This is a genomic window from Candidatus Pelagibacter sp. RS40 (genome assembly GCF_002101295.1).
Classification (GTDB): domain Bacteria; phylum Pseudomonadota; class Alphaproteobacteria; order Pelagibacterales; family Pelagibacteraceae; genus Pelagibacter.
Genome location: NZ_CP020778.1, coordinates 1 through 57,671, shown reverse-complemented (window position 1 = coordinate 57,671; position 57,671 = coordinate 1). Strand labels below are relative to the sequence as shown.

Annotated in this window: 57 protein-coding genes, 3 tRNA genes and 1 pseudogene (1 of these 61 running past the window's edge); 44 read left to right on the top strand and 17 right to left on the bottom strand. The window is 27.2% G+C overall.

Annotated features, from left to right (window positions below; translation table 11 throughout):
* The 14 genes from dnaE to lpxB form a co-directional block, all read left to right on the top strand.
* A protein-coding gene (dnaE, locus tag B8063_RS00305) for a DNA polymerase III subunit alpha (protein ID WP_085068406.1) crosses the window boundary here: on the top strand, positions 1-1,609 show its 3' end. Its footprint begins 1,802 nt before the window's first position; only the last 1,609 of its 3,411 coding nucleotides appear in the window; its start codon lies off the left edge, out of view; it ends in the stop codon at positions 1,607-1,609.
* Positions 1,610-1,734: 125 nt separating this feature from the next.
* Positions 1,735-2,511, top strand: coding sequence for a 30S ribosomal protein S2 (rpsB, locus tag B8063_RS00300; RefSeq protein WP_085068404.1), 777 nt, complete (start codon positions 1,735-1,737; stop codon positions 2,509-2,511).
* A 23-nt stretch (positions 2,512-2,534) separates the two neighbouring features.
* Entirely contained in the window at positions 2,535-3,386 is an 852-nt protein-coding gene (gene tsf, locus B8063_RS00295) for a translation elongation factor Ts (RefSeq protein ID WP_085068402.1), read from the top strand.
* Complete coding sequence (gene frr / locus B8063_RS00290; protein WP_085068400.1) at positions 3,386-3,937, top strand: ribosome recycling factor; 552 nt, start codon at positions 3,386-3,388, stop codon at positions 3,935-3,937. Before tsf ends, frr begins: the two co-directional genes overlap by 1 nt.
* Entirely contained in the window at positions 3,934-4,611 is a 678-nt protein-coding gene (gene uppS, locus B8063_RS00285; RefSeq protein ID WP_085068398.1) for a polyprenyl diphosphate synthase, read from the top strand. Before frr ends, uppS begins: the two co-directional genes overlap by 4 nt.
* Entirely contained in the window at positions 4,608-5,252 is a 645-nt protein-coding gene (locus B8063_RS00280; protein WP_085068396.1) for a phosphatidate cytidylyltransferase, read from the top strand. Before uppS ends, B8063_RS00280 begins: the two co-directional genes overlap by 4 nt.
* Positions 5,249-6,424: a 1-deoxy-D-xylulose-5-phosphate reductoisomerase gene (locus B8063_RS00275; protein ID WP_232311397.1), complete on the top strand. Its 1,176-nt coding sequence runs from the start codon at positions 5,249-5,251 to the stop codon at positions 6,422-6,424. The genes B8063_RS00280 and B8063_RS00275 overlap by 4 nt, the downstream gene beginning before the upstream one ends.
* Positions 6,405-8,654, top strand: coding sequence for an outer membrane protein assembly factor BamA (gene bamA / locus B8063_RS00270; protein WP_085068394.1), 2,250 nt, complete (start codon positions 6,405-6,407; stop codon positions 8,652-8,654). The genes B8063_RS00275 and bamA overlap by 20 nt, the downstream gene beginning before the upstream one ends.
* On the top strand, positions 8,655-9,176 hold the full coding sequence (locus B8063_RS00265; RefSeq protein WP_085068392.1) for an OmpH family outer membrane protein: 522 nt from the start codon (positions 8,655-8,657) through the stop codon (positions 9,174-9,176).
* Entirely contained in the window at positions 9,169-10,149 is a 981-nt protein-coding gene (lpxD, locus tag B8063_RS00260) for a UDP-3-O-(3-hydroxymyristoyl)glucosamine N-acyltransferase (RefSeq protein ID WP_085068390.1), read from the top strand. The genes B8063_RS00265 and lpxD overlap by 8 nt, the downstream gene beginning before the upstream one ends.
* Complete coding sequence (gene fabZ / locus B8063_RS00255) at positions 10,146-10,598, top strand: 3-hydroxyacyl-ACP dehydratase FabZ (protein WP_075521618.1); 453 nt, start codon at positions 10,146-10,148, stop codon at positions 10,596-10,598. Before lpxD ends, fabZ begins: the two co-directional genes overlap by 4 nt.
* Before the next feature lie 53 nt (positions 10,599-10,651).
* The gene (gene lpxA / locus B8063_RS00250) at positions 10,652-11,437 is read left to right on the top strand and encodes an acyl-ACP--UDP-N-acetylglucosamine O-acyltransferase (RefSeq protein WP_085068388.1); all 786 of its coding nucleotides are present in this window, start codon (positions 10,652-10,654) and stop codon (positions 11,435-11,437) included.
* On the top strand, positions 11,434-12,225 hold the full coding sequence (gene lpxI / locus B8063_RS00245) for a UDP-2,3-diacylglucosamine diphosphatase LpxI domain-containing protein (RefSeq protein ID WP_085068386.1): 792 nt from the start codon (positions 11,434-11,436) through the stop codon (positions 12,223-12,225). Before lpxA ends, lpxI begins: the two co-directional genes overlap by 4 nt.
* Positions 12,222-13,355 carry a lipid-A-disaccharide synthase gene (lpxB, locus tag B8063_RS00240; protein ID WP_085068384.1) on the top strand — a complete coding sequence of 378 codons (1,134 nt, stop codon included), beginning with the start codon at positions 12,222-12,224 and terminating at the stop codon, positions 13,353-13,355. The genes lpxI and lpxB overlap by 4 nt, the downstream gene beginning before the upstream one ends.
* Here lpxB and gltX read toward each other — a convergent pair.
* From gltX to B8063_RS00205, 7 genes are all read right to left on the bottom strand, one after another.
* Complete coding sequence (gltX, locus tag B8063_RS00235; RefSeq protein WP_085068382.1) at positions 13,338-14,732, bottom strand: glutamate--tRNA ligase; 1,395 nt, start codon at positions 14,730-14,732, stop codon at positions 13,338-13,340. The genes lpxB and gltX overlap by 18 nt on opposite strands.
* Positions 14,733-14,755: 23 nt before the next feature.
* The gene (lexA, locus tag B8063_RS00230; protein ID WP_085068380.1) at positions 14,756-15,436 is read right to left on the bottom strand and encodes a transcriptional repressor LexA; all 681 of its coding nucleotides are present in this window, start codon (positions 15,434-15,436) and stop codon (positions 14,756-14,758) included.
* An 85-nt stretch (positions 15,437-15,521) separates the two neighbouring features.
* Positions 15,522-16,313, bottom strand: coding sequence for an indole-3-glycerol-phosphate synthase (locus B8063_RS00225; RefSeq protein WP_085068378.1), 792 nt, complete (start codon positions 16,311-16,313; stop codon positions 15,522-15,524).
* Positions 16,306-17,298 (bottom strand): anthranilate phosphoribosyltransferase, encoded by a 993-nt coding sequence (gene trpD, locus B8063_RS00220; RefSeq protein ID WP_085068376.1) that lies wholly within the window; start codon positions 17,296-17,298, stop codon positions 16,306-16,308. Before trpD ends, B8063_RS00225 begins: the two co-directional genes overlap by 8 nt.
* Before the next feature lies 1 nt (position 17,299).
* On the bottom strand, positions 17,300-17,866 hold the full coding sequence (locus B8063_RS00215; RefSeq protein WP_085068374.1) for an anthranilate synthase component II: 567 nt from the start codon (positions 17,864-17,866) through the stop codon (positions 17,300-17,302).
* Between the two features lie 2 nt (positions 17,867-17,868).
* A complete protein-coding gene (gene trpE, locus B8063_RS00210) occupies positions 17,869-19,326 on the bottom strand; it encodes an anthranilate synthase component I (RefSeq protein ID WP_085068372.1) in 1,458 nt (485 codons plus the stop codon).
* Positions 19,326-20,747, bottom strand: coding sequence for a SurA N-terminal domain-containing protein (locus B8063_RS00205; RefSeq protein WP_085068370.1), 1,422 nt, complete (start codon positions 20,745-20,747; stop codon positions 19,326-19,328). The genes trpE and B8063_RS00205 overlap by 1 nt, the downstream gene beginning before the upstream one ends.
* 59 nt (positions 20,748-20,806) lie before the next feature.
* Here B8063_RS00205 and tpiA point away from each other — a divergent pair, with 59 nt between their 5' ends.
* The 8 genes from tpiA to B8063_RS00165 are packed head-to-tail and all read left to right on the top strand — an operon-like array spanning position 20,807 to position 27,264.
* Complete coding sequence (tpiA, locus tag B8063_RS00200; RefSeq protein ID WP_232311396.1) at positions 20,807-21,559, top strand: triose-phosphate isomerase; 753 nt, start codon at positions 20,807-20,809, stop codon at positions 21,557-21,559.
* Positions 21,560-21,564: 5 nt separating this feature from the next.
* Entirely contained in the window at positions 21,565-21,867 is a 303-nt protein-coding gene (gene secG / locus B8063_RS00195; RefSeq protein WP_085068368.1) for a preprotein translocase subunit SecG, read from the top strand.
* Between the two features lie 40 nt (positions 21,868-21,907).
* Entirely contained in the window at positions 21,908-23,530 is a 1,623-nt protein-coding gene (locus B8063_RS00190; protein ID WP_085068366.1) for a CTP synthase, read from the top strand.
* Complete coding sequence (gene kdsA, locus B8063_RS00185) at positions 23,520-24,347, top strand: 3-deoxy-8-phosphooctulonate synthase (protein WP_085068364.1); 828 nt, start codon at positions 23,520-23,522, stop codon at positions 24,345-24,347. The genes B8063_RS00190 and kdsA overlap by 11 nt, the downstream gene beginning before the upstream one ends.
* On the top strand, positions 24,347-25,600 hold the full coding sequence (gene eno, locus B8063_RS00180) for a phosphopyruvate hydratase (protein WP_085068362.1): 1,254 nt from the start codon (positions 24,347-24,349) through the stop codon (positions 25,598-25,600). The genes kdsA and eno overlap by 1 nt, the downstream gene beginning before the upstream one ends.
* A gap of 2 nt (positions 25,601-25,602) precedes the next feature.
* Positions 25,603-25,905: an FtsB family cell division protein gene (locus tag B8063_RS00175; RefSeq protein WP_085068360.1), complete on the top strand. Its 303-nt coding sequence runs from the start codon at positions 25,603-25,605 to the stop codon at positions 25,903-25,905.
* Complete coding sequence (gene lipA / locus B8063_RS00170) at positions 25,895-26,827, top strand: lipoyl synthase (RefSeq protein WP_085068358.1); 933 nt, start codon at positions 25,895-25,897, stop codon at positions 26,825-26,827. The genes B8063_RS00175 and lipA overlap by 11 nt, the downstream gene beginning before the upstream one ends.
* Positions 26,827-27,264 (top strand): type II toxin-antitoxin system RatA family toxin, encoded by a 438-nt coding sequence (locus B8063_RS00165; protein ID WP_085068356.1) that lies wholly within the window; start codon positions 26,827-26,829, stop codon positions 27,262-27,264. The genes lipA and B8063_RS00165 overlap by 1 nt, the downstream gene beginning before the upstream one ends.
* A 41-nt stretch (positions 27,265-27,305) precedes the next feature.
* Here B8063_RS00165 and B8063_RS00160 read toward each other — a convergent pair whose 3' ends face one another.
* Genes B8063_RS00160 through ispF form a run of 3 tightly spaced genes read right to left on the bottom strand, consistent with a single transcriptional unit; the run spans position 27,306 to position 29,366 of the window.
* Positions 27,306-27,797, bottom strand: coding sequence for a CinA family protein (locus tag B8063_RS00160; RefSeq protein WP_085068354.1), 492 nt, complete (start codon positions 27,795-27,797; stop codon positions 27,306-27,308).
* On the bottom strand, positions 27,767-28,267 hold the full coding sequence (locus B8063_RS00155; RefSeq protein WP_085068352.1) for a phosphatidylglycerophosphatase A family protein: 501 nt from the start codon (positions 28,265-28,267) through the stop codon (positions 27,767-27,769). The genes B8063_RS00160 and B8063_RS00155 overlap by 31 nt, the downstream gene beginning before the upstream one ends.
* Positions 28,260-29,366, bottom strand: coding sequence for a 2-C-methyl-D-erythritol 2,4-cyclodiphosphate synthase (gene ispF / locus B8063_RS00150; RefSeq protein WP_085068350.1), 1,107 nt, complete (start codon positions 29,364-29,366; stop codon positions 28,260-28,262). Before ispF ends, B8063_RS00155 begins: the two co-directional genes overlap by 8 nt.
* A gap of 36 nt (positions 29,367-29,402) precedes the next feature.
* Here ispF and B8063_RS00145 point away from each other — a divergent pair, with 36 nt between their 5' ends.
* From B8063_RS00145 to B8063_RS00100, 10 genes are all read left to right on the top strand, one after another.
* On the top strand, positions 29,403-31,178 hold the full coding sequence (locus B8063_RS00145; protein ID WP_085068348.1) for a sensor histidine kinase: 1,776 nt from the start codon (positions 29,403-29,405) through the stop codon (positions 31,176-31,178).
* A gap of 4 nt (positions 31,179-31,182) precedes the next feature.
* A complete protein-coding gene (locus B8063_RS00140) occupies positions 31,183-32,538 on the top strand; it encodes a sigma-54-dependent transcriptional regulator (protein ID WP_085068346.1) in 1,356 nt (451 codons plus the stop codon).
* The gene (gene trkA / locus B8063_RS00135) at positions 32,539-33,912 is read left to right on the top strand and encodes a Trk system potassium transporter TrkA (RefSeq protein WP_085068344.1); all 1,374 of its coding nucleotides are present in this window, start codon (positions 32,539-32,541) and stop codon (positions 33,910-33,912) included. It abuts the gene before it with no gap.
* Positions 33,913-33,919: 7 nt separating this feature from the next.
* Entirely contained in the window at positions 33,920-35,329 is a 1,410-nt protein-coding gene (locus tag B8063_RS00130; protein ID WP_085068342.1) for a potassium transporter Trk, read from the top strand.
* A gap of 26 nt (positions 35,330-35,355) precedes the next feature.
* A tRNA-Arg gene (locus tag B8063_RS00125) sits at positions 35,356-35,432 on the top strand.
* 189 nt (positions 35,433-35,621) lie between these two features.
* Complete coding sequence (locus B8063_RS00120; RefSeq protein ID WP_085068340.1) at positions 35,622-36,662, top strand: amino acid ABC transporter substrate-binding protein; 1,041 nt, start codon at positions 35,622-35,624, stop codon at positions 36,660-36,662.
* Between the two features lie 157 nt (positions 36,663-36,819).
* A complete protein-coding gene (locus B8063_RS00115) occupies positions 36,820-37,875 on the top strand; it encodes an amino acid ABC transporter permease (RefSeq protein WP_232311394.1) in 1,056 nt (351 codons plus the stop codon).
* Complete coding sequence (locus tag B8063_RS00110; RefSeq protein ID WP_085068338.1) at positions 37,876-39,318, top strand: amino acid ABC transporter permease; 1,443 nt, start codon at positions 37,876-37,878, stop codon at positions 39,316-39,318.
* Complete coding sequence (locus tag B8063_RS00105; protein WP_085068336.1) at positions 39,318-40,052, top strand: amino acid ABC transporter ATP-binding protein; 735 nt, start codon at positions 39,318-39,320, stop codon at positions 40,050-40,052. The genes B8063_RS00110 and B8063_RS00105 overlap by 1 nt, the downstream gene beginning before the upstream one ends.
* 144 nt (positions 40,053-40,196) lie before the next feature.
* On the top strand, positions 40,197-40,568 hold the full coding sequence (locus B8063_RS00100) for a helix-turn-helix domain-containing protein (RefSeq protein WP_085068334.1): 372 nt from the start codon (positions 40,197-40,199) through the stop codon (positions 40,566-40,568).
* A gap of 9 nt (positions 40,569-40,577) precedes the next feature.
* Here the strand turns inward: B8063_RS00100 and B8063_RS00095 are convergent.
* Both B8063_RS00095 and B8063_RS00090 read right to left on the bottom strand, forming a co-directional pair.
* Positions 40,578-40,653, bottom strand: a tRNA-Asn gene (locus B8063_RS00095).
* A 50-nt stretch (positions 40,654-40,703) separates the two neighbouring features.
* Positions 40,704-40,777 (bottom strand) — tRNA-Cys (locus B8063_RS00090).
* Positions 40,778-40,898: 121 nt separating this feature from the next.
* Here B8063_RS00090 and B8063_RS00085 point away from each other — a divergent pair.
* The 11 genes from B8063_RS00085 (at position 40,899) to phoB (ending at position 54,498) form a co-directional block, all read left to right on the top strand.
* Entirely contained in the window at positions 40,899-43,526 is a 2,628-nt protein-coding gene (locus B8063_RS00085; protein ID WP_085068331.1) for a valine--tRNA ligase, read from the top strand.
* On the top strand, positions 43,526-45,244 hold the full coding sequence (gene ilvD / locus B8063_RS00080; RefSeq protein WP_085068329.1) for a dihydroxy-acid dehydratase: 1,719 nt from the start codon (positions 43,526-43,528) through the stop codon (positions 45,242-45,244). The genes B8063_RS00085 and ilvD overlap by 1 nt, the downstream gene beginning before the upstream one ends.
* 2 nt (positions 45,245-45,246) lie before the next feature.
* Positions 45,247-46,452: a sugar phosphate nucleotidyltransferase gene (locus B8063_RS00075; RefSeq protein WP_085068326.1), complete on the top strand. Its 1,206-nt coding sequence runs from the start codon at positions 45,247-45,249 to the stop codon at positions 46,450-46,452.
* A gap of 10 nt (positions 46,453-46,462) precedes the next feature.
* Positions 46,463-47,302: an EamA family transporter gene (locus tag B8063_RS00070; RefSeq protein WP_085068324.1), complete on the top strand. Its 840-nt coding sequence runs from the start codon at positions 46,463-46,465 to the stop codon at positions 47,300-47,302.
* A gap of 4 nt (positions 47,303-47,306) precedes the next feature.
* A complete protein-coding gene (locus tag B8063_RS00065; RefSeq protein ID WP_085068321.1) occupies positions 47,307-48,464 on the top strand; it encodes an ATP-binding protein in 1,158 nt (385 codons plus the stop codon).
* 106 nt (positions 48,465-48,570) lie between these two features.
* Entirely contained in the window at positions 48,571-49,599 is a 1,029-nt protein-coding gene (locus B8063_RS00060; protein ID WP_085068318.1) for a substrate-binding domain-containing protein, read from the top strand.
* A 101-nt stretch (positions 49,600-49,700) separates the two neighbouring features.
* Positions 49,701-51,104: a phosphate ABC transporter permease subunit PstC gene (gene pstC / locus B8063_RS00055; RefSeq protein WP_085068316.1), complete on the top strand. Its 1,404-nt coding sequence runs from the start codon at positions 49,701-49,703 to the stop codon at positions 51,102-51,104.
* The gene (pstA, locus tag B8063_RS00050; RefSeq protein ID WP_085070805.1) at positions 51,097-52,359 is read left to right on the top strand and encodes a phosphate ABC transporter permease PstA; all 1,263 of its coding nucleotides are present in this window, start codon (positions 51,097-51,099) and stop codon (positions 52,357-52,359) included. The genes pstC and pstA overlap by 8 nt, the downstream gene beginning before the upstream one ends.
* Positions 52,360-53,121, top strand: coding sequence for a phosphate ABC transporter ATP-binding protein PstB (gene pstB / locus B8063_RS00045; protein WP_085068313.1), 762 nt, complete (start codon positions 52,360-52,362; stop codon positions 53,119-53,121).
* A 2-nt stretch (positions 53,122-53,123) separates the two neighbouring features.
* Complete coding sequence (phoU, locus tag B8063_RS00040) at positions 53,124-53,816, top strand: phosphate signaling complex protein PhoU (RefSeq protein ID WP_075521960.1); 693 nt, start codon at positions 53,124-53,126, stop codon at positions 53,814-53,816.
* 1 nt (position 53,817) lies between these two features.
* A complete protein-coding gene (gene phoB / locus B8063_RS00035; RefSeq protein ID WP_075521959.1) occupies positions 53,818-54,498 on the top strand; it encodes a phosphate regulon transcriptional regulator PhoB in 681 nt (226 codons plus the stop codon).
* A 14-nt stretch (positions 54,499-54,512) separates the two neighbouring features.
* On the opposite strand, the gene B8063_RS00030 is transcribed toward phoB, so the two are convergent.
* Genes B8063_RS00030 through B8063_RS00010 form a run of 5 tightly spaced genes read right to left on the bottom strand, consistent with a single transcriptional unit; the run spans position 54,513 to position 57,129 of the window.
* On the bottom strand, positions 54,513-54,734 hold the full coding sequence (locus tag B8063_RS00030) for a DUF6552 family protein (protein WP_075521958.1): 222 nt from the start codon (positions 54,732-54,734) through the stop codon (positions 54,513-54,515).
* Between the two features lie 59 nt (positions 54,735-54,793).
* Positions 54,794-55,132, bottom strand: a complete 339-nt coding sequence (locus tag B8063_RS00025) for a hypothetical protein (protein ID WP_075521957.1) — start codon at positions 55,130-55,132, stop codon at positions 54,794-54,796.
* Between the two features lie 29 nt (positions 55,133-55,161).
* Positions 55,162-55,578, bottom strand: coding sequence for a Fur family transcriptional regulator (locus tag B8063_RS00020; RefSeq protein WP_232311393.1), 417 nt, complete (start codon positions 55,576-55,578; stop codon positions 55,162-55,164).
* Between the two features lie 6 nt (positions 55,579-55,584).
* Positions 55,585-56,388: a metal ABC transporter permease gene (locus B8063_RS00015; protein WP_085068311.1), complete on the bottom strand. Its 804-nt coding sequence runs from the start codon at positions 56,386-56,388 to the stop codon at positions 55,585-55,587.
* Entirely contained in the window at positions 56,389-57,129 is a 741-nt protein-coding gene (locus B8063_RS00010; RefSeq protein ID WP_085068308.1) for an ATP-binding cassette domain-containing protein, read from the bottom strand.
* A gap of 75 nt (positions 57,130-57,204) precedes the next feature.
* On the opposite strand from B8063_RS00010, the pseudogene B8063_RS07305 reads away from it, so the two are divergent.
* Positions 57,205-57,588: pseudogene (locus B8063_RS07305) on the top strand (metal ABC transporter solute-binding protein, Zn/Mn family); the annotation flags it as partial.
* Positions 57,589-57,671: the final 83 nt, after the last annotated feature.

The following is a 57,671-nucleotide window of genomic DNA, read 5'->3' as shown; positions in this document are numbered from 1 at the left end:
TAGTGGAAAAACGGTTGGGCTATTTCAGCTTGAAAGCTCAGGTATGAAAGATGCTTTAATTCATATGAAGCCAAATAGATTAGAAGATATTATTGCCTTAGTTGCTCTTTATAGGCCAGGACCAATGAGCAACATACCAATCTATAATGATTGCAAACATGGACTAAAAGAACCTGACTATCTTCATCCAAAATTAGAAGAAATTTTAAAACCCACTTACGGAGTAATAATTTATCAAGAACAAGTTATGCAAATAGCACAAGCTTTATCTGGTTTTACAGCTGGTGAAGCAGATATTTTAAGACGAGCAATGGGAAAAAAGAAAAGAGCTGAGCTTGAAAAACAAAAACAAAGATTTGTAGAAGGAGCATTTAAAAATGGCATAAGTAAAGACATTGCTGCAGGCATTTTTCTAAAAATAGAACCTTTCGCCGAATATGGGTTTAACAAAAGTCACGCAGCAGCATATGCGGTAATTGCCTACCAAACAGCATATTTAAAAACATATTATTCCCATGAGTTTTTTGCAGCATCAATGTCAATGGAATTATCAAATCAAAAAAAATTAAGTGAATTTTACGAAGAATTAAAAAGATTAAATATTGAAATTGTTAGACCAGATATAAATAAATGTTTTTCAGATTTCACATCAAATGGTAAAAAGTTTTTTTATGCGCTTGGCGCAATCAAAAACGTTGGTTATGAAGCAATTTCAAATATAGTTAAAGAAAGAGAAACCAATGGAGAGTATAAAAACTTATCTGATTTTATAAAAAGAGTTGATCCTAAGGATATAAACAAACTTCAGTTAGAAGGTTTAGTTAGAGCAGGTGCTTTTGATAATTTAAATAATAATAGACAATCAATTTATAATTCTATTCCAAACATTATATTAAAATCAAAAAATAATTTTGAAAATAAACAGGCTAATCAATTTGATTTATTTGACGATAAACTAAGTAATGAAGAAAATATTCTTGATGATATTGAAGATTGGAATATTGATATAAGACTTACAAAAGAGTTTGAGACATTAGGTTTTTACATTTCTGATCATCCTTTAAATCAATATAAATCTATATTCGATCAATACAACATTATAAGTTATGATAATTTCCAAAATGATGAAAATTTATTAAGTTCCAATATTGCTTGCACGGTTTTAAAAACCCAAGAAAAAAAAACACAAAAAGGAACATCTTATGCAATAATTAAATTTTCAGACTTGAATAGTGTTTTTGAATTATTTGTTTTTTCTGATATTTTTGAAATTAACCGTGAAGTTTTAACAGAGGGAAATTCTCTAATGTTGACTTTAATGAAAAATTATATCGATGAAAAAAAAACACAAAAAAAAATTAATGTTAAAAAAATTATTACATTAAAAGAAGTAATTAATAAACCAATTGATTTATTGAAACTTAAATTTAATGATTTATCTGAACTGGAGAAAATTAAATACCTGAAAAAAGATGAAGCCAAAACATCAATTAAATTCGAATTACAGGATAAACAAAATAAATTAGTTTTTGATTTAAAAGATAAAAGGAAAATTGACTTTAAACAGCTAAATTCACTAAAAATCAAAGAAAATTTAATACTAGATTAAAAATAATTCTTGAAATTATATTTTAAGCTTGTAATTACTTCTCAAATTAACACGCACACAATTTTTGGTTTTATACCTCCGGTCCCTTTGGGGCAATAATTGTGGTGGCATAACCGGGAATAAATATGAAAATACCTAATCTAACAATAGAACAACTATTAGAAGCTGGCGTTCATCTTGGCCATAAAACATTAAGATGGAATCCAAAAATGAAAAAATACATTTTTGGAAAAAGAGATTCAATACATATAATTGATTTAACACAAACATTAGAATTAACCAATGTTGCATTGGAAAAAGTGTATTCAACAATTTCAAATGGTGGAAAAATACTTTTTATATCGACAAAGAAACAGGCTTCAGAAGCTATTGCAGAATTAGCTAAAGATACTGATCAATATTACGTAAATTATAGATGGCTTGGCGGCATGTTAACTAACTGGGGAACTATCTCTAATTCAATTAAAAAATTAAATAAAATTAATTTAGATCTTTCATCAGAAAATAGAGGTTTTACTAAAAAAGAACTTTTAAAGATGAGTGGTCAAAGAGATAAATTGCAACGATCTTTAGGTGGAATAGCTGAAATGAAAAAAGTTCCTGATCTTGTTTTTATTATAGATACAAATTATGAGTCGCTTGCAATTAAAGAGTCTATAAAGCTAGGTATTCCAATTGTAGCAATCTTAGATACAAATTCCAACCCTGATGGCATTGATTTTCCAATTCCAGGAAATGACGATGCAAGAAGATCGATTGACCTTTATTGCAATTTATTAAAAGAAACTATCAACAATGCAAAAAAGGATTTGCCAATAGAAGCAGAACCTAAATCTGAAGCAAAAAAAATTGATATTGGTGAAAAATCGTCAAAAGAAAATAAAAATATAATACTAAATTAATAATTTAACAAAAAAGTAAAAAAATGAGTGATATCGAAAATATAAAAAAATTGAGACAATCAACAGGTGCAGGATTTAAAGATTGCAATGCTGCGTTAAAAGAGTCTAGCGGTGATTTAGAAAAAGCTGCTGAAATCCTAAGAGTTAAAGGTATTGCAAAAGCATCAAAAAAAATGTCAAGAGATGCCAAAGAAGGAGTTATAGTGGTAAGTGGTGACTCCAAAAAAACTTCACTTATTGAGGTCAATTGTGAAACTGACTTTGTTGCAAAAAATGATGATTTCCTAAATTTTGTAAAAGAATTGAGTGAAATAAATAATCAATGCTCATCAGATAAAGATAAATTAAATAAATCAGCTATGGCTAATGGAAAAACTGTAGAGGAAAATTTAGTCGCTCTAATTGCTAAAATAGGTGAAAAAATTACAATTGGTAAAACATCTACAATAGAAAATTCAAATTCACAAAATTTCATTTATCAACATTCAGTTATAAAAGATAATGTTTCAAAATTAGGAGTTGTAGTTTCTATTGAAACTTCTGAAGATAGTGATCAAATAAAAACTTTTGGAAAACAACTCTCAATGCATATTGCAGCATTAAATCCGATTGCTTTAAACTCTGATGAAATAAAAGAGGATGTAATTCAAAAAGAGCAAGAATTAATTGCAGAGGAGTTAAAAAAATCAGGTAAACCTGAAGAAATTGCAAAAAAAATAAGTTTAGGTAAAATTAATAAATTTAAAGAAGAAAATAGTTTAATGACACAAGATTGGGTAATAGAGCCCAAGAAAAAAGTTAAAGATATTTTAACCGAAATAAATATACCAAACTTAAAAATAAAAGAGTTTACTAGAATAAAAATAGGAGAATAATGTTCAATATATCTCAATACGATGAGAAAATGACTAAAACTCTAGATGTTTTTAGCAAAGAATTATCATCCTTAAGAACTGGAAGAGCGAATGCAAGTATGCTTGATCTAGTCAAAGTGGATGTTTATGGACAACAAATGCCAATTAATCAGTTAGCTAGTATAACAACACCCGAGCCAAGAACTATCAATATACAAGTTTGGGATTTAAATAATGTAAATCTTATTGATGCGGCTATTAAAAAATCTGAACTTGGGCTAAATCCTCAAATTGATGGTCAATTAATTAGATTACCTGTACCTGATTTAAGTGAAGAAAGACGAACAGAAATGAAGAAAATAGTCAAATCAATGGGGGAAAAATGTAAAGTTTCTATTAGAAATATTAGAAGAGAGGCAAATGATGATTTAAAAAAATTGCTTAAAAATAAAGAAATTTCAGAAGACGAAGTAAAAAAAAATGAAAAAATAATACAAGATTTTACAGATAAAAATATAAAATTAATTGATGACAAAGTCATATCTAAAGAAAAAGATATAATGACAATATGATAAAACCTAAACATGTAGCCATAATAATGGATGGCAATGGAAGATGGGGTTTAAAAAAAAATAAAACAAGAAATTATGGACATCTTCAGGGAATAAAAACTGTCGAAGATATAATAAAGGCATCAATAAAAAAAAAATTAAAGTTTTTAACATTATACACTTTTTCAACAGAGAACTGGAAAAGGCCAAAAAATGAAATTTTTTTTTTATTCAAGATTTTAGAAAATTATATTGATAAAGAATTAAAAAATTTAAATAAAGAGAATATAAAAATAAAAATATTAGGTGATCATAACAAAATACCAAGAAAATTAGTTGACAAATTAAAATACACAGAACTTTTAACAAAAAAAAATAAAAGATTACAAATTAATGTTGCATTAAATTATGGATCGAGAAATGAAATAATTAGAGCCATTAATAAAATTAAAAAAAAAAAATATAAAATATCAGAAAAACTAATAAATCAAAATTTGTACACAAAAAATATTCCTGATCCTGATATTTTAATTAGAACTGGTAATACAAATAGACTAAGCAATTTCTTATTGTGGCAATTACAATACAGTGAAATTTTTTTTGTTAAAAAATTGTGGCCAGATTTCAAACAGATTGATTTTTATAAAGTCCTTAATAAGTATGATAAAATTCAAAGAAAATTTGGCGCTATATGAAATTTAATTTTTTAAAAAGATGTTTTACGGGTGTTATTCTCTTTATCATCATTTACATTTCATTAACAAATAATCTAATTTTATTTTTATTATTTATTGCGATTACTTTTATTGCATTAACTGAAGTAAATAATTTATTGAAAAATATTTATAAAAATAAAATTTTTTATTTTTGTTTTTATTTATTGTGTGTGACATATCTGACTATTTTTTTATCTCAAATATTTTTTTTTATTATTAGTAATTCAGGTAATAAATTATTATTTATTTTTTTTCTTAGTATTTGTATATCAACTGATTTGGGTGGTTATTTTATTGGAAAATTATTTCAAGGAAAAAAATTAACTAAAATTAGTCCAAATAAAACTTATTCTGGTTTAATTGGATCGTATCTATTTACATTAATCACTTTTATTTATTTTTATTATCAATTTAATTATCCATTGAATTTTATTTTTGTTGCTTTATTTGTCTCTACAATTTCACAGATAGGTGACTTATTTGTATCTTACATTAAGAGAAGAGCAAATGTAAAAGACACCGGCTATTTTTTGCCAGGTCATGGAGGTATATTGGATAGAGTCGATGGAATTATATTTGCAATACCAATTAGTATAAATTTTCATTTTATATTTATATGAAAATAAAAAAAATATTAATATTAGGATCAACAGGCTCTATTGGTAAATCAACTCTAAATGTTATTAAAAAATATAAATCAGAAATTAAGATTGTATGTTTATCTTCAAATAAAAATTATAAAAAACTATATAAACAATCAAAATTATTTAATGTAAAAAATTTAATCATTACAGATTATAAATATTTTTTAAAATCTAAAGAATACTTTAAAAATAAAAAAATTAATATTTTTCCTAATGTTTCAGAGTATTTAAAAAAAAATAAAAAAAAAATAGATTTAGTAATTGTCGGTATCTCTGGATTAGAAGGGTTAATGCCGACTATTGAGATTATACCCTTTACCAAAAATCTTGCTAGTGCAAATAAAGAATCTATAATTTGTGGATGGAAATTTATCCAAAGTAAAGCTAAAAAATATAAAACAAATTTTATACCTATTGATTCTGAACATTTTTCAGTTTGGTCATTAATTAACAATGATAAAGATTTGATCTCAAAAATTTATTTAACTGCATCCGGCGGTCCTTTATTAAATAGCCCAAGTAAGAATTTAAAGAATATAAATATTAAAAAAGTCATAAATCATCCAAATTGGTCTATGGGAAAAAAAATATCGACTGACTCCGCTTCAATGATGAACAAAGTTTTCGAAGTTATAGAGGCTTCAAAAATTTTTAATTTAAAAAAACAAACAATTAAAATAATCGTTCATCCTAAATCAATTGTTCATGCTATCGTGGTTTTTAAAAATGGTTTGATAAAGGTTTTGATACATGAAACGAGTATGGAAATTCCAATATTTAATATTATTTTTAAAAATACAAAGGAATACTTTTATAGAAAAACGGATATTAATTTTAAAAGCCTAAATGGTATAAATTTTATTAAACCTGATACTAAAAAATTTCCATATATAAATATTTTAAATAAATATATTTTTAAAAATACTTATTTTGAGACAATATTGGTTACTATAAATGATGAACTTGTTAGGTTATTTCTGAACAAAAAAATAAGTTTTCTTAAGATGCAAAAATTATTATTAAAATTTATAAATTACTACTCATTTACAAAATATTATAATGAATTTCCAAAAAATACTAATGACATATATATTATGGCCGATAAAGTGAAAGCTTATTTAAAAAAAAATGAAAAAATTTTCAAATAAAATTAAATTTTTAGTATTTTTTACACTTTTAAATTTATCTTTTGGCTCTACGCATGCAGAAATACTCAAAAAAATTGAAATTTTCGGTAATGAAAGATTAGCTGATGAAACAATAATTTTGTTTTCAAATTTAACTATTGGAGACGATATAGATACAAACATTATCAATAATACCTTTAAAAATCTTTTTAAAACCGATTATTTTAAAGATTTGAAAATAAATTTTAAAAATGGAGTTTTAGAAATATCAGTTAAAGAAAATCCAATTATACAAGAAATCAAGATTAATGGAATTAAAAATAAGTCTATATTAAAACAATTAGAAAAAATTACAAGAAAGTCAGAAAAATATCCGTTTATAAATTCTAAAATTATTAACCAAAAAAATCAATTAAATAATATTGTAAGAATCAATGGTTTTTATTTCGCGGATATACAGACTCAAATTATCGATAATAATAATAATTCAATAAATCTAATTTATAATTTTAATTTAGGTGAACGAGCTAAAATTAACGAAATAAAGTTTATTGGAGATAAAATTTTTAATACGAGAAAACTTATTAAGATAATTTTATCAGAAGAAACTCGTCCATGGAAATTTATAACAAAAAATAAATTTATGGATCCAAACAGAATTTCAACAGATATAAAATTACTTGAGTTATTCTATAAAAATAAAGGATATTTCAATGTTAAAATTAAATCGTCATATGCACTGGTAAAAAACAATAGAGATTTCAAATTAATATTTTCTATAGATACTGGGAAGAAGTATTTCTTCAAAGATTTTAATCTAAATATATCGAATGATTATATAAATCATAATTTTTTAGATTTAAATAAAACTTTTAGCGATTTAAAAGGTAAACAATATTCAATAAAAGCTATTAATGATATAAAAAAAAAAATAGACAAGATTGCACTTCAAAAAGAATTCATTTTTATTGATGCAAAATATGAAGAAAAAATTGTAAATGAAAATGAAATTATTATTAATTTTAATATAGAACAATTAGAAAAATCTTATGTTGATAAAATTAATATTTTCGGAAATTTTATTACTGAAGAAAAAGTTATTAGAAATTCGTTAATTGTTGATGAAGGCGATCCTTACAATAAAATACTATTTAATAAATCAATAAGTAATATAAAATCAAAAGGTATATTCAAAAGTGTTAAAAGTGAAATTTCCAAGTCTAAAAATAAAAAAAATAAAATTATAAATTTAATTGTGGAAGAAAAGCCAACAGGAGAGATTTTTGCGGGTATTGGAACTGGTACGGGAGGATCTTCATTTTCAGTAGGTTTAAAAGAAAAAAATTATCTTGGCAAAGGCATAACTTTAGACACCAATTTTGCCTTATCCGATGATGAAGTAAGGGGAAAATTTAGTGTAATTAATCCTAATTTTAAAAATTCTGACAGATTATTAAAAACCACAATTGAGAGTACTACATCTGATTTTATGAACTCTAGCGGATATAAAACTACAAGAACAGGTTTAAGTTTAGGTACTGGTTTTGAGCAATATGAGGATATTTTTATAAACTTAGATGTATCAAATTATTATGAAAAATTGGTAACATCAGATAAGGCTACTGAAATAAAAAAAAAACAAGAAGGTGATTATTTTGAAAATTTATTTGTGTATTCAATAACTTTAAATAAACTTAATCAAAATTTTCAACCAACTGATGGTTTTTTTACTAAATTTAGTCAGTCAGTTCCTATATATTCTGACGACAACTCTTTTGAGAATACACTAACGGCGTCTAAATATCACTCGATAACAGACAATTTTTTAATAGCTGGAAAATTATATTTGAAGGCTGTAAACTCCATTGATGGTGATGTCCGTGTTTCAAAACGAGTTTATATACCTTCAAGTCGATTAAGAGGTTTTGAATCAGGTAAAATAGGTCCTAAAGATGGAACCCAATATATTGGTGGTAATTACGGAGCGGCTTTTAATTTTACATCATCGTTCCCGAAATTCTTTAATGAATTTGAGAATCTTGATTTAAATTTATTTGTTGATGCTGCAAACTTGTGGCATGTTGATTATGATGATTCTTTGGATTCAGATAAAATTAGATCCTCAACTGGTGTAGCTGTAGATTGGTTTACTGCTATAGGCCCGCTTTCTTTTTCTTATGCAATTCCAATTACTGATGCTAATTCAGATGAAACAGAATCATTTAGATTTCAAATAGGAACTTCGTTTTAAATGAGACTATATTTGTATATTATTCTAATATTTTTTTTTCAATCAAACATTGCTATTTCTGATGAAAAAATAGCTTATATAGACTTAAGTTACATTATAAACAATTCTATTTCAGGCAAATCAATAAATACTTTTATAAATAATATTGAGCAAAAAAAATCTAATTATTTTAAAGAAATTGAAAATAAAATTAAAGATGATGAAAATAATCTAATTTCAAAAAAAAATATATTGAATAAAAAAATTTATAATGAAGAAGTTGAAAAAATTAAAATTAGAATTAATAATTATAAACTTGAAAGAAAAAACTTTAATAAGTCTTTAGATGATAGTAAAATTAAATATACAAACAAATTACTAGAAATTTTAAACCCAATAATTTCAGAATATGTTGAAAAAAATTCAATTAACATGGTTCTTCCAAAAAAAATAGTAATCTTAGGAAAAAAAAAACTTGATATAACTCTTCCAATTCTTTTAGAGCTAGATAGTTCAATTAAAGAAATAAACTTTAATGAATAAAAATATTTTTTACAAAAAAGTTAACAAAATATCACTTAAAAAAGTTTGTAAAGCTTTAAAAATAAAAAATATTACTAGTAATAATATTTTTTTAAGTGATATTAAAACCATAGATAATGCATCAAAAAATGATTTGACATTTTTACATTCTGCGAAGTATTTGAAACTTATTCCAAAAATTAAATCAAATTTTATAATTACATCATCAGCATTTAAAAAATATCTTCCAGGAAAAAATCTTCTTGTTGTAAATAATGTTCTTGTTGATGTTGCAAAAATAACAGAGCTTTTTTATCCTAATTCACTGAATGATAACTTTATTAATAGAAAATCTAATAAAAATAAATTTTTTAAAACAAAAAATATTTTTTTTGGATCAAATGTAATAATTGGAACAAACGTTAAAATAGGTGCTAATACCTACATAGGTCATAATACTATAATAGAGGACAATGTTATTATTGGAAAAAATTGTTCTATTGGTTCCAATGTAATTTTAAAGAAATCTATTATAGGAAATAATGTAAATATTTTAGATGGTGCAGTTATTGGTAAAAAAGGTTTTGGTTTTTTTCCAAAAAAAGGTAAAAATTTAAGATATCCCCATATAGGTATGGTTATAATAAAAGATAATGCAGAAATTGGTTCAAATAATACAATCGATAGAGGTTCATTAGGGAACACAATTATTGGAGAAAATACATTTTTAGATAATCAAGTTCATATCGCTCATAATGTAAAAATTGGAAAAAATTGCATAATAGCTGGACAGGTTGGTTTTGCTGGAAGCTCTGAAATTGGTGATAATGTTTTAATAGGTGGTCAAGCTGGTATATCTGGACATCTAAAAATTGGTAATAATGTGCAAATAGGAGGGGGTAGCGGTGTTATTAAAAATATACCTGACAATACAAAAGTTATGGGCTATCCAGCAAAAGACATTAAATTATTTTTAAAAGAAAATAAAAAATGACAGATAAATTAAATAAAGAAGATATTAAAAATTTATTACCTCATAGAGAGCCCATGCTTCTAATAGATGAATTAATAAATATAAAAAAATTAAAATCTGCTACAGCAATTGTAAACGTAAAAAAAGATAGTTTTTTTGTCCAAGGTCATTTTCCAGGAGAACCAGTAATGCCAGGTGTTTTAATTGTAGAGGCATTTGGACAAGCCGCAGCAGCTCTTACAGCTGCAGGCATAGATAAATCAACATATGAAAATAAACTAGTTTTTTTAATGACTGTTGATAAGGCTAGATTTAGAAGTCCAGTTATCCCAGATTGTAAGCTTGAATTAAATATTGAGGCTATAAGATCTCATGGAAGGGTTTGGAAATATCAAGGCGAAGCTTTTGTTGATGGTAATAAAATGGCAGATGCACAATGGGCTGCAACAATTGTTGATAGGAAGAAATAAACAGTAGCAATAGTTGATAGGTATAAATAAATAATTTTGTTATTTATTTAATTGTGATCCATAAAACAGCGATAATAGATAGTAAAGCACTTATAGGTAACAATGTAAAAATCGGTCCATATTCTATAGTTGGTCCTGATGTTGAGATCGGTGATGATACAATAATTCATACACAAGTAAATATAACTGGGAACACAAAAATAGGAAAAAAAAATGAGATTTTTCCATTTTGTTCAATTGGAACACCCCCACAAGATCTTAAATATAAAGGTGAAAAAAATTCTTTAATAATTGGAGATAATAATAAATTCAGAGAGTACGTGAATATAAATCCAGGCACAGAGCAGGGTGGCAGTATTACTAAAATCGGAAATAAAAATTTATTTATGGTTTATTGTCATGTAGCACATGATTGTATAATTGATGATAACATAGTTCTTGCTAACAATGTTCAAGTTGGCGGCCATGTTTCAATAAATAAACATGCAATTGTAGGTGGAAGTTGTGCGATTCATCAATTTTCTAGAATTGGTGAATTTGCGATGATAGGAGGAATGACAGGGGTATTAAGTGATGTTATTCCTTACGGTTTATCTCTTGGAAATAGAAATTATTTAATAGGATTAAATTTAATTGGTTTAAGAAGATCAGGTATTTCAAATCAAGATATTAAAAAAATTCAAAGCGCATATGATATTATTTTTTGTGATGATACATTTAGAAAAAATATTGAAAATTTAGGTTATGAATTAAAAGAAAATAAATATGTTGATAACATCGTAAAATTTATTAATTCCGATAAAAAAAGACCAATATCTGTTCCTATGAATAATAAATGATTTGTTTATTCCTCGGCAATAGAAATTTACCAAAATTAATTATTAAAAGACTAAAAAGAAAAAAAATAAATTTTTTTATTATTGATTTAACAAAAAAAAATATCTTTAAAAAATTCGATAATAGTTTCCATATTGGTATAGGAAAATTTGGAAAAATATTAAATTTAATAAAAAGTAAAAATTGTAAAAAAGTGATATTTGCTGGGAATATCGAAAAACCAAAAATTTCATCATTAAAACTTGATTTCAAAGGAATTTATTATTTGCCAAGAATTATTAAAGCAGCAAAATTTGGAGATGCAGCCATATTAAAAGAATTAATAAAAATATTAGGAGAAAATAAAATAAAAGTTTTAAAACTGAATAAATTTAATCCTGAATTAACCTTAAAAAAAGGAACTTATAGCAAGTTAAAACCTAACTTAAATCAGAAGAGAGAGATTAATAAAGGTATAAGATATTTGTATTCAATTAATTCTCATAATCACGTTCAAGCAGCTGTTATTAGAAATAATAAACTTATTTCGTATGAAAAAAAACAAGGCACTCAATCAATGTTATCAAAAATAAGTAAAGTGAAAAAAAATAATGGTTTTTTAATAAAGCTTCCCAAAAAAAACCAAGACTTAAGAGCTGATTTACCAACAATAGGATTTGATACAATAAAAGAATGTAAAAGAATTGGTTTGAGGGGTATTGTTTTAAAAAACAATCAACATATAATTTTAGATAAAAAAAAAATAATTGAATTTTCCAATAAAAATAAAATGATTTTACATGTGATATGAAGAAGATATTTGTTTTAACAGGCGAGCCATCAGGGGATAAATTGGCTTCAAATGTAATTAAGAGTCTAAATGAAAAAAAAAAAGATATTGAATATCTTGGTGTATGTGGCAATAATTTAAAATCTTTAGGAATTAAATCTATATATGATCAAAAAGATATCACCTATATGGCTTTTACTGATGTCATATTTAACTTTTTAAAAATAAAAAAAAAAATTGATTTAACTGTAAATAAAGTCATTAAGTTCAATCCAAGTATTCTTCTTACAGTTGATAGCCCTGATTTCTCTTTACGTGTTTCTGAAAAAGTAAAACAAATCAATCCAAAAATCAAAACAATACATTTTATTGCACCAAAGGTATGGGCATGGCGAGAGGGAAGAGTAAAAAAAATGAAAAAATATCTTGATCATATTCTTCTTTTATTTGGTTTTGAAAAAAAATTCTTTGATAAAGAAAAATTAAAAAATACTTTTGTTGGACATCCTTTGTTAGATTACATGGAAAAGGATATAAATGTTGAGATCAATAATTTTGTAGAAAAAAAAAATATTGTATCTTTGTTTCCAGGCAGTAGAGATAGTGAAATTAAAATCCTTTTTCCAGTATTAATTAATTTTATAAAGAAAATGAATTTAAAAGATAATTCGTATCATTATATTTTTCATTCTACTCAAAAATTTAAAGAAATGATAAAAAGTAAATTATTACCAGAAAAACTTTCCAATGTTGAAGTTGTTAGTGATGATAAAATAAAATCTCAGGTTTTAAAAAAATCAATTTTTGCGATTGTGAAGTCTGGAACTGTATCTATCGATGTATGTAAAAATAATATTCCTTCAATGATAATTTATAAAATGAATTTTTTTAATTATCATATAGCTAAATTTTTATTGAAAATTAAATATGTAAATATGATCAACATAATCAATAATAAAGAAATCATTCCAGAACTTTTGCAGAATGAATGTAATCCAAATGAGATTTATAAAACTTTTTATTACTTTATGAAAAAACCTAATTTAATTAAAGAACAAATGTCTGTCGTTAAAAATACTATAGATGATTTAAAGTCTTCAACCTCTGCAAGTGACCAAGCATCTAAAGTAATTTTATCCTACCTTACTTAATCTATCTAAAACTCTTTTTTTTCCTAACGATATTATAATATCATATATTCCAGGTCCAAATTTTGAGCCTGTTAAAATAATTCTTAATGGCTGTCCTACACCTTTAAAGTTTGTTTGATTCTCTGATATTAAATTATTTATTATTGGTTCTAATGTTTCTTTATTAAAAACTTCTATTTCATTTACTTTTTTCATGAAAGATTTGATTATATTTTTTGCATTCTCAGTTATTAAACTCATTTCAGCTTTTTCAATAATTATCTCATCATTTATAATAAATTTTGAATTGTTATAAATATCTTCCATTGTTTTTGCTTTGTTTTTTAAAAAAGTTAATGATTTTTTTATAATATTTAGATTTTCATTGTTAATATTTTCCTTAAAATTTTTACAATATTCCTCGAAACTTTGGAAAAGATCATCGTTACTTTTATTTTTTATATAATACTCATTCATTGATAAAATTCGTGACATATCAAGTTTTGAAGGTGATTTTCCAATACCTTCCAAATTAAAATATTTAATACTTTCTTCCAGAGAAAATACTTCTTTATCTTTATAAGACCATCCCAATCTCATAAGATAATTTCTTAGGGCATCAGGCATAATTCCAATTTTTTTGTAATCATCAATTGTTGAAGCATTATCTCTTTTTGATAATTTTTTACCTTCCAAGGTATGAATTAAAGGTATGTGCGCAAATAAAGGTTTTTCCCATTGCAGCGCCTCATAAATTTGAATTTGTTTAAATGTATTGATTTTATGATCATCACCTCGAATTATATGAGTCATATCCATATTATGGTCATCTACTGAAGCCGATAAATTGTATGTTGGTGTTCCATCTCTACGTAAAATTATAAAATCTTCAATTGTATTATTTTCAATTTCTATATCTCCTTGAACTAAATCATTAATTTTTGTGCTGCCCTCAATTTTACTTTTAAACCTTATTACTGGTTTTACATCTTGAGGAGCCTCTATTTCACTTTTATCCCTCCATTTTCTATTATAAATGTACGGTATCTTTTTTTGTTTAGCTCTAAGTTTTTGCTCTTCTATTTCATCTGAGGAGCAATAACATTTGTAAGCATTTCCGGTTTCTAATAATTTATTCACGACTTTAATATGACTTTCAATATTTTTTGATTGAATATACTCCTCTCCATCATGATTAATCCCTATCCATTTAAGAGAATTTAAAATCTGTAATTTAAATTCCTCTTTTGATCTTTCTTTATCAGTATCTTCAATTCTTAAAAAAAATTTTCCATTATGGTTTTTTGAATATAGCCAATTAAATAAAGCAGTTCTTACTCCACCTATATGCAACGGTCCAGTAGGTGAGGGTGCAAACCGAGTTGCAACTTTTTTCATCCAAAAATATTTAGACTATTTTATTAGAAGTTTCTATATAAAGATACTAGTACGCCTTGTACTTTTACTCTGTCAGGACCAAAAATTTTAGTCTCATAATTTCTGTTAGCACTTTCTAGTGCCACAGTCTTTCCTTTTCTACGAATTCTTTTTAACATAGCTTCATTATCATCAATCAAAGCTACAACAATTTTACCATTTTCAGCAGTATCAGCCTTTTTAACTATTACAGTATCACCATCATTAATACCCGCTTCAATCATTGAATCGCCTTTAACTTTTAGACCAAAAAACTCTCCATTTTTCTCGATGTTATCTGGCATCGGAATTCTCATTACTTCATTTTGAATAGCTTCTACAGGAGTGCCCGCTGCAATATTTCCTAAAACTGGTATTTCACTACCAGATTTATTCCCTAGATTTTTATCATCTAATCCACCTCTAATTACACTTGGTGAAAAACTATTATAAATATCATTGGCAGAAGCAGTTTCTGGTAATTTGACTACTTCAAGAGCTCTTGCTTTGTGAGCTAATCTTTTGATGAAACCTCTTTCCTCTAGAGCACTTATAAGTCTATGTATCCCTGATTTAGATTTAAGATTTAGAGATTCCTTCATTTCTTCATATGATGGGGATACACCTGTAGACCTCAACTTCTTGTTAATAAATAAGAGTAAGTTTTTTTGTTTTTTAGTTAGCATAGAACAAATTGTGTACACAAATGTTCTATTAAAGTTCTACAATTATCACAATAGAAAAAAGATCAATAAAATTAAGGTTTTCGGCCTAAAGAATAGAAAAAATATTGTTATTATCTAAATTTTTAAGAATTGATTCACCAATTAAAAAAGTTTTTATTTTGGTGCTGTTTCTGATTTTTAAAACATCTTCTTTGCTTTTAATGCCACTTTCAGAAATTAAAGGGCCATTGTGATTTACTAGAACATCATGAATATCATAAGTTGTATTAATATTTGTTTCGAGAGTTTTTAAATTTCTATTATTTATTCCTATTAAAGCATCATGGTATTTGAGAGATTTTTTTGCTTCATCTACTGTGTGAACTTCAACAATAACTGACATTTTTTGATTAATAGCTTCCTGGTAAAGTTCATCAGCAATTTTTTCATTTACACCAGCAAGAATAATCAAAATTGCATCTGCACCATAACTTTTTGAAAGTTTAACTTGAAATTTATCTATAAAAAAATCTTTACATAAAACAGGAAGATTTATTTTTTGTTTAATTTTTTTAATATGATCCAATTTACCCAAAAAGTAATCTTCTTCTGTTAAAATAGATAAGCATGTAGCTTTATTTTTAAAATAAATCTCTGCGATACTTAGAGGATCATAATTTTCAATTATAATACCTGCTGAAGGACTTGCTTTCTTAATTTCTGCAATAATTGATAAATTATTATTATTTATATTATTTTGAATTTTATTTTTAAAATCAATGAAATTATTATTTTTTTCTATTTGGTCATTTATACTTTCCAAGGATATTTCATTTTTAATCTTTTCAAGTTTCAATTTCTTTTTGTCGATGATTTTTTGTAAAACATTGTTAGACATAATTTAATTTTTTTAAATGTTCTAGTGTTTTACCACTTAATAAATGATTTCTTGAAATTTCATAAGCATTTTTAAAGTTCGTTTCTTTTTCAGAAACTATTAATCCAGCTGCAGCATTTAAAGAAACAGCTTTAGAAAAATCATTATCTTCACCCTTAAATATTTCAATTATTTTTTGAGAGTTATATTCAGCATCTTTACCAACTAATTTTTGAAAATTATCAGCCTTTATATTTAATTGCTTAGGATCAATAATGATTTCACTTATTTCTCCTCTTTTCAATTGCATAACATGGGTTTTTTGATACGGAGATATTTCATCTAAACCATCTTCACTGTTTACTACCCAGGCAAATTTGATATTTAAATTTTTTAATGCGCTAGAAAATATTTTAAGTAAATTTCTATCAAATACACCCACTACTTGTCTTTCAACTTTTGCTGGACTGCTTAATGGACCAATTAAATTAAATATAGTTCTTTTTCCAATTTTTTTTCTTGTTGGTCCGACATATTTCATGGCGCTATGATAGTTAGGAGCAAACATGAAACCAAAATGGTTTTTATTTATTTGATTTTCTACACCTTTTGAATCTAAATTGATATTTACTTTTAATGCCTCTAAAACGTCAGCAGAGCCACATTTGGACGAAACTGCTTTGTTACCGTGTTTTGCAACCTTAACTCCCATACTTGCCAATAACAAAGCTGAGGCAGTTGAAATATTTAATGTATCTTTCCCATCACCACCTGTTCCACAAGTATCAATGCAATTCTGCACATTCACTTTTGTTGCTTTGTCTCTCAAAACTGCAACACCTCCTGCAATTTCATCTGAAACCTCGCCTTTTTCAGAAAGGTAAGTCAAAAATTTGAATATTTCGTCATCATTTGCTTTTCCATCCATTAAATTTTGAAAAGCATTAATACTTTCTTCAAAAGATAAGTTTTGTTTATTTCTTAATTTATCTAAAAATTTATCCATTTTAATTCTTAATAAAATTTTTCAATATTTTTAAACCATGTATAGTTTTTATACTTTCAGGATGAAATTGCACACCATGAGTATTATATTTTTTATGTTTAATACCCATGATATTACCGTCATAAGTTTCAGCTGTTATCTCTAGCTCATTTGATAATGTTTTTTTGTCTATTATTAAGCTGTGGTACCTTGTTGCTTCAAATATTTTTGGGATTTTTCTAAGTACCCCTCTCTTTTTGGAATAAATTTTGCTTGTTTTTCCATGAACTAATTCCTTGGCTTGTACTATTTTTGAACCAAATGATTGACCAATTATTTGATGTCCTAAACAAACCCCTAAAATTGGAATTTTTTTATATAAGTCCTTTACAATTTTAAGACAGTTTCCTGCTTGATCTGGATTTCCTGGACCAGGTGAAATAACAATTTTTTTGTATTTTCTTTTTAAAATTTCTTTGGAATTAATTTTATCATTCCTTATAACATCAACGTCTTTGGCATAAACAGAAATATAGTGATATAAATTGAATGTAAAACTGTCATAGTTATCAATTAGTAATATTTTCATAATTATTCTAGTGCTTTTAATAAAGCTTTTGCTTTATTTACCGTTTCTTTAAATTCATTTAATGGTTTGCTATCAGCAACAATACCTGCTCCAGATTGAACATAAAATTTTTTATTTTTAGTTAATGCTGTTCTTAAAGCAATACATGTATCAAAATCACCATTTGCAGAAAAATATCCAATACCACCTGCGTATACTTTCCTTTTTGTATTCTCAAGTTCATCAATTATTTCCATTGCTCTAATTTTTGGTGCTCCAGATACAGTACCAGCAGGAAAACCAGACAACAAAGTGTCAAATTTAGAAAACTTATTATTAAATTCCCCTTGCACATTCGAAACTATGTGCATGACATGAGAATATTTTTCAACATTAAAACTTTCTGTAACTTTTACAGTGTTTATTTTTGATACTTTGCCCGTATCATTCCTACCAAGGTCTAAAAGCATCAAATGCTCGGAAAGCTCCTTTTTATCTTGTAAAAGATCTTTTTTAAAAAAATTGTCTTCTTTTTTATTTTTACCCCTTGGTCTAGTACCGGCTATAGGCCTTATTGTTATTTTATTATTTCTTAATCTGACAAGAATTTCAGGACTTGCCCCAATAATTTGAAAATCGTTAAAATTAAAAAAATACATAAATGGTGATGGATTTGTTTTTCTAAGTTTCTTGTAAATTTCTAATGGTTTTTTTGTTAATTTAGTTTGAAATCTTTGACTTAGAACAACCTGAAAAATATCACCAATTTTAATATATTTTTTTGCTTTTTTTACATTTGATATAAATTTTTTCTTTGAGGTATTTGATTTGATAGGACTCAATTTAATTATTTTTTCATTAAACGATGAATTTTGGGAGTAGTTTGCTAAAAAAACCATTTGTTCTATTTCATGAATAGATTTTTCGTATTTCGTTTTTAAATTTTGAATTTTTTCGTCACTAAATACATTGACAATAAAATATAGCTTACTTTTTAAGTTATCGTGAATTACAAGGTTTCTTGGACGTAATATTCTTGCATCAGGTATGTTTAAATCATCTTTATTTTTATTAGGTATTCTTTCAATATAACGGATAATGTCATAAGAAAAATAACCTGATATCAGTGAACAAATAGGAGGTAAGTTTTTAGGTGTATTAAATTTAAATTCTTCAATAATTTTTTCTATGTTCTCTTTAGGATTTCCTATCAATGTTTTTTTTTTGTTCCCAGTTAGAATTTGACATCTATTGTTATTAAACTCCCAAATTTTATCTGGATTACTACCAAATATTGTGTACCTACCTTTAATTTTCCCTTTTTCTACAGACTCAAAAACAAAACTATTTTTTTCAATTAAAAGATTATTAATTAAATTAATTATTTCTTGTTCACCTTTTGTATTAATAGAAAAAAATAAAACTTGATTTTTTTTTTTTAAATAACCAGATTTAAATTGGTTAAAATTGACATTAAGCATTATCTGAAATTATTTTTTATTCTCTCAAGCGTGCTATTAAATAATTTAACATTATATTTTTTACTCAAAGACAAATCATAAGTACTATATATTTCTCCCATTACTTGACTATTTGACTTTAATTTATACTCGTTAACTTTATCAGCATCTTTATTAAGCATACTTGTATTTATATTTGATATTTTAGATAAATAGACATCATTATTTTTATCTGCAATCAAAACAAAACTTTTTTTAGGGAGCGAATATAATAATTCTACCGACTCTCTACTAAAAGTTTCATCAAAATTGGATGAATTAATTTTCAATTTTTTAATATTACTTTCATTCTTTGCAATTTTTAAAAATTCAACATTTGAAAATTTTTTATCTTGAATTTTTTTAAATAGTTTTTTGTTGTAATCAATTTTTTGCTTCATCACTAATTGATTTTTAACTCTTTCAATAAAATTTAAATCATTTAAGTCTGGTAAAATTTTTTTTACGTTTGATATCTCATATAAAAGATAAAAGTCATTTTTATCAATAATTTGAGTGTTATCCTCTTTTCTTTTAGAATATATTTCTCGTAGAATCTCATCTGAATCCATCTCATTGTTAAAATTTGAAACTACTTCAATTTTTAAATTATATGCTTTTTGAATTTCATTTAATTTAGAGCCATTAAATATACTATTTTCTATTTCATCAATTTTTTTAAAAAAATCGTCATTAAATTCACTAATATCCAAAAGTGTCTTTGGTGTAATTTTTGTATATTTAATATCTATTAATTCTTCTTTTAGATTATCTTCATTCTCTTTAATAAATTTATCGATCTCAGATTTAGATGTATTGATTTTATAAACTTGATTTAGATCGAAATATTCAATTTCGAGTTCTTTGTTTTCATTAATATAAATTTTATTTTTGAGAAAATATGGTGAAATTAGTCCTCCACTTACATAATCAAATAAATTTTTCTTTAATTCTTGATCCTTAAGTTTTATTTCATAAATTGGCGCTGTAAGATTATTCTCTAAAAGAAATTTTTCATATTTCAGTCTCGAAAATGATTTTTTATCATCAACAAATTTTTCATCACTTCTAATTTTATTTGCTAATATGTTTTCAGACAATGATGCGTTTAAGCTTTCTATTTCCATTTCTAATAATTTATTAGAGACAAGACCAGTTAATATTTCTTCAATAACATTATTTTCTATATTTTCTTTTACATACTCCAAGTTAATTCTTGACTGATTTACATATTGTAAAAAATCTTGTGTCGAAATTGATTTATTATTTATTTTAGCAACATTGTTAGTATTGCCTCCACTAAATACACTTCCCATTCCCCAAAATACAAATGGAACAATAATTATAGCTATTAGAACACCAGCTAATTTAGTGTTTGAAAATCCTCTTAAGTTTTTTAACATCAGTAAATCGTTTATATATTGAACTACAAAAAACAAACCTATAAATTAAAATATTGTGTATGACAAATATTAATATGATTTTTGTAGCTAACTGGAAAATGCATGGCAATTTTAATGATATTTCAAAGGTAAAAACTGTTTTAAACTTGATTAAAAATAAAAAGTATAAAAAGATTAAGATAATTTATTGTCCGCCATTTACATTGATTAAATCATTTTCAAATTATTTTAACAATACTAAACTTAATATAGGTGCACAAAACTGTTATTATAAAAGCGATTATGGTCCATACACAGGAAATGTAAATGCAAAACTCATCAAATCTGCTGGAGCAAAATACATTATATTAGGACATTCAGAAAATAGAAATGAGGGAGAAACAGATTTGCTTATCAACCAAAAAATTAAATCTGTATTAAAGGAAAAATTAAGCATTATATTTTGTATAGGCGAAACAATAGATGAAAAGAAAAAAAAAATTACATTCCAAGTTTTAAAAAGACAAATATCCAAAGGTCTGAAAGGTATAAAAAATACAAATAAAATTATTATTGCCTATGAACCTGTATGGTCTATAGGTTCAGGAATTGTTCCTTCAAGAAATGAATTAGAAAAAAATATTAAAAAAATTAAAAAAATCCTTAAACAATTTAAATTCAAAAATTCTGTAAAGATTTTATATGGTGGATCTGTTAACTCCAAAAATGCAAATGAAATTTCAAAAATAGATGGCATAGGCGGTCTTTTAGTGGGTGGGGCATCTCTTAATTCAAAAAAATTCATTGATATAATAAAAAAAACGTCTAATTAATTCTCGTGGAAAATATACTTTTAATTCTAAATATTATACTTGCAGCAATTCTTGTTGTACTTGTTTTGCTCCAAAAGTCAGAGGGAGGAGCTCTTGGAATAGGTGTATCCCAAGATAATTTTATGTTTTCAAGATCAGCAGGAAATTTTTTAACCAAAGCAACTTCGATTATTGCAACATTATTTATTATCTGTAGTCTTGGTTTAACTATTATTTCTAGGGGAGAACTTACTCCAACAACATCTGTAATTGATAAAATTGAAAAAAATGCAGACGATGCACCAAAAGTACCAGAAAATAATAATTAGTACTTTTCATTTTTAAATAATCAGTCTATAAGATAATTCCATGGCGCGATATATATTCGTAACCGGCGGCGTGGTATCATCTTTAGGAAAAGGATTATCATCAGCATCACTTGGATATTTATTAAAATCACAAGGCTTTAAAGTCCGTATTAGAAAAATGGACCCGTATTTAAATGTTGATCCAGGCACCATGAGTCCATTTCAACATGGTGAAGTTTTTGTAACTGATGATGGGGCTGAAACAGATTTAGATTTAGGACACTATGAAAGATTTACAGATATTTCTTCTAAACAGTCAGACAATATAACAACAGGAAGAATTTATTCTGACATAATAAAAAAAGAACGTAAAGGTGGATATCTTGGAAAAACTGTACAAGTTATCCCACATGTAACTGATAGGATTAAAGAATTTATCAAGAAAGATATTACAAATGAGGATTTTGTAATATGTGAAATTGGTGGAACTGTCGGTGATATAGAAAGCTTACCTTTTTTAGAGGCTATAAGACAATTTTCAAATGAGAATGGAAAACTTAAATCGTTATTTATTCACCTTACTTTAGTTCCATTTATGAAATCCTCAGACGAAATAAAAACCAAACCTACACAACATTCTGTAAAAGAGTTAAGAAGTATAGGTATTCAACCTGATATTGTTATATGCAGATCAGAACAATCTATCCCGATTGATCAAAAGAGAAAAATATCACTGTTTTGTAATGTGCAAATAGAAAACGTAATAGAAACTATAGATGTAAAAACTATTTATGAAGCTCCTATAAGTTTTTTTAATCAGAAATTAGATAAACAAGTTCTTAAATATTTTAATTTAAGATCAAGGAGAAAACCAAATCTTAAACCTTGGAAAAAAATTACAAATACAGTTTTAAATACAAGAAAAACAGTTAATATTGCAATAATCGGGAAGTATGTGAACTTAAAAGATGCTTATAAATCTTTAGATGAAGCTTTAACACATGGTGGAATCCAGAATAAAGTTAAAATTAATTTAATAAGAATTGAATCAGATAAATTAAAATCAAACAACATAAGAAAAAAATTAAAAAATGTCTCTGGTATATTGATACCAGGAGGTTTTGGAAAGCGAGGTACTGAGGGTAAGATAGCTTGTATTAAGTATGCACGCGAAAAAAAAATACCTTTTTTAGGTATCTGCTTTGGAATGCAAATGGCAGTAATAGAATTTGCTAGAAATGTACTAAAAATCAAAAACGCAGGATCAACTGAACTTGATAAAAGAATTTATCCAGTAATCGGATTGATAAATGAGTGGAGCAAAGATGGTTTAATTATAAAAGGCACAGATAGAAATTTAGGTGGCACAATGAGGCTTGGTATATATGAAGCTTTGCTTAAAAATAATTCTGCCATAAAAAAAATATATAAATCATCAAAAATAAAAGAAAGGCACCGTCATAGATACGAAGTAAATAATAATTTGAGAGAGAAATTTGAAAAAAATGGTTTAATTTTTTCTGGCATGTCACCTGACAATAAATTGCCTGAGATTATTGAATTAAATAGTCATCCATGGTTTATTGGTGTTCAGTTTCACCCAGAATTTAAATCTAGACCTTTGGATCCTCATCCTTTATTTTCATCCTTTATTAAAGCAAGCAAGTCTAATTATGCAAAATAAAATAGTAAATTGTAACGGAATTGAAATTTCAAACAAAAATAAAATTTGTTTAATCGCTGGCCCATGCCAATTGGAGACAGAGCAACACGCAATGGATATGGTTGGTAAAATTAAAGAAATTACTGAAAAATATAAAATAGGTTTAATCTACAAAACCTCATTTGATAAAGCCAATCGAACGAGCTTACAGGGAAAAAGAGGGGCTGGTCTAGAGAAATCTTTACCTATTTTTGATAAAATAAAAAAAGAGAATAATATTCCAGTCCTAACAGATATTCATAATGAAGATCAATGTTCACTTGTTGCACCTCATGTAGATGTTCTGCAAATTCCAGCATTTCTTTGTAGACAAACAGATCTATTAGTTGCTGCAGCAAAAACTAAAAAAGTTATTAATGTAAAAAAAGGTCAATTTTTAGCTCCATGGGATATGGTTAATGTCACAAAAAAAATATCTGAAAGTGGTAATGAAAAAATTCTTGTAACTGAGAGAGGAGCCAGCTTTGGGTACAACACGCTAGTATCTGATATGAGGTCAATACCTATAATGGCTAAAAATGGTTATCCAATAGTTTTTGATGGAACACATTCTGTACAACAACCTGGTGGTCAAGGTGATAAAAGCGGAGGACAGAGAGAATTTGTTGAATATTTATCAAGAGCTGCCGTTGCTGTTGGAATAGCTGCAATCTTTTTAGAAACCCACCAAGATCCAGATAATGCTCCATCAGATGGGCCGAACATGGTGCCACTAGATAAACTAGATGGTTTAATTAACCAAATTGTAGAAATAGATAATTTAATTAAAAAAAATTAATGAGCAAAATTACAAAAGTTGTTGCAAGACAAGTTTTTGATAGTAGAGGCAACCCAACAGTTGAAGCAGAGATATTTGTTAAAAATTTAAGCTCAAGTTCAATTTGTCCATCTGGAGCATCTACCGGAACATATGAGGCATTTGAAAAAAGAGATAAAGCCAATAAAAAATATCTCGGTAAAAGTGTTTTTATTCCTATTAAATATATAAATTCTGTAATCTCAAAAAAATTAAAAAATCAAAATATTCATAATCAAGAGAGAATTGATCATATTTTAATTAAATTGGATGGTACCAAACAGAAAAAAAAAATAGGCGCTAATGCTATATTGGCTGTTTCTATGGCTGCAAAAAAATTATCAGCAAAAATAAAAAAAATACCCTTATATAAAAATTTTCTAGTTAAAAGTAATTACAAGCTCCCATATCCATTAATGAATATAATTAATGGTGGTGCTCATGCGAATAATGGACTTAGAATCCAAGAATTTATGATTAGACCTGATAGGGCAAAGTCTTTCTCTGAAGCCATAAGAATGTGTTTCATAGTAATAAATAATTTGAAAAAATTAATTAAACAAATGGGACACTCAACATCTGTAGGTGATGAAGGTGGTTTTGCACCAATGATTAATGATAATGAAAGTGCATTAAAACTTATAGTAAAAGCAATCAATTTGTCTGGATTTAAAAATGGAAAAGATATTTCAATTTGTTTGGATGTCGCTGCTAATGAGCTAATTAAAAATAAAAAGTATTCAATTCACTCTAAAAAATTTATTTCTGTTGATAAATCTATTAAAAATTACTTAAAACTAATCAATAAATTTAAAATTAAATCAATCGAAGATCCGTTTGGAGAAAATGATTGGAATGCATGGACTAAATTTTTAAGCAAAACACGAAAAGTACAAATAGTGGGGGATGATTTATTTGTAACTAATTTAGAAAGATTAAAAGTTGGATTTTTAAATGTATCAGCTAATTCAATTTTAATTAAATTAAATCAAATTGGTACTGTAACAGAGACACTTGAAGTAATTAAATTTGCACAATTAATAGGTTATAATACAATTATTTCACATAGATCAGGTGACAGTGAAGATACTTTTATCGCAGATCTTGCAGTTGGTACAAATTCAAATCAAATCAAAACAGGTTCATTAGCAAGGTCAGAGAGGGTTTCAAAATATAATCAGCTAATACGTATACAGGAGAAACTTGGAACATATTCAAAAATGAATACAATTTAAAAATGTTAGATAAAATAAAAAAAAATTATTATTTACTTATAATCACATTTTTGTTTATATATTTTCTCTTTAACTTGTTAGATGGGAACAGGGGATTAATATCAAATTTAGAAAAACAAGAAATATATAAAGAACTAAAATTAAAAGAGAGTAATTTAAGACTCAAAATTAGTGATTTAGAGCAAAAAAATTCCTTATTAACTGATAATTTAGATTTAGATTTTATAGAAATTTTAATTAGAGAAAAATTTTTATTTGGAAAACCTGGTGAAACTACCTATATAATTAAAATTGATGGAAAATAAAATTAGACCTAGACATCCTGAAAAAGTAAATAAACCAGCAAATCCAATAAAAAAGAAACCTCATTGGATAAGATCTAAACTTTTGAACAGTAAGGAATTTTTCTTAACTAAGACAGTAGTAAATAAAGATAATTTAATCACTGTTTGTCAGGAGGCAAATTGTCCAAATATTACAGAATGTTGGAGCAAAAGACATGCAACACTAATGATTATGGGTGATACATGTACTAGAGCTTGTGCCTTCTGTGATGTAAAAACAGGTAAGCCTGAAAAACTTGATAAATATGAACCTATTAAAATTGCTAATGCAGTAAAAAAATTAAATTTAAAACACGTAGTTATTACCTCAGTTGATAGAGATGATCTCCCTGATGGTGGATCAAATCATTTCCACGATGTTATAATTGCAACTAGAAATAAAAATCCAAATACCACAATCGAAGTTTTAACTCCTGATTTTTTAAGAAAAGGGGAGGCATACAAAAAAGTTTTAGAAGCTAACCCTGATGTTTTCAATCACAATATAGAAACAGTTCCAAGTATGTACTTAAAAGTAAGACCAGGAGCTAGATATTTTGGATCTTTAGAGCTTTTAAAAAATTCAAAAAAATTTAACAAAAAAGTTTTTACTAAGTCAGGATTAATGGTTGGTTTTGGAGAAACAAAAGATGAAATCATTCAAGTAATGGATGATCTAAGATCGGCAGAAGTAGATTTTTTAACAATTGGACAATACCTACAACCGTCTGTAAAACATTTCCCATTGAATAGATATTATCATCCAGATGAATTTGATGAGTTAGGAAGAATTGCTAAATCAAAAGGATTTCTTCTAGTGACATCATCACCATTAACGAGATCATCTTACCACGCTGATGATGATTTTGATAAACTGAAAAAAAATAGAAATATTATCAACTAATGCCAAAAGCATCTGTAACACGTTTAATTGAACGTGATAAAGCTAAGCTAATTAATTTTGTCTTAGATATTGAAAAATATCCAGAATTTATTCCATTCTGCATTGACTCGAAAGTTTATGAAAAAAAAGAAGATAATAATGTTGTAAATATTATTGCTGATTTGACAATTGGAAAAAAACCTTTTGTAGATACATACAAAAGCGATGTTAAGTACATAAAGAACCAGGATCATATTCATGTAACAAATATAGATGGACCATTGAACTATTTAGAAAATAATTGGAAATTTGTTCAAAAAGACAATTTTACTGAGGTTATATTTGATGTGGATTTTGAAATAAAAAATAAGTTTTTAAATATTATTATGACTAAGTCATTTGAATTTGGGTTAAATAAGATTGCTGATGCTTTTCAAAAAAGAGCAGAAACAATATAAAACATATTTTTTTTATAATTTTTAAAATTTAAAAGTATCAATTAAATTAAAGAATCAACTAAGTATAAGGCTCTTTTTACTGTTGCTTTTTGAATATCTTTTCTTTTTTTTTGTTTAAAAATATTTTTTGTTATAATCAATTTATTTGATTTTTTAACACCTATATAAACTAGCCCTACCGGTTTAGACTTTGTGCCTCCTTTTGGTCCTGCTATTCCAGTTATTGATACATTTACATCAGCTTTAGAGATCTTAGATAAATTTTTGACCATAGCTTCACAACACTCTGAACTAACAGCGCCGTATTTTTTAATTATCTTTTCATTTACCTTTAAAATATTGATTTTTGCATCATTGGAATAGGTGATTAGGCCAAGATTAAATATTTTAGAAGCTCCACTAATTGAGGTAATCGCTACGGCTAGCATGCCACCAGTACATGATTCAGCAAAAGATATTTTGAACTTTTTCTTTTGGAGTTTATTAACTAGATCTTTCATAATTAAATTAGGCTTTTTAAAATCATAAAGCATATCAATGATAAAACAACATAAAGACCAGCACAAACATCGTCCATTACAACACCAAAACTATTTTTGTGTTTTCTGTCAAAATAACTAACCGGAAATGGTTTTAATATATCAAAAAACCTAAATAGTATAAAACACACAGTATAAATGATAAGTGCCTGATCCATTGTTTTTTCTGTACCATGAGATATTTCATAAAGATATATTGGAATTGCCTGACCAATAAATTCATCAATAATTATTTCTCTTGGATCTTTATTTTCATTATTTTCAGTGTAATTTTTAATTGCTATAAACGAATACACAAAAGTAATAACTAAAATAATTAAAATTATATTTGAAGAAATATTTAGAATATGAAAGCAGACAAATAAAAATATTACAGTTGCTAGTGATCCAAACGTGCCAGGAAGAAAACCAATTCTTCCTAGAGAAAACATTGTAACAAAAATAGAATTAAATTTTTTAATCATAATTAGAAACTGAAACCACAACCTCACATGCAATAGCTTTTTCTTTACCTATAATTCCTAATTTTTCAACCGTTTTACCTTTGAGATTTATTTTGTATTTTTTGATTTGTAGTAATTTTGATAAAGATTTTATTATTTTGCCTCTATTCTTTGCAACACTTGGCTTTTCACAAATTAAGTTAATATCAATATTATTTAAATTATAGTTCTCTTTTTTTAAAGTTTCTAAAATTGGCTTAAGCATTTTAGTTGATCTAATGTTTTTATATTTTAAGTCATTGTTCGGATATAGTGTTCCTATATCATTTTTTTTCATACATCCTAATAGCGCATCTATAATTGAGTGAATAATAACATCTCCATCAGAATGTCCTTTTAAACCTGAATGATAAGGAATGTGTATACCACCCAAATATAGTTTTTTACCTTTTACCAATCTATGAATATCAAATCCAATTCCATAAAAAGTTTTTAATTTAATTTTTCCTAAATCCTTAGTAGTGGTGATTTTAATGTTATCTTTTTCTCCTTTAATAAATTTGATTTTTAAATTGTTTTTTATAAATAATGTTGCTTCATCTGATATGTATTTTTTATTATTATTTGATAATTTGTAGAGTGTTTTAAAATCAAAACACTGAGGGGTTTGGGTTAATATTAAGTTTTCTCTTTTCAGATTAAATATATTTGCTCCCTCTCTATATTTTACAGAATGATCAGTATTAGTATAAGGAACTACTGCTTTATTATTATTTAATTCTCTATTTAATCTTTTTAATAATTTAATTGAAAAATTTGGTCTAGCAGCATCGTGAATATATACATTTTTAAATTTCTTATTTTTAATATATTCAAGCGCTCTCTTTGATGACTCAAACCGCTCCAAACCACCTTTTATTACTTTTACAATTTTATCTTTTGGTTTTTTTATTTTTGAATTTGTTACTACAATTACTTCTTTGAATATCTTTGATTTTATTGCCTTTTCTATAGAGTGATAAATTAACGGTTTTCCATTTAAAATATGAAATTGTTTAAGGGTATTAGATTTAAATCTCTTACCTTTACCCGCCGCAAGTAGTATAAAACAGTCGCTCATGTTAATATTTTATAAGTAGTAATATACCTTTAAATTATGTTTGCTTTGTTAAAAAGAAATTTGTTTATAATAATAATTTTTATTTTTACACTATCATTAGGTTTCTTAACTTTTTTAACATTTATAGGCAAAAGTTTTATTAATCTGAATGAAAATAATCTTCAAATCTTATTAATATTTAACTTTATACTATTGATAATTTTTTTTGTTTTAATTTTTTTAGATATCAAAAATTCAATTAAAAATAACATAAATGTAAAAGGCGCAATAGCAAATAAAAAGTATATCATTTCATTTGGATTATTTACATTAATTCCATCATTATTAATTTCTATATTTTCTTTATTTATTTTTTCATTTGCTTTAGATAAATATTTTGACACAAAAATTACATCTGCAGTAAATAATTCATATGAAATAGCAAAAAATTATGTTGAAGAAAAAAGAAATAAAATTGAATCTGAAATAATTTTAATTGCTTTCGACTTAAATAAATACTCAAATTTGATAGATGAAAATCCTCAAAGATTTCAATCTTTATTAAATACCCAAAGAGTTATAAGAGATATTGACCAACTACATTTAATAAATGGAAACGGAGATTTAATTATTTCTGCAGCCAACTCTCCCTATAAAAAAATTGAAGACAGAGCTATAAAAATGGTTTTAAATGATGACAGGCCATTAAAAATAATAAATACATTTGAGAATAAATCTGCAGCAGTAATTAGATTGACTAATTATAATGATACATTTTTATATGTAGTAAAATTAATCGATAAAAATATATCTCAATATTTAATACAGTCTGAAGAAGCTGTAAATTTTTATTATACAGTTGAAAATCAAAGTTTAGGTATAAGAATTTCTTTTGCTCTAATATATATAGCCTTAGTTACATTATTATTATTTTTATCGATTACAATAGCTATTAGATTTTCATCTAGATTCTTTATATCAATTAATAATTTAATTTCAGCATCAGAAAAAATTGGTAAGGGAAATTTAGACACTAAAGTACCAGAGTTAAAAGCTGATAAAGAGATGGAGCTTTTAAATAAAAATTTTAATTTAATGATAGACAGACTAAAAAGCCAACAAGAAAAATTACTTACTTCTGAAAGACATGAAGCATGGGAAAATGTTGCAAGAAAACTTGCTCACGAAATTAAGAATCCACTAACTCCTATACAGTTGACAGTTGATAATATTAAGTCAAAGTACTTAAAAAATATTGAATTAGATAATCAAGATAAATTTAAAAACAATCTTCAAACAATACAAAAACAAATTCAACAAATTGAAAAATTAGTAAATGAATTTTCAGATTTTGCAAGAATGCCAAAGCCCTTATTAAAAAAAAATAATTTAAATAGAGTTATTAATGAAAATATAAACCTGATTAATAAAATAGACTCAAATATTAAAATCAAACTAATTAATCATTTGTCAAAAGACGTAAACATTAATTTTGATTTAGAACAATTTAATAGATTATTTTTTAATTTGATTAAAAATTCCTTGGAAAGTATTCAAGAGAAGACCGAAAAAGACAGTAAAATTGACAAAAATATAGATATAGAAATAAGGCAAAGAAGAGACTATATAATTGTCAATGTTATTGACAGTGGGACCGGTTTTAAAAACAAAAAAACTAAAGAGTTAATAAAACCATATTTTACAACTAAAAAAAAAGGAACAGGTTTAGGACTTTCAATTGTAGATAAAATTATAAGTGATCACAATGGATCAATACAATTTTTAAATCATAAAAATGGTGCAAAAGTACAAATTATATTACCAAATAAATAATTAGATGTCGGTTGAAATTTTAATAATTGACGATAATTCAGATATAAGACTTATATTAGACGAGCTAATAAAAGATGCTGGATATAAAACTAGGTTAGCTGCAAATTTTAATCAAGCTTTATTAGAAATAGATAAAAAACTTCCAGATGTTGCAATAATTGATGTTAAGTTAGACAAAGGAGATAACGACGGTATTCAACTTTTAGACCATATTAAACAAAAAAATAATGATATACCTGTGATTATGATCTCCGGCCATGCAAATATTGAGATGGCAATTAACTCTTTAAAATCTGGAGCTTTTGAATTTATACAAAAACCTTTTGACAAGGATAGATTGTTAAATTTCGTAAATAGAGCGGTTGAAAATTTTAATCTCAAAAAAGAAAATAAAAATTTAAATAACAAATTATTTCATTCTTTTGATCTTATTGGCAAAAGTAACAATATTCTGTCTATTAAAGATCAAATTGAAAAACTTTCGCAATCCGAAAGTAGAGTATTTATAAATGGCCCAACAGGCTCAGGAAAAGAATTAGTCGCAAGGAAAATATATAAAAAATCAAAAAGAAACAAGGGTCCTTTTGTAATTATAAATGGAGCCTTGCTGGATACAAAAAAATATGAATTGGAACTTTTTGGTGAAGAAAAAAAAGATGGTTCTATTTTGTATGGTGCATTTGAAAAAGCATCTGGAGGTGTATTGCTAATTGATGAAGTAACAGAAATTCCTTTAGAAACGCAATCTAAGATTTTAAGAGTAATCATTGATCAAAAATTTAAAAGATTAAATGGTAATCATGACATTAAAGTGGATGTAAGAATTTTTTGCTCAACTAGCAAAGATATATTAACTGAAATTAAAAATGGAAATTTTAGAGAAGATCTTTTTCACAGATTAAACGTTTTTAATATCAAAATTGATCCATTAACTAGGAGAATTGAGGATATTCCATTACTTATTGATTATTTTATAGTAAATATATGCAATACGTATAGATACAAAAAATTTTCAATAAAAGATAACAATTATCTTCTTAATTATGATTGGCCTGGCAATGTAAGAGAATTAAGAAATTTAATTGAACGTATAGCAATACTTTCACCTGGAGATAATCAGGACAAGATAATAAATATTATAAAAGAGTCACTATCTAGATCTTTAGATGAAAACTTTTCTGTAACAGATACTCTTTCAGTGCCACTTAGAGAAGCAAGAGAGACGTTTGAAAAAGAATACTTAATTTCACAAATAAAAAAATTTGGTGGCAATATATCAAAAACTGCCAAATTTGTAGGTATGGAGAGATCAGCCTTACATAGAAAGCTGAAAATTTTAGGTGTAAAGGATCTTAATTAAATGAATATTATCATATGTGGAGCCGGCAGAGTCGGTTCTACAATAGCGAAATTATTAACTGAACAAAATCACTCAATTACAGTAATTGATCAATCTGGTGACGATATACAGAAAATAAATGATAGCCTTGATGTTAAAGCTATAGTTGGAAAAGCAACTTCCCCGTCAGTTTTAGAAAGAGCTAATACTAGCGATGCTGATATGATTATTGCAGTCACTAGAAATGATGAGATCAATATGTTAATCTGCCAAATAGCATATTCAATTTTTAAAGTCCCAAAAAAAATTGCAAGGATCCGGTCTCAAGAATATTTAGATCCAAAATTTTCTTCATTATTCAATAGGGAAAATTTGCCTATCGATTATGTTATTTCACCAGAGTTAGAAATAGCAAAATCTATACAAAGAAAACTAGAAGCTCCAGGTGCCCTAGATAATGTACCATTTGTAGAAAATAAAATTAGACTTTTAGAGATACTAATAGATGATAACTGTCCAATAAATGGCATTAAACTGAACGATCTTACAAAAAAATTTCCTAAATTAAATGCATATATTTTAGGAGTTATAAGAAAAGATGAATTTAAAATTTTAAAGAAAAACGACTCCTTAGAACACAACGACAAAGCTTATGTTATGGTAAGCTCAAATCAAATGGAGGAAACTCTAAAAGTTTTTGGCCATAACGAAAAAAAATCAAATAAAATACTTATTATTGGTGGAGGAAATATTGGTTTTAACTTAGCTAAAAATATCGAAGAAACCTTTGAGTCTGCAAGAGTAAAAATAATAGAGAAAAGCAAAGAAAGAGCAGAATTAATTGCTAATGATTTAAATGACACAATTGTTATCAATGGTAATGGACTTGATGAAGATGTATTAAATGAAGCTAATATAGATGAAGTAGAGACAGTATTAGCTTTAACCAATGATGATGAGGATAATTTAATGGTAAGCGTGCTTGTAGAAAAGTTTTCTAAAGATAAAAGAACAATGGCCTTAATAAATAAACCAAATTATTCTCTTTTACAAACATCTTTGAAAATAGATGACATGATTGACCCAAGAATGGATACAGTTTCAAGTATTCTTAAACATGTGCACAAAGGCACTATAGAAAATGCTTATACAATCTTGAATGGTGATTATGAAGTTATTGAAGCAGAAATATTAGAATCTTCTGATTTAATAAACAAAGAATTAAAAGACTCTGATCTTCCAGACGATATAAGAATTGGATCTATACTTAGAGGAGATGAGTTCATAAAACCTAGCTCAAACTATAAATTTCAAAAAAATGATATAATTGTATTACTCTCTAAAAGAGATCAATTACCCACCGTAGAAAATTTGTTCAGAATAAGCTCTATTTAAAAAATTAATGAGCAGATTTAGTTTAATATTTATTGGATCATTTACTCTTTTAATAAGTATTTTTTCTTTTTTGAATATTATTTATTCGTACTACTTAAATTTATTTTTAAATATAAATACTTACTTTAATATTTTTTTATTTACTTTAATTCTTGGTTTGTTTTTAATTTTTTTTAAACGAATTGAATTTAAAAAAATTAATCTTTATGAGAAAATATTAATAGTAATAATAGGATATTTATTTTTTCCAGTAATTATTTCATTACCTTTTTACTTCAGTATAAATAATATTTCTTATTTAAACTCCTATTTTGAAGCAATATCAGGATTTACATCTACAGGTTTTTCTATTTTTTATAATATAAAACAATTAGATCAAACCCTAATTATATGGAGAGCATCATCACAATGGATTGGAGGGTTATATTTTCTATTTTCTCTTCTTTTATTAATAGATATTTTTGATGATAATTTAAAAAAATCATTAACAAATTACATATCATTCAATTCCTCTGAAACATTAAAACAGTCTTTAAAAATAATAATAATTTATTCATCAATTACTTTTATTATTTTTATATTTTTAAAATTAATAAATTTAAGGACTTTTGATTCTTTTAATTTATCAATGACAATAATTTCTTCTGGTGGTTTTTTGCCTATGGATAATTTTGATAGTTTATTTGTGAGTGATTTGAGTAAAATTATATTATCAATTTTAATACTATCATCTTATTTTAGTTTGTTTTTTATTTATAATTTAATTTTTTTTAAAAAAAATAATTTAAACTATTTAACTGAAGATTTTTATTTAGCATTATATTTAATTATAATAATAGCAATCTTGTTCATATTTTTTAATTCTGAAAATAATTTTCTAAATATTTTAGTTTCTTTATCTAGTAGTGTTTCAAATCTAGGTATTTCTTTTGAGAATATACCATCAAATTTATCTTTTATTTTTCTAATTTTAGTTATAATTGGTGGATCTTTTTTTTCTACAAGCTCAGGTTTGAGGGTAATTAAGATATTGAGTTTACTTAAATACTCCTTAAATAATTTGCTTTCCAATACCAAACCAAATCAAATTTATTTAAATAAAGTTTCTTTGTTAAAATCAAATACAGATAAATCTGATGTAAATAAATATTTTTTGACTGTTTTGGTTTTTATTATTTCACTTTTTGCTGTCTCAAGTTTATTGACCATATCAGGTATAAAATTTGAAAATTCATTTAAGTTAGGAATTTTAACAATTATGAATACTGTAAATTCATCTATGTATGGATTAGCTGATTTTAATTTTTATAGCATAAAAATTATGTCAAAATTTACCTTAATCTTATTTATGATTATCGGTAGAATTGAATTATTGACGATATTAATTTTGATAAAAAAATTTCTTTTCAAAAATTAATTTTGTATTATACGTTCATATCTTAAGCGCCCTTAGCTCAGCTGGATAGAGCAACGGTTTTCTAAACCGTGGGTCGGAGGTTCGAATCCTTCAGGGCGCGCCATATGTTCATACTTTAAGCATTTAATTTAAAACAAGATTAGTCTTGATAATTTGATATCTCAGATAAACAAGAAATGATGGGCTTAAATTATCATTGATGAAGATCCCTGTTTCTGCTTTACTTATGATAATTCAAATTAACTTTTGAATTATTTGTTAACAAATAAATTAATAACAAGAGGAAGAAATAATGTTTAAAATAGTAAAACAATTGACTTCTTTAGTTGCTGTATTTGCAGTTCTGTTTGCTTTTACAACTGAAACTATGGCTGCTAAGAAATCTAAAACTCTTAAAAATACTCAGAAAAAAGGTTTTGTGAGATGTGGTGTTTCACAAGGTCTTCCAGGATTTTCTAATGCTGATGCTGCAGGAAACTGGACTGGTGTTGACGTTGATGTATGTAGAGCGGTGGCTGCTGCAGTACTAGGTGATGCAAGTAAAGTTAAATTTACTCCACTAAGTGCTAAAGAAAGATTTACTGCACTTACATCTGGAGAGATCGATGTGTTATCAAGAAACACAACTTGGACGTTGTCTAGAGATGCTGACATTGGTTTAACATTTGTTGGTGTAAACTTTTATGATGGTCAAGGTTTCATGGTAAGAAAAAACTCTGGAATTAATTCAGTGAATGATTTCAAAGATGGTATTTCTGCATGTACAAACATTGGTACAACTACAGAGCTTAATATGAGAGACTTCTTTAATTCTAAGGGAATTTCATACGAGCCAGTAGCTTTTGAAAAAGCTGACGAAGTTGTTGCTGCTTATGATGCTGGAAGATGTGATACTTACACTACAGATAAATCAGGTCTTGCTGCGCAAAGAACAAAAATGTCAAATCCAGATGATCACATGGTATTACCTGAAACTATATCAAAAGAGCCTTTAGGCCCAGTTGTTAGACAAGGTGATGCTGTTTGGGAAGACATCGTAAGATGGTCACTAAACACAATGATCGAAGCTGAAGAATATGGCATTACATCTGCTAACGCTGATATGATGAAAACATCTGACAATCCAGCTATTAAAAGATTAGTTGGAGCAGAAGGTGAATTAGGTGCTGCTTTTGGATTAGATAATGAGTGGAGCTTAAGAATCATTAAGCAAGTTGGTAACTACGGAGAAAGCTACGAAAGAAATATTGCTGCTCCTGGAATTTTACCAGACAGAGGTCCAAACCAATTATGGACAAAAGGTGGAATTCTTTACGTACCACCAGCAAGATAATTGCTAATTAATTAATGAAAAAGGGCTAGATTTTTCTAGCCCTTTTTTTTATAAAATCTCCGTGAAATTTAATATCAAAAAAATTGCACCACAGTTATTAACACTTCTATTTGTAATATTGGTGTTTGGCTTCTTTTCATACAATGCTCAGCTAAATATGGAAAATCGAGGTATTGATTTTGGTTATGGTTTTCTTAGTCAAGAGTCTTCATTTGATGTTCAATTTTCCTTAATTGAGTATGATGGATCACACTCATATTTTAGAGCTTATTTAGTAGGACTTTTAAACACAATTTTAGTTTCAGTAATTGGTATAATTTTTGCAACTATAATTGGTGTAATAGTTGGTATTGCAAGATTATCTTCAAATTACTTGATTAAAAACACAGCAGCCTTTTATGTAGAATTTTTTAGAAACATCCCACTCTTATTACAAATTTTCTTTTGGTACTTTGCAGCTTTAAGAGCTTTGCCATTGCCTCAAGATACTGAGAGTATCATGGGAGTATTTTATTTGACAATTAAAGGTTTGTTTATCCCAGCTTTTATTTGGGAAAATTTTAATATTTTTTTATATTCAATAATTGCCGCAGTAGTATCGATTGTAGTAATTAAAAATTACGCGAGAAGAAAACAAGAAAATGAAGGAAAGCAAATACCAGTATTTTTAATATCAATAGGCTTATTACTTATTCTACCATTGTTAAGTTTTTTAATCGGAGGTGTATCACTAAGTTTCGAAATACCTGTTCTTAAAAAATTAGCTAAAACATCATATATTTATGAAGGTGGTGTTGGAATTCCTCCAGAGTTAATTGCCCTTACTTTAGCTTTATCATTGTACACAGCAACATTTATTGCTGAGTGTGTGAGAGCTGGCATACAGGGCGTTGGCAAAGGTCAAAAAGAAGCGGCAGCGTCTATTGGTTTAAATCCTAACCAAATTTTAAAATTAGTTGTTATGCCTCAAGCTTTAAGAATAATTATACCACCAACAACCAACCAATATTTAAATTTAACAAAAAATTCTTCTTTAGCTGCTGCAATTGCATATCCAGATCTAGTCCTAGTTTTTGCTGGAACTGCACTAATGCAAACAGGTAAGGCGATAGAAATAGTCTCAATAACAATGCTTACTTATTTGTCGTTAAGTTTATCTATTTCGGTTTTAATGAATTGGTATAACAAAAAAATTGCGATCAAAGAAAAATAAATGAATAATATAAATTTTTTAAAACCAGATAAATCAAACTTAAATTTATTTTTAATATTAGGATTATCTTTAGTGTTTATTAGTATTTTTGATGTATTTTTATCATCTTTCTTTAAAATAAATGCCACTGGCTTTTTGCCTACATCTATAAGTTTTTTATTACCATTAATAATTGGTTTTATTGGATTACACTTTATTAGGATTGAGTATTCTGGGATAAGAAGATTAGATGAAATTAATAAAAACTTTAATAACAATAATTTTAATGCTGTCCTATCATTATTAATTATCTTTATAATTATTAAATCAATACCACCAGTTTTAAGCTGGACTGTTATTGATGCAAATATTTCGGGCAATTCAAAAGAGGCTTGTACAGGAGACGGTGCATGCTGGACTTATATTAAAGTTTGGTTGAGAAGATTTATATATGGATTGTATCCAAATGAAGAGCAATGGAGAATTAATTTGTCTTTTATATCTTTATTGGCTCTTGGATCAGTAGGTTACTTTGCAACAGAGAAATTTAAAAAATACTTAACTTTATATTATGTAGTTATTTATCCAATTATTGCTTTCTTATTCATATTCTTTTTTATTTCAGGTGGTCCTGTATTCTTTGATTTTTCATATGGAATTATTGCAAGCGTTGTTGCAATTATTATTGGATTTTTTGTTCCAAATAAATTCAAATTATATTATTTTTGTTTTGTACCATTAGCAGTTTATTTATCTCTAAATCTTTTCATATTACCCGAGGAATATGTTGAACTAGGTAAATTAGACGGTTTAAATTGGGTTGAAACTGGTGCATGGGGTGGTTTGGCTTTGACTTTCATAGTTTCATTTTTCTGCTTAATTTTTTGCTTTCCAGTAGGTATGGCTTTAGCCCTTGGAAGAAGATCTGAACTACCATTTATAAAATATACCTCAGTTGTGTTTATTGAATTTTGGAGAGGGGTTCCATTAATAACTGTTTTATTCATGTCATCTGTTATGTTCCCAATGTTTTTACCTGAGGATTTCTTCTTAGATAAATTGGTAAGAGTTATAATTGCTATCTCTTTGTTTGAAGCGGCCTATGTAGCTGAGGTTATAAGAGGAGGGCTGCAAGCGCTCCCTCGAGGTCAGTACGATGCAGCAAAATCTTTAGGAATGGGATATTGGAAAATGCATATATTTGTAATTTTACCTCAGGCGCTAAAATTAGTAATTCCTGGTATTGCAAATACGTTTTTAGCTTTAGTAAAAGATACACCATTAATCTTGGTGGTTGGTTTATTAGAAATTGCTGGAATGCTTCAAATGGCAAAAACAAATCCTAAGTGGCTAGGATATTCAATGGAAGGTTATGTTTTTGCAGCTGTAGTATTTTGGATAATTTGCTATGCAATGAGTAAATATAGTTATAACTTAGAAGAAAAATATAAAACAGAGAGATAATGTCAGATACAATTATTCAAATTAAAGATGTAAACAAGTGGTTTGGTGATTTTCAGGTTTTAAAAGATATTAATTTGAATGTTGAAAAAAATAAAAAGATTGTTGTTTGCGGACCATCAGGTTCTGGAAAGTCTACCTTAATTAGATGTATAAATAGATTAGAAGAGCACCAACAAGGATCAATTATTGTTGATGGAAATGAACTTACAGAGGATACTAAAAATATTGAGCAAATAAGAGCTGAGGTTGGAATGGTTTTCCAACAATTTAATTTGTTCCCACATTTATCTATATTAGATAATTGTACTCTTGCTCCTGTTTGGGTTAAAAAAATGCCAAAAAAAGATGCTGAAGATTTAGCTATGAAACACTTAGAAAAGGTTCAAATTGCCGATCAAGCACATAAATTTCCAGGTCAGTTATCAGGAGGACAACAACAAAGATGTGCAATTGCAAGAGCTTTATGTATGGAGCCAAAAATAATGCTTTTTGATGAACCTACATCGGCATTGGACCCTGAAATGATTAAAGAAGTTTTAGATGCTATGGTAAATTTAGCTAAAGCAGGGATGACAATGATAGTTGTTACACACGAAATGGGCTTTGCAAAAGAAGTTGCAGATGAAGTTATCTTTATGGATGAAGGGATGATAGTTGAAAAAGCTGCAACAAATGAATTTTTTGCTAATCCAAAGAGCGATAGAACTAAGCTATTTTTAAGTCAGATACTTTAAAAATAATCATCTATTTTGCTAAAAAGGTTCTTGACAGGATCTTAAATTTTAAAAAAAAAGATATTTTTTAAAAAATTTTCTCTTGAAATACATCTTCTAATTCTATTAACTCAACAATATATTTTAATTAAAGAGGGGTCTTTGATGGAAGATAATTTCAATAAACATTTAGGCAATAAGCTTAAGCTTAGAAGGTTAGCTCTAGGTTTAACACAAACTAAGGTTGCAAAAGCTATAAACGTTACGTTTCAACAAATTCAAAAATATGAGAAAGGCACTAATGGTGTAAGCTCAATTAGATTACTTCAATTATCTAATTATTTAAAAGTGCCTATTAATTATTTTTTTGAGGATTTTTCTGAGTATCTTTTAAATTTAGAGAAATCAAAAGAAGGTCATATGAATGTAAATTATAATTTTTTGGTAAAGGTTTACTCAGAGTTAACACAAGATCAAAAAATTAAGTTTGGTAAAAATATTCAACTTTCTCAGCCAAGCATTACAAAGGTTGGATAAAGAATTTTTTGGCTCCTCGGGCAGGACTCGAACCTGCGACCAATTGATTAACAGTCAACTGCTCTACCAACTGAGCTACCGAGGAATAACAAATTGCAACTTACTTTTTTTTTAGTTTATCACAATAGTTTTTTTTGGAGGCAACGCCCGGAATCGAACCGGGATACAAGGATTTGCAATCCTCTGCGTAACCATTCCGCCACGTTGCCAGCAAATATACAATATTTGATAGATGACCTTATATAATTGATTTTTTAGATTAGTCTATAAATTTAAATCCTAATTTCATTATTGTTTATTGAAATGATTAATTTATAAAATATTTATCTAATGAGTGCTGATAAATATATCCATACTGATGTAGAAAATAAGATTTATTCTTACTGGGAAAAAAATAAACTTTTTGAACCCAAAGAAAATACCAACAAATTTTCAATAGTTATTCCTCCACCAAATGTAACTGGAAGTTTACATATGGGTCATGCTTTAAATAATTCTATTCAGGATTTATTAGTAAGATTTCATAGAATGAATAATTTTGAAACTTTATGGCAACCAGGTACTGATCACGCAGGCATAGCAACCCAAGCTCTTGTTGAAAGAAAGTTAGAAAAAGACGGCATAAAAAAAAATGATTTAGGTAGAGATAAATTTATTAAAAAGGTTTGGGAGTGGAAAAATGAATATGGAGATATAATTATTAATCAATTAAAAAAATTAGGATGTTCATGTGATTGGTCAAGAAATGCTTTTACTATGGACGAAAATCTATCTAAATCTGTTTTAAAAGTTTTTGTAGATTTATATAAAAAAAATCTAATTTTTAAGTCAAAGAAGTTAGTTAACTGGGACACTGTATTAAAAACTGCCATTTCTGATCTTGAGGTAGATCAAAGGGAAGTAAATTCAAAACTTTATCATATTAGATATCCTATCGAAAATAGTGAAGATTTTATAACCATTGCAACAACAAGACCTGAAACCATGCTGGGTGATACTGCTATTGCAGTAAATCCTAGTGACGAAAGATATAAAAAAATTGTTGGTAAATTTGTAACAATTCCTTTTGTTGGAAGAAAAATAAAAATCATAGAAGATGAATATGCTGATCCTGAACAAGGAACAGGAGCTGTAAAAATTACTCCAGCTCATGATTTTAATGATTATGAAGTTGGAGAAAGAAATAATTTAGAAATAATAAATGTTTTTACTGAAGATGGAAAAATAAATGAAAATGCACCAAAAGAATTTATTGGATTAGATAGATTTGAAGCAAGAAAACAATTATTAAAAAAATTAAAAGAAAATAATTTTTTTGTAGAAGAAGAAAATATTAAAAATAAAGTTCCATATGGAGATAGATCTAATTCAATTATAGAACCTTATTTAACAGAACAATGGTTTGCTGATGCAAAAAAACTATCCATAAAAGCTAAAGAAATTGTAAAAAATAAATCAACAAATTTTTTTCCTGAAAATTGGTCTAAAACATATTTTCAATGGATGGACAATATTGAACCTTGGTGCGTATCAAGACAACTTTGGTGGGGTCATCAAATACCTGCTTGGTACGGTCCTGATGGAAAAGTGTTTGTAGAGTATACTGAAGAGGAAGCAATCAAAGAGGCTAAAAATTATTATAAAAAAGATGTTGAATTAAAAAGAGATGAAGATGTACTTGATACTTGGTTTTCATCAGGTCTATGGCCATTCGCAACTTTAGGCTGGCCTAATCAAACTGAATATTTAAAAAAATTTTATCCAACAACAGTTTTGGTAACTGGTTTTGATATTATTTTTTTTTGGGTGGCTAGAATGATGATGATGGGAATGGCTTTTTTAGAAAAAGAGCCATTTAAAGATATTTATGTTCATGCTTTAGTTAGAGATGAAAAAGGACAGAAAATGTCTAAGTCAAAAGGAAACGTTATTGATCCATTGGATTTAATAGAGAAATATTCAGCAGATGCACTACGATTTACATTATTATCTATGGCATCTCCAGGAAGAGACGTAAAACTCTCAGAGGATCGAGTGAAAGGGTATAGAAACTTTTTAAATAAAATATGGAATGCAAACAATTTACTCAAACAAAATGATTGCAATTTCGATGAAATAAAAAAGCCTAAAGAAGTTAAGGTAAATATAAATAAATGGATAATATCTGAATATTATTCAATTAATAATCAGATTAAGCAAAATATAAAAGATTATAGATTTGATGAAGCTGCTAGAAACGTCTATCAATTCGTTTGGCATTCTTTTTGTGATTGGTATTTAGAACTATCAAAAACAATATTATATTCAGATGATAAATCCTCTATAGAGGAAGTTAAAAAAGTTTCTGCATATATTTTTAGAGAGATATTGGTTATCCTACATCCATTTATTCCATTTGTTACAGAGGAGATTTGGCTGAATAATAAATTAGATAAAGATGGTAGTGATTATTTAATGTTCGCCAATTGGAGTGATGAAAAACCTCAAGAAAGCCACGAATATAATGACGTAAGTAATATAATTGAAATTATAACATCAATTAGATCTTTTAAAAACGAGATAGGAGTTAGCCCAGGTTCTTTAATTGATGTCTCTTTAGCTAATACAAATTTAAAAACACAAGATTTTTTTAATAAAAATGAAATTGTGCTAAAAAAGTTAGGAAGAATAACTAATATATTATTAGAAGATCAAAAAAAATCATCTGCAAGTCTAATCATCAAAGGTGAGCTTTATAAAATGTATTTTGACCAGGATGTAGATATCAAAACTATTAAAGATACATTATTAAAAAAACACTCTAAAATTAAAGAAGAAATGGGTAAAATAAATATTAGACTATCTAAAAAAAGTTTTATTGATAGAGCTCCAAAAAACATTGTTGAACAAGAAAAATCTAACTTTAACAACTTAGAAAAAGATGCTAAAAAAATACAACTAACCTTAGAAAGTTTATAATGAAAAAATTTAACAAAAAGAAATTACCAAGCAGACATACAACTTTGGGACCAGATAAAGCATTTCAGAGGTCCTTTTATTACGCTATGGATTTGACAGAAAAGGATGTTGCTAAACCATTTGTTGGTGTTGTTTCTACATGGAATGAGGCTGCACCATGTAATATTGCTCTAATGAGACAAGCTCAATCAGTTAAAAAAGGTGTTTATCAATCTGGTGGAACCCCTCGTGAATTTTGTACAATTACTGTTACAGATGGAATAGCGATGGGTCATGAGGGAATGAAATCATCTTTAGTTTCGAGGGATGTGATTGCTGACTCAACAGAATTAACAGTTAGAGGTCATTGTTATGATGCATTAGTTGGTTTAGCAGGTTGTGATAAATCATTGCCAGGTTTGATGATGTCAATGGTAAGACTTAACGTTCCAAGTGTTTTTATTTATGGCGGCTCAATATTACCAGGAAAATTTAATGGTAAAGATGTGACAGTTGTTGATGTTATAGAAGGTGTTGGGAAATATCATTCTGGAAAAATGTCTTTAAATTCTTTAAGAAAATTAGAGCTTAAAGCTTGCCCAAGTGCAGGTGCATGTGGTGGACAATTTACAGCAAATACTATGGCGTGTGTATCGGAAGCAATAGGGTTAGCTTTACCTTACTCTGCAGGAACACCAGCACCATATACAAAACGAGATAAATATGCTGTTGAAAGTGGTAAAGCTGTAATGAATTTATTAGCAAAGAATATAAGACCAAGAGATATTGTTACAAGAAAATCATTAGAAAATGCAGCAACAATTGTTGCTGCAACAGGTGGATCAACTAACGCTGCACTTCATTTGCCTGCAATAGCAAATGAAATTGGAATTAAATTTGATTTAATGGATGTTGCAAAAATTTTTAAAAAAACTCCTTATCTAGCAGATTTAAAACCGGGTGGAAAATATGTTGCAAAAGATATGTGGTTAGCTGGTGGTGTACCAATGTTATTAAAAACTTTATACGAAGGTGGTTTTATACACGGTGAGTGTTTAACCGTTACTGGCAAAACAATGAAAGAAAATTTAAAAAATATTAAATTTAATTCAAATCAAAAAGTAATGAGAAAGTATAATAACCCATTATCACCAGATGGTGGTGTAGTTGGGTTAAAAGGAAATCTAGCTCCAGAGGGAGGAATTGTAAAAATTGCAGGCTTAAAAAAATTACAATTTACCGGAAGAGCTAGATGTTTTGATAATGAAGAAGTAGCATATAAGGCAGTAAAAAATAAAAAATATAAAGAGGGTGATATAATTATAATAAGATATGAAGGGCCAAAAGGTGGTCCCGGAATGAGAGAGATGCTTCAGACTACAGGTGCAATTTATGGACAAGGAATGGGTGAGAAAGTTGCACTAATCACAGATGGAAGATTTTCTGGAGCTACTAGAGGATTTTGCATTGGTCATGTTGGCCCAGAAGCTTCAGTAGGTGGTCCAATAGCTCTTTTAAGAAATGGTGATATCATCGATATAGATGCAAAAAAAGGAACTATCAATGTAAGATTAACAAAAAAACAGTTGGCATCTAGACGTAAAAAATGGAAACCAAAAAAGATTAATTTTGGAAATGGAACGTTGTGGAAATATGCACAAACAGTTGGACCAGCTTACTTAGGAGCACCTACACATCCTGGGGGCAAAAACGAGGTTAAAGTTTACGCGGATATTTAAACATGAAAATTAGACCTGTAATTCTTTGTGGAGGAGCAGGGACAAGACTTTGGCCTAATCAAAAAAAACATCAAGCAAAACAGTTTATTAATTTTGGTAATTGGACTTTATTAGGTAAAACATTAGAAAGAATAAAAGGCTCAATTTTTGATAATCCAGTAATCAGCACAAATGCAAAATACCTTAAACAAGTAAAACAGCATTTAAAAAAACATAAAATCAAAAAATATAAAATTGTTTTAGAACCAGCTAAAAAAAATACAGCTCCAGCTATTTTAAGTACTGCCTTAATAAAGGATATTCCAGACAATCAACCATTAATGTTCTTCTCATCAGATCATTTAATAGAAAAAGTAAATATTTTTAACAATGCTATTTATAAAAATAAATCTAATTTGACCGATCAAAATATATTTATCTTTGGCATAAAACCTAAATCTCCCTCAAGCGAATATGGCTATTTTCTTACAAAAAAAGTTAATGGAAATATTAATAAAGTAACAAAATTTATTGAAAAACCAAAAGAAGTAAAAGCAAAACAAGTTATTAAAAAAAATGGCTATTGGAACTCTGGTATGTTTTTTCTTAGAAAAGACTCTATAATTAATAACTTTAAAAAATATCAGCTTAAAACATTTAAAAACTGCCTAGATGCAGTTAATAAAGCTAAATATAAATCTAACACTTATTATTTAAATAAATCCTCATTTTTAAAAGCTACAGCTAAATCATTTGATTATGCCATTTTAGAAAAAACAAAACAAATAAATGCAATTAAATTAGATATTCCTTGGTCAGATCTTGGAAGCTGGAAAGAAATATTAAAAATGTATGACAAAAATAAACGTAAATACATTAAAAAGAAGAATATTTATTATCGACCTTGGGGAAAATACACAAATTTATTTGAAGGTAATGAATTTTTAATCAAAGAATTGTACGTAAAACCAAAAGGGATTTTGAGTTTACAAAAACATCATCACCGAGCAGAGCATTGGTTGGTAACACAAGGAAATGCTAAAATTACGCTTAATAAAGATATTATAATCAAAAAGCCTGGTGAACATATATTTATTCCACTTGAAGCAATCCATAGAATTCAAAATCCTAGCAAAAAGCCTGTTAAAATTTTTGAAGCACAAGTTGGATCAATACTTAAAGAAAGTGATATTGTTAGATATCAGGATGTTTACGGTAGAGTAATATAAATTTTATAACATGGATGGTATTGTATTTGCAGTTGTTTTAGTAGCTGCATTGCTTCATGCAACATGGAACGGTTTTGTCAAAAACCACAACGATAAAACTGTTGCAGTTACAGGGATTGTTCTAGGTCACGCACCATTATCGTTATTAGCAATTTTATATTTTCCAGCTCCAAATGTAGATAGTTACATTTTTATAATTATAAGCATATTTATTCATCAAGGTTATCAATGGTTTTTATTAAGATCTTATCAAGTTGGAGATCTTACTAAAGTTTATCCAATAGCTAGGGGAACTGGACCATTAATTACAACTTTTATATCCATTCTGTTTTTAGGAGTTGTTCTTGATAAATTCGTTATTTTTTCAATATTATTTTTATGTTTTGGAATTTTTTTACTCGGAGCAAATAATTATAAAATAAGTAATTTAAATGAAATAAAATATCCATTGATTACAGGAGTATTTATTGGGTCGTACTCTTTAATTGATGGTTACGGAGCAAGGATTAGCGAGTCAGCAATATCTTTTATGAGCTGGTCATTTCTTATCAATGCATTAATTTTTCCATTTGTACTTGGAATAATAGGGGAAAAAAAAGTTTTACAACGCGTTTATAATGAAGGTAAAAAAATCTTTATTTATGGAGTAACACTTTCTTATGCAAGTTATGCTTTAGTAGTATGGGCCTTCACAAAAGCACCAATACCGGTTGTTACATCGTTAAGAGAAACTAGTATTTTATTATCAATTTTTATTGGATACTTTCTTTTGAAAGAAAAAATGAATTTATTAAAAATTTCCTCTATAGTAATTATTTTAATAGGTGTGATAGGAATAAAATTATTTTAGTATAATGGAACTTTTAATTGTAATCTTATTATTAATAATAGGTTTATTAACTTTTCTTTTACTTAAAAAAGAAAGAGTATTAGGAATTAAACCTGAGACAGCTAGTAAGAATACAGAAGTTAAAATTGTAGAAAATAAAGAGTATAGAAAAAATATATTTGATTTACTAAATAGTATACCTGAAGGTATTTTAATTTTAGATAAATCAAAAAAAATTATTTTTAGTAATAATTCATCAACAAAATTGTTTGATACTAAAATAAATGAAAATATAAGTGGTTCTTTAAGAAATCCTGACCTATTAAGCTCGATTGATAAAATTTTTGAAGATAAAAATATACCAGACTTTGAAATTGAAATAAGAAATAAAGCTGTTTTAAGATTAAATATAACAATTTATCTTGATAAAAATAATTTATTTTTTGATGAAGTTACTTGTGTTTTATTTATTAGAGACCTAACAGAATTCCATAAATTTCAACAACTTAAATCTGATTTTGTAGCTAATGTGTCTCATGAATTAAGAACCCCACTACAATCCATAAAAATGGGTTTAGAAACAATTGATAATATTAAAGATTTAAAAGAAAATAATGAGTTGAATAATTTGATGCCATTAATGACTTCACAGTCTGAGAGAATGGAAAATTTAATTAGAGATTTATTATCATTATCAAAAATTGAATTACAGGAACATATACGACCAACCCATGAAATAGATCTTATAGAATTGATTGATTATGTTATTAAAACTTATGAAAAAATCATAAGTAAAAATAATATTAGTATTAAATTTAACAAAACTGATAATCTTAAAATAATTGGTGATAGGGATAAATTAATAGAAATTTTTACTAATCTTATCGATAATTCAATTAAATACAGTGATAAAAATAAAGAAGTTACAATCACTGCTAAAAAAGATGGTGATTTTAATATTGTTTCAGTTGCTGATAAGGGAATAGGTATACCAAAAGAATCTATACATAGAATCACAGAGAGATTTTTTACTGTTGATCCGAGTAAAAGTAGAAGTGTAGGTGGTACAGGTCTTGGTTTAGCAATTGTAAAACATTTAGTTTCACAACATAGAGCAGAGATGGATATTAATAGTGTTGAAAATGAAGGAACAACGATAGATATCAAATTTAATTCTTTATAATTCAACCAAAAAGTTAGTCATTGTAATAAAAGTTTAACCTTACTTTAATAAAATATTTAAAAATTAATTTTATTTAGATCACATTATGAATCTAATAAGGAGAATTATGAATAAAATAATAAGTGTAATATTTGGATTTCTTTTAGTATTAAGTTTTACAACAAATAGTTACTCAAGAGACCAAATCAAAATTGTAGGGTCATCAACTGTTTACCCTTATGCAACAGTGGTTGCTGAAAAATTTGGAAAAAGCGGAAAATTCAAGACCCCAGTTATTGAAAGCACAGGTACTGGAGGAGGTATGAAATTATTTTGTGCAGGTGTAGGAGCTAATCATCCCGATATAACAAATGCCTCAAGGGCAATTAAACCAAAAGAAAAAGCATTATGTGAAAAAAATGGAGTTTCAGAAATTATTGAAATTGTAGTAGGTAATGATGGAATCTCATTTGCACACGCTGTTAGTGCTCCAGATGCAGATTTTACAAAAGAGCAATTGTGGAGAGCTTTAGCTGCAAAAGTTGATGTTGATGGCAAACTTGTTGAAAATCCATACAAAAAATGGAGTGATATAGATGTAAGTCTTCCAAACAAAAAAATTGAAATATTAGTAGCTCCACCGACTTCAGGAACAAGAGATGCTTGGAATTCTCTAGTAATGGTAAAAGGATGTACCAAAACAGCAAAATCTTTATATGAAGCAAACGGTAAAAAACCAAAAAAAGCTTGCACTAGAATTAGAGAAGATGGTTATGCTGTTGAAGCAGGTGAGAACGATACCCTTATTGTTCAAAAGCTAACATCAAACCCTGATGCATATGGTTTCTTTGGTTATAGTTACCTAATAGCAAATAAAGACAAGGTCAAAGCTGCATCAGTTGAAGGTGTTCAGCCTTCTCTAGAAGGTATTCAAGATTATTCTTACCCTATAGCTAGACCACTTTTCTTTTACGTTAAAAAAGCTCATGTTGGTGTAATACCAGGCATACAAGAATACTTAAAAGAATTCACATCAAAGAAAGCTATGAGCAACAGAGGATATCTTGCAAAAATAGGGTTAGTTCCTTTAGCATCTGATAAATACAAAGTTACTAGAACTGCTGCTATAGATCTAAACGTTATAAATATAAAATAAACAATTAACTTTTAAAAAGGCCAGAAACACTGGCCTTTTTTTCAATTACAGATTTAAATTGTAACAATTTTGTAACATTTAAAATGTAACTATTATTGCGAATGAATTTCGCACTAATATTTTTAATAATAATATTTTCAATTTCATTGTTTTTTTATGGAAAATCGAAAACTAGAAGTTTAGCACTACAAAATAATTTAAAATTAAACGCGTTACCAAAGTTTTATGGATACTATTTAGTTTTATGGTGCTCAATACCATCTTTAGTTTTTCTGTTGATATGGACGTTATTTGAACCAATAATTATCAAATCAATCATTATAGACAATGCTGCTAAATTAGGAGCAAATATAAGTGATAAAAACGAAGCAAATTTAATTTACGAAAAAATTAAAGCAATACATCTTGGAACATATTTTGGAGATATAGATAATATTTTACAACAAAGTGCTTTGTCATATTCTAAATTTATAGGTTTATTTACAAATTCAAAAATAGTTTTAATTTTTTCAGTTATTATAGGCTCAATACTTTACTCATTAAAAAAAATAAAAAACAATAATAAGGCAAGAGATGATGTTGAAATTATCTTAAAAGGTTTATTGTTTGTATCATCTCTAATAGCAATTTTAACTACCTTAGGAATAATTTTCTCACTACTTTTTGAAAGTATTAAATTTTTTTCTGTCATAAATATATTCGATTACTTATTTGGTACAAACTGGAGTCCTCAAAGAGCTTTTGTTAGAGATGCTTCTTCTATAACAGTTGCTGAATATGAAGAATTAAAAGACGCTTTTGGTTTCATTCCTTTAATTGCAGGAACCTCATTTATTGCATTGATAGCTATGTTTGTTGCAGTTCCAATAGGATTATTTTCTGGAATATATATGGCAGAATATGCTTCAACTAAAATTAGAAGGATATCTAAACCAATTATAGAAATTTTAGCAGGCATCCCAACTGTTGTTTATGGTTTTTTTGCAGCTCTTACTGTCGGACCATTTTTTAGACAATTTGGTGAAAGTTTAGGATTAACTGTATCATCAGAGAGTGCTTTGGCTGCAGGTCTAATCATGGGCATAATGATTATCCCCTACATTTCATCTTTATCTGATGATGTTATTAATTCTGTTCCGCAATCATTAAGAGATGGTTCTTATGCGGTGGGTGCAACAAAATCTGAAACAATAAAGCAAGTTGTAATACCAGCTGCTTTACCAGGAATAATTGGGTCTGTATTGTTAGCTGTATCTAGAGCAATTGGAGAAACAATGATAGTTGTTATGGCAGCAGGTTTAGCTGCAAATCTTACTATTAATCCACTTGAATCAACAACAACTATTACAACTCAAATAGTGATGATACTAGTGGGCGACCAAGAGTTTGATAGTCCAAAAACGCAATCTGCTTTTGCATTAGGGTTAACTCTTTTCGTTGCAACATTGATTTTAAATTATGTGGCTCAAAGAGCTGTTAAAAAATATAGAGAAAAATATGACTAAAGAAAAAAGGTTAAAAAAGAGACATAACGCTGAAAAAAGATTTAGATTTTATGGATTAGCTTCAATATTTTTAGCATTGTTATTTGTATTAATTTTAGTTCAAAATATATTTTCTAAAGGTAGCTCAGCTTTTATGAAAACAGCAATAAATGTTGATGTTTTTTATGATCCAGAGCTCTTAGGAGTCAAAAATGGAGCTACAAAAGATGAAATTCTTGAAGCAGATTTTTTTGATATAACAATTGAGACTCTTCTCAAAACATATCCTACTAATAATTTAGATGAGGAAAATCAGCTTATTGATTTATTTACCACTGATGCTGAGTTAGAAATTAAAAATGCATTAATAAATAACAGTAATTTATTAGGAAAAACTGTAAATTTAGAGATAACATCTTCTGATGATATAGATCAGCTTCATAAAGGAAATTATCCTAGAGATTTACCTGAGGAAAGAAGAAGAATATCTAATTTTCAATTAAGTATTTATGATAATTTTTTAGAAAACAAGAAGATTATAAAAAATTTTAATAATTATTTTTTTAAAAATGGTGATTCAAGAGATCCTGAGATTGCTGGAATTGGTGGTGCTTTAGTTGGATCATTTTATAGTATATTGATTTGTCTATTATTGTCTTTTCCAATTGCAGTTTTAGCTTCAATATATTTAGAGGAATTTGCTCCAAAAAATAAAATTACTGATTTTATTGAAATCAATATTAATAATCTTGCTGCTGTTCCATCAATTGTTTATGGATTACTAGCTCTTCAAATTTTACTAGCAACTATTCAGTTGCCCAGATCAACCCCATTGGTAGCTGGAATAACTTTAGCTTTAATGACATTACCTAGAATAATTATACCTTGTAGGGCGTCTTTGAAAGCTGTGCCTCCTTCAATAAGAGAAGGTGCACTTGCAGTTGGAGCTTCAAAATTTCAATCAGTTTTTCATCATGTTGTACCATTAGCATTGCCTGGCACTTTATCAGGAACAATTATAGGATTAGCTCAAGCTTTAGGAGAAACAGCACCTTTGATCTTGATTGGCATGGTGGCATTTGTTGTTGATATTCCATCAACACCTATTGATCCTTCATCTTCTTTACCTGTTCAAGTTTATCTATGGTCTGAGTCAGCAGAAAGAGGTTTTGTTGAAAAAACATCAGCAACAATCATGATGTTGCTAAGTTTTTTAATTGTAATGAATTTTTTAGCAGTATATTTAAGACAAAAATTCGAAAAAAGATGGAACTAAATGTCTGATATTAAAATTAAATCAAAAAATTTGAATGTTTATTATGGTAATAAACAAGCTTTGTTCGATGTAAACCTTGATTTAAACGAAAAAGAGGTAACAGCATTAATTGGACCATCGGGATGTGGAAAATCTACTTTTATTAGATGTATTAACAGAATGAACGATGTCATCGATATATGCAAAGTTACAGGAAATATAGAGATAGATGGAATTGAGATAAATAGTAAAGAATTAGACGTAGTTTCATTAAGAGAAAGAGTTGGTATGGTTTTCCAAAAACCAAATCCATTTCCCAAAAGCATTTATGATAATATTTCTTATGGTCCAAAAATTCATGGAAAAGGTGAAAGTAAAAATGAACTAGATGAAATTGTTGAAAATAGTTTGAGAAAAGCAGCTTTATGGGAAGAGGTAAAAGATAGACTAAATGAACCAGGAACTGGATTGTCTGGTGGTCAACAACAAAGACTTTGTATAGCTAGAGCTATTTCTGTAAATCCTGAGGTAATATTAATGGATGAGCCATGCTCCGCTCTAGATCCCATTGCAACTGCTAAAATTGAAGAATTAATCGATGAATTGAAAAAAACTTACACTATTGTGATTGTTACTCATTCTATGGCTCAAGCTGTTAGAGTTTCACAAAAAACAGGGTTTTTTCACTTAGGTAAGTTAATAGAAGTTGGTAAAACGGAAAAAATTTTCAAAAACCCTGACAATAAAATGACACAAGACTATATTACAGGTAGATTTGGATAAACATGAGCAATGAACACACAGTAAAATCATACGAAGAGGAATTACAGCACCTAACTGACTCTGTCATAAAAATGGGTAGTTTAACAGAAACACAGTTAGTAGATTCAATGGATGCCATAATTAAAGTAGATAAGGATTCAATTGATAAAATAATCAAAAGTGATGAAGAAATAAATAAATTCAGATCAAAAATAGACACTCAAATAATGACATTACTTGTAAAGAGAGCTCCAATGGCTATTGATTTAAGAGAAACAATTAGTTCTTTAAAAATCTCACAAGATTTAGAGAGAATTGGTGATTTATCAAAAAGTAATGCAAAAAAAATTAAGCCCTTGCCATTAGATTTACCGGAAGAATTATTATCAAATCTAAAAAGACTAGGAGATTTGGTCATAAAACAATTAAATGATGTGATAGATAGCTATGTAAATAAAAATTTTGATAAAGCTAAAGATGTTTGGGAAAAAGATGAACAGGTAGATGATCTAACATATATAGCTATGGAAAGTGTTATTGAATTTTTATCAAAAGACAAAAAAAATTTAGATTTTTCAACGCATCTAATTTTTGCAACTAAAAATTTAGAAAGAGCGGGTGATCATATAACCAATATAGCTGAGTCCATATGTTACTTAATTAAAGGTGAATATTTAAAGGGAAATAGACCTAAAGGTAAAGTTATTCAAGAGTAACATGAGTGGCAAAATATTTATTATTGAAGATGAACCTTCAATAATACAATTAGTTCAACACAATCTTGAGAAAGAGGGATTTATTGTATCATCATCAACTAATGGAAATAATGGTTTAAAAGAACTAAAGAAATTTGAACCACATTTGCTTCTTTTAGATTGGATGCTACCAGATCTATCTGGAGTAGAAATTTGTAAAAATATTAGGAAAGATATAAAACTAAAAAGCCTACCAATAATAATGCTAACCGCAAAAGGTGAAGAAGAAGATAAAATAAAGGGTTTAGATAGTGGTGTAGATGATTATTTAACAAAACCATTTAGCTTCAATGAATTATTAGCAAGAATTAAAGCTGTACTTAGACGATCAGATCCTAAAATAGTTTCAGATTATATCGAATTTGATGATTTAAAATTAAACAGAAATGAAAGAAGAGTTTTTAGAAGTGATATTGAAATTACACTTGGTCCAACAGAATTTAGATTACTTGAATTTTTTTTATTAAATCCAAAAAGAGTTTATTCCAGAGATCAGATACTTGAAAATGTTTGGCCAAATAACATTAATGTTGAAAGTAGAACTATTGATGTTCACATAAGAAGATTAAGAAAATCAGTAAATTTAAAAAACAAAAAAGAATTAATTAGGACTGTTCGATCTGCTGGATATTCCTTAATTTAATTACTTTTATAAAATTAAAATACAATTTTTGAGATACCAATTACAAATAATGGAATTTGTAATCCAAAATTAGTTAATATGGCCTTATCCTTTAATAAAAAACCCGATATTGTCCATCCAACTACACCAAGACCATGAAAATATATATTTATCGGATATATATTTAAATTTGTTAATAATATTCCAATTAGAACTAAAAATGTACTTATCCACTTAAGATATTTTTTTAAAAACATATAACTCCTTTCGTATTACTTATGACACTTATGTTAAAGATTTGTTAAATTTGTTAACTTTATAAGAAATTAACTATGTATCTATGGATAAAATATCCACCGATTAGAAACATTAAACCTGCAATATAAATTATGAAAAAATTCATATTAAAAGATTTTGCAAAGAAGAAGGGTACAAAGAATAAGTAACTTGCTGGTACTGCAATAAATATACTTTTCGTAAACATCACTGTTTTTTCTGTATCATTGTGCTCATAATACGAAAACAGTATCGCTATTAGTGATACCAAAGGTAATGCTATAATAAATCCAGCCAGCTTAGGATTTTGACCAGCCAACCAACTCGAAAAAGCAACAATTAAACCTGCTGCAATAACTTTAAAAAGAAAGAATAACATTTGTGAAAATATTTTTTGTAATATGCAAATTATTTAATTGAACATTTTTTACAAAGTCCAAAAAATTCAAGGTTATATTTTTTAAATTTCATGCCAGCTTTATTTTGAAAACTTTCTAAATATTTGGATAATTTATTATCGCTTATTTCACTTACCTCTTCACAACTTTCACATATGGAGAAGGCAGTTGCTTTTGATATTTGGCAATTAGAGTTTTTACATGCAACGAAAGAATTTCTACTTTCAATTTTATGAATTTTTCCAATTTCAACTAATTTATCTAAGGCTCTATAAACCTGTAAAGGCGCCTTAATTCCCTTTTTTTGTACATTGAATAATATTGAATATGCTTTAATTGGCTCTTTTGCTTTTTCAATTATATCAAAAATGATTTGCTGATTTTTTGATAGTATTTGATGTTTATCCATATTTTGCATTTTATTCATAGTTGATCAGTTTTTCAATTGAACAGATTGTTTAATTTTAAATAATGACAGTATAAATAAAAATAAAGCTGCAGCTATTATTGATGGACCTGAAGAAGTATTAAATTCTAAAGAGGTAAATAATCCAATTATTACTGACAATACTCCGCCAATAATTGAAAATATTACCATTTTAATTGGACTGTCCGAAATATTTCTGGCCATAGCAGCTGGGATAATTAACATTCCTGTAATTAATAATAACCCAACCATTTTTATCGAGATAGCAATAATTGCAGCCATTAAAATTGTAAATATCGCTTTTGCTCTATCAGGATTAAGTCCCTCAGCTTCTGCAAGTTCATAATTTACTGTAGATGCAAATAACGGTCTCCAAATTAACTTTAAGATTAGTAAAATAAGAGCTCCACCAAACCATATTATAATTATATCATTTAATGTTACTGCTAATATATCACCAAAAAGTAATCCCATTATATCAAATCTAATAAATGTTAAAAATCCAATCACAACCAATCCAACTGCTAATGATGAGTGTGCTAACAATCCTAACAACGCATCTCCAGGTAAATTAGTTTTTTTTTGAAGTTGAATTAAAATTAAAGCAATTATAGATGAGATGATAAATACCGATAAAGCGATATTAAATTGAAAAGAGTAAGCCATTGTAACACCTAGCAGCGCAGAGTGTGCAAGAGTATCTCCGAAATAAGATAATCTTCTCCAAACTACAAAACAACCAAGAGGCCCCGTAACGATAGCAACACCTAATCCTGCAACTAAAGCTCTTATAAAAAAATCATCAAACATTTAATTTTTTTTTATTTCTCCATCGTTGGAGTGAGTATGATCATGTTTATGTTCATAAATAGCTAATGTTTTAGAGGCTTGTTCACCAAACAGCGCTTTATATTCATTGTTTCTTGCAACATCAATTGGAGAACCTGAGCAACACACATGACCATTGAGACAAACTACATGATCAGTAGCACTCATAACTGTGTGAAGATCATGGGATATAAGTAAGATACCACAATTTAATTCATCAGATATTTTTTTAATTAATTCGTAAAGGGCAATTTCACCTGTAAAATCTACTCCTTGAACAGGCTCATCTAAAACTAGCAATTCGGGTTTTTTTGAGATAGCTCTTGCAAGTAAAACTCTTTGAAATTCTCCTCCTGATAGACTTCCTAAATTTTTATTTTTGAGATGGATAACACCAGTTAATGACAATGCTTCATCTATATCTTCATTTTTAATATTTTCAGTTAACACCATAAAATCACTTACTCTTAGAGGTAGGGTCCAATCAATTGAGATTTTTTGCGGTACATAGCCAACTTTATTAGTATATTTTTCAACTTCACCCTCAATTTTTTTGAAAATTCCCAATGCTATTTTAGCAGTTGTACTCTTTCCAGATCCATTAGGACCTATAAGTGTAACAATTTTACCTTTTTCAACTTGAAAGGACACACTTTGTACAAGCCACTTATTCTTTATTCGAAAACCTGCATTTTTTAATTTAACTAAAATATTATCGTTCATATATTTTCACTTGACTTCAGAATGTTATATTATTACATAATGTTATAATATAACAATAATTATAAACCATAAAACATGAAATATCTTAAAAAAACACCTTTAATAATATCTTTTTTATCATTTATCACATTTATAACATCTGTTAATGCGGATGTTAAAGTAGTTGCATCTATAAAGCCTATACATTCTCTAGCTAGTTATTTAATGGATGGAGTAGGAAAACCTGATTTAATTGTAGATGGATATGCATCTCCACATGGATTTGCTATGAAACCTTCTCACGCAAAAATGCTACAAGAAGCTGACTTAATTTTTTGGGTCGGTGAAGACATAGAAGCATTTCTAGAAAAGCCTTTAAAATCTATTGGAAAAAAAGCTGAAAAAATTGAATTAATGGAAATTAAAAAACTTACTAAATTAAAATTCAGAGAAAGAAATATTTTTGGTGATCACGGTGATCATGGTCATGACGAACATGCGAAAAAAGATGATCATGACGATCACGACCATGACGAACATGCAAAAAAAGATGATCATGACGA

Bases quoted from the DNA above. Each gene is read 5' to 3' on its own strand.
- rpsB (WP_085068404.1), top strand. From the start codon at position 1,735: ATGAAAATACCTAATCTAACAATAGAACAACTATTAGAAGCTGGCGTT.
- tsf (WP_085068402.1), top strand. From the start codon at position 2,535: ATGAGTGATATCGAAAATATAAAAAAATTGAGACAATCAACAGGTGCA.
- frr (WP_085068400.1), top strand. From the start codon at position 3,386: ATGTTCAATATATCTCAATACGATGAGAAAATGACTAAAACTCTAGAT.
- uppS (WP_085068398.1), top strand. From the start codon at position 3,934: ATGATAAAACCTAAACATGTAGCCATAATAATGGATGGCAATGGAAGA.
- B8063_RS00280 (WP_085068396.1), top strand. From the start codon at position 4,608: ATGAAATTTAATTTTTTAAAAAGATGTTTTACGGGTGTTATTCTCTTT.
- B8063_RS00275 (WP_232311397.1), top strand. From the start codon at position 5,249: ATGAAAATAAAAAAAATATTAATATTAGGATCAACAGGCTCTATTGGT.
- bamA (WP_085068394.1), top strand. From the start codon at position 6,405: ATGAAAAAATTTTCAAATAAAATTAAATTTTTAGTATTTTTTACACTT.
- B8063_RS00265 (WP_085068392.1), top strand. From the start codon at position 8,655: ATGAGACTATATTTGTATATTATTCTAATATTTTTTTTTCAATCAAAC.
- lpxD (WP_085068390.1), top strand. From the start codon at position 9,169: ATGAATAAAAATATTTTTTACAAAAAAGTTAACAAAATATCACTTAAA.
- fabZ (WP_075521618.1), top strand. From the start codon at position 10,146: ATGACAGATAAATTAAATAAAGAAGATATTAAAAATTTATTACCTCAT.
- lpxI (WP_085068386.1), top strand. From the start codon at position 11,434: ATGATTTGTTTATTCCTCGGCAATAGAAATTTACCAAAATTAATTATT.
- lpxB (WP_085068384.1), top strand. From the start codon at position 12,222: ATGAAGAAGATATTTGTTTTAACAGGCGAGCCATCAGGGGATAAATTG.
- gltX (WP_085068382.1), bottom strand. From the start codon at position 14,732: ATGAAAAAAGTTGCAACTCGGTTTGCACCCTCACCTACTGGACCGTTG.
- lexA (WP_085068380.1), bottom strand. From the start codon at position 15,436: ATGCTAACTAAAAAACAAAAAAACTTACTCTTATTTATTAACAAGAAG.
- B8063_RS00225 (WP_085068378.1), bottom strand. From the start codon at position 16,313: ATGTCTAACAATGTTTTACAAAAAATCATCGACAAAAAGAAATTGAAA.
- trpD (WP_085068376.1), bottom strand. From the start codon at position 17,298: ATGGATAAATTTTTAGATAAATTAAGAAATAAACAAAACTTATCTTTT.
- B8063_RS00215 (WP_085068374.1), bottom strand. From the start codon at position 17,866: ATGAAAATATTACTAATTGATAACTATGACAGTTTTACATTCAATTTA.
- trpE (WP_085068372.1), bottom strand. From the start codon at position 19,326: ATGCTTAATGTCAATTTTAACCAATTTAAATCTGGTTATTTAAAAAAA.
- B8063_RS00205 (WP_085068370.1), bottom strand. From the start codon at position 20,747: ATGTTAAAAAACTTAAGAGGATTTTCAAACACTAAATTAGCTGGTGTT.
- tpiA (WP_232311396.1), top strand. From the start codon at position 20,807: ATGACAAATATTAATATGATTTTTGTAGCTAACTGGAAAATGCATGGC.
- B8063_RS00190 (WP_085068366.1), top strand. From the start codon at position 21,908: ATGGCGCGATATATATTCGTAACCGGCGGCGTGGTATCATCTTTAGGA.
- kdsA (WP_085068364.1), top strand. From the start codon at position 23,520: ATGCAAAATAAAATAGTAAATTGTAACGGAATTGAAATTTCAAACAAA.
- eno (WP_085068362.1), top strand. From the start codon at position 24,347: ATGAGCAAAATTACAAAAGTTGTTGCAAGACAAGTTTTTGATAGTAGA.
- B8063_RS00175 (WP_085068360.1), top strand. From the start codon at position 25,603: ATGTTAGATAAAATAAAAAAAAATTATTATTTACTTATAATCACATTT.
- lipA (WP_085068358.1), top strand. From the start codon at position 25,895: ATGGAAAATAAAATTAGACCTAGACATCCTGAAAAAGTAAATAAACCA.
- B8063_RS00165 (WP_085068356.1), top strand. From the start codon at position 26,827: ATGCCAAAAGCATCTGTAACACGTTTAATTGAACGTGATAAAGCTAAG.
- B8063_RS00160 (WP_085068354.1), bottom strand. From the start codon at position 27,797: ATGCTTTATGATTTTAAAAAGCCTAATTTAATTATGAAAGATCTAGTT.
- B8063_RS00155 (WP_085068352.1), bottom strand. From the start codon at position 28,267: ATGATTAAAAAATTTAATTCTATTTTTGTTACAATGTTTTCTCTAGGA.
- ispF (WP_085068350.1), bottom strand. From the start codon at position 29,366: ATGAGCGACTGTTTTATACTACTTGCGGCGGGTAAAGGTAAGAGATTT.
- B8063_RS00145 (WP_085068348.1), top strand. From the start codon at position 29,403: ATGTTTGCTTTGTTAAAAAGAAATTTGTTTATAATAATAATTTTTATT.
- B8063_RS00140 (WP_085068346.1), top strand. From the start codon at position 31,183: ATGTCGGTTGAAATTTTAATAATTGACGATAATTCAGATATAAGACTT.
- trkA (WP_085068344.1), top strand. From the start codon at position 32,539: ATGAATATTATCATATGTGGAGCCGGCAGAGTCGGTTCTACAATAGCG.
- B8063_RS00130 (WP_085068342.1), top strand. From the start codon at position 33,920: ATGAGCAGATTTAGTTTAATATTTATTGGATCATTTACTCTTTTAATA.
- B8063_RS00120 (WP_085068340.1), top strand. From the start codon at position 35,622: ATGTTTAAAATAGTAAAACAATTGACTTCTTTAGTTGCTGTATTTGCA.
- B8063_RS00115 (WP_232311394.1), top strand. From the start codon at position 36,820: ATGGAAAATCGAGGTATTGATTTTGGTTATGGTTTTCTTAGTCAAGAG.
- B8063_RS00110 (WP_085068338.1), top strand. From the start codon at position 37,876: ATGAATAATATAAATTTTTTAAAACCAGATAAATCAAACTTAAATTTA.
- B8063_RS00105 (WP_085068336.1), top strand. From the start codon at position 39,318: ATGTCAGATACAATTATTCAAATTAAAGATGTAAACAAGTGGTTTGGT.
- B8063_RS00100 (WP_085068334.1), top strand. From the start codon at position 40,197: ATGGAAGATAATTTCAATAAACATTTAGGCAATAAGCTTAAGCTTAGA.
- B8063_RS00085 (WP_085068331.1), top strand. From the start codon at position 40,899: ATGAGTGCTGATAAATATATCCATACTGATGTAGAAAATAAGATTTAT.
- ilvD (WP_085068329.1), top strand. From the start codon at position 43,526: ATGAAAAAATTTAACAAAAAGAAATTACCAAGCAGACATACAACTTTG.
- B8063_RS00075 (WP_085068326.1), top strand. From the start codon at position 45,247: ATGAAAATTAGACCTGTAATTCTTTGTGGAGGAGCAGGGACAAGACTT.
- B8063_RS00070 (WP_085068324.1), top strand. From the start codon at position 46,463: ATGGATGGTATTGTATTTGCAGTTGTTTTAGTAGCTGCATTGCTTCAT.
- B8063_RS00065 (WP_085068321.1), top strand. From the start codon at position 47,307: ATGGAACTTTTAATTGTAATCTTATTATTAATAATAGGTTTATTAACT.
- B8063_RS00060 (WP_085068318.1), top strand. From the start codon at position 48,571: ATGAATAAAATAATAAGTGTAATATTTGGATTTCTTTTAGTATTAAGT.
- pstC (WP_085068316.1), top strand. From the start codon at position 49,701: ATGAATTTCGCACTAATATTTTTAATAATAATATTTTCAATTTCATTG.
- pstA (WP_085070805.1), top strand. From the start codon at position 51,097: ATGACTAAAGAAAAAAGGTTAAAAAAGAGACATAACGCTGAAAAAAGA.
- pstB (WP_085068313.1), top strand. From the start codon at position 52,360: ATGTCTGATATTAAAATTAAATCAAAAAATTTGAATGTTTATTATGGT.
- phoU (WP_075521960.1), top strand. From the start codon at position 53,124: ATGAGCAATGAACACACAGTAAAATCATACGAAGAGGAATTACAGCAC.
- phoB (WP_075521959.1), top strand. From the start codon at position 53,818: ATGAGTGGCAAAATATTTATTATTGAAGATGAACCTTCAATAATACAA.
- B8063_RS00030 (WP_075521958.1), bottom strand. From the start codon at position 54,734: ATGTTTTTAAAAAAATATCTTAAGTGGATAAGTACATTTTTAGTTCTA.
- B8063_RS00025 (WP_075521957.1), bottom strand. From the start codon at position 55,132: ATGTTATTCTTTCTTTTTAAAGTTATTGCAGCAGGTTTAATTGTTGCT.
- B8063_RS00020 (WP_232311393.1), bottom strand. From the start codon at position 55,578: ATGAATAAAATGCAAAATATGGATAAACATCAAATACTATCAAAAAAT.
- B8063_RS00015 (WP_085068311.1), bottom strand. From the start codon at position 56,388: ATGTTTGATGATTTTTTTATAAGAGCTTTAGTTGCAGGATTAGGTGTT.
- B8063_RS00010 (WP_085068308.1), bottom strand. From the start codon at position 57,129: ATGAACGATAATATTTTAGTTAAATTAAAAAATGCAGGTTTTCGAATA.